54 protein-coding genes (1 of these 54 cut by a window edge) are annotated in these 56989 nt (G+C 70.7%); 35 read left to right on the top strand and 19 right to left on the bottom strand.

Going from position 1 to position 56989, the window contains the following annotated elements; all coding sequences use genetic code 11:
- The 11 genes from VLJ82_RS11690 to VLJ82_RS11640 form a co-directional block, all read left to right on the top strand.
- Positions 1-578, top strand: part of the annotated coding region (locus VLJ82_RS11690) for a nickel-dependent hydrogenase large subunit (protein WP_408663527.1) (this coding region is incomplete at its 5' end). Its footprint begins 1058 nt before the window's first position; 578 of its 1636 annotated nt are in view.
- Positions 575-1522 (top strand): NifU family protein, encoded by a 948-nt coding sequence (locus VLJ82_RS11685; RefSeq protein WP_408663526.1) that lies wholly within the window; start codon positions 575-577, stop codon positions 1520-1522. The genes VLJ82_RS11690 and VLJ82_RS11685, both read left to right, overlap by 4 nt.
- A complete protein-coding gene (locus VLJ82_RS11680; RefSeq protein ID WP_408663525.1) occupies positions 1519-2166 on the top strand; it encodes a DUF5947 family protein in 648 nt (215 codons plus the stop codon). The genes VLJ82_RS11685 and VLJ82_RS11680 overlap by 4 nt, the downstream gene beginning before the upstream one ends.
- Positions 2163-2807, top strand: a complete 645-nt coding sequence (locus VLJ82_RS11675) for a DUF6084 family protein (RefSeq protein WP_408663524.1) — start codon at positions 2163-2165, stop codon at positions 2805-2807. Before VLJ82_RS11680 ends, VLJ82_RS11675 begins: the two co-directional genes overlap by 4 nt.
- Positions 2804-4198 carry a hypothetical protein gene (locus VLJ82_RS11670; RefSeq protein WP_408663523.1) on the top strand — a complete coding sequence of 465 codons (1395 nt, stop codon included), beginning with the start codon at positions 2804-2806 and terminating at the stop codon, positions 4196-4198. Before VLJ82_RS11675 ends, VLJ82_RS11670 begins: the two co-directional genes overlap by 4 nt.
- A complete protein-coding gene (locus tag VLJ82_RS11665; RefSeq protein ID WP_408663522.1) occupies positions 4195-4314 on the top strand; it encodes a DUF6893 family small protein in 120 nt (39 codons plus the stop codon). The genes VLJ82_RS11670 and VLJ82_RS11665 overlap by 4 nt, the downstream gene beginning before the upstream one ends.
- Before the next feature lie 34 nt (positions 4315-4348).
- The gene (locus VLJ82_RS11660; RefSeq protein WP_408663521.1) at positions 4349-4555 is read left to right on the top strand and encodes a hypothetical protein; all 207 of its coding nucleotides are present in this window, start codon (positions 4349-4351) and stop codon (positions 4553-4555) included.
- Positions 4556-4573: 18 nt separating this feature from the next.
- On the top strand, positions 4574-4891 hold the full coding sequence (locus VLJ82_RS11655) for a hypothetical protein (protein WP_408663520.1): 318 nt from the start codon (positions 4574-4576) through the stop codon (positions 4889-4891).
- 1 nt (position 4892) lies between these two features.
- Positions 4893-5363 carry a hydrogenase maturation protease gene (locus VLJ82_RS11650; RefSeq protein WP_408663519.1) on the top strand — a complete coding sequence of 157 codons (471 nt, stop codon included), beginning with the start codon at positions 4893-4895 and terminating at the stop codon, positions 5361-5363.
- Position 5364: 1 nt separating this feature from the next.
- Positions 5365-5658: a HypC/HybG/HupF family hydrogenase formation chaperone gene (locus VLJ82_RS11645; protein WP_408663518.1), complete on the top strand. Its 294-nt coding sequence runs from the start codon at positions 5365-5367 to the stop codon at positions 5656-5658.
- A 39-nt stretch (positions 5659-5697) separates the two neighbouring features.
- Positions 5698-5928 carry a HypC/HybG/HupF family hydrogenase formation chaperone gene (locus VLJ82_RS11640; RefSeq protein ID WP_408663517.1) on the top strand — a complete coding sequence of 77 codons (231 nt, stop codon included), beginning with the start codon at positions 5698-5700 and terminating at the stop codon, positions 5926-5928.
- Here the strand turns inward: VLJ82_RS11640 and VLJ82_RS11635 are convergent.
- The 14 genes from VLJ82_RS11635 to argB form a co-directional block, all read right to left on the bottom strand.
- A complete protein-coding gene (locus VLJ82_RS11635) occupies positions 5869-6309 on the bottom strand; it encodes a helix-turn-helix domain-containing protein (protein WP_408663516.1) in 441 nt (146 codons plus the stop codon). The genes VLJ82_RS11640 and VLJ82_RS11635 overlap by 60 nt on opposite strands.
- A complete protein-coding gene (locus VLJ82_RS11630; RefSeq protein WP_408663515.1) occupies positions 6306-6590 on the bottom strand; it encodes a muconolactone Delta-isomerase family protein in 285 nt (94 codons plus the stop codon). Before VLJ82_RS11630 ends, VLJ82_RS11635 begins: the two co-directional genes overlap by 4 nt.
- On the bottom strand, positions 6587-7342 hold the full coding sequence (locus VLJ82_RS11625) for a DUF6390 family protein (protein WP_408663514.1): 756 nt from the start codon (positions 7340-7342) through the stop codon (positions 6587-6589). Before VLJ82_RS11625 ends, VLJ82_RS11630 begins: the two co-directional genes overlap by 4 nt.
- A gap of 54 nt (positions 7343-7396) precedes the next feature.
- The gene (gene hypE, locus VLJ82_RS11620) at positions 7397-8464 is read right to left on the bottom strand and encodes a hydrogenase expression/formation protein HypE (protein ID WP_408663513.1); all 1068 of its coding nucleotides are present in this window, start codon (positions 8462-8464) and stop codon (positions 7397-7399) included.
- Positions 8457-9590: a hydrogenase formation protein HypD gene (gene hypD / locus VLJ82_RS11615; protein WP_408663512.1), complete on the bottom strand. Its 1134-nt coding sequence runs from the start codon at positions 9588-9590 to the stop codon at positions 8457-8459. The genes hypE and hypD overlap by 8 nt, the downstream gene beginning before the upstream one ends.
- Positions 9587-9886 (bottom strand): HypC/HybG/HupF family hydrogenase formation chaperone, encoded by a 300-nt coding sequence (locus tag VLJ82_RS11610; RefSeq protein ID WP_408663511.1) that lies wholly within the window; start codon positions 9884-9886, stop codon positions 9587-9589. Before VLJ82_RS11610 ends, hypD begins: the two co-directional genes overlap by 4 nt.
- 12 nt (positions 9887-9898) lie before the next feature.
- A complete protein-coding gene (gene hypF / locus VLJ82_RS11605) occupies positions 9899-12286 on the bottom strand; it encodes a carbamoyltransferase HypF (protein ID WP_408663510.1) in 2388 nt (795 codons plus the stop codon).
- A 257-nt stretch (positions 12287-12543) separates the two neighbouring features.
- A complete protein-coding gene (locus VLJ82_RS11600) occupies positions 12544-13668 on the bottom strand; it encodes a hypothetical protein (protein WP_408663509.1) in 1125 nt (374 codons plus the stop codon).
- Positions 13669-13790: 122 nt separating this feature from the next.
- Complete coding sequence (locus VLJ82_RS11595; RefSeq protein ID WP_408663508.1) at positions 13791-14567, bottom strand: class II aldolase/adducin family protein; 777 nt, start codon at positions 14565-14567, stop codon at positions 13791-13793.
- Positions 14564-15256: a dihydrodipicolinate reductase C-terminal domain-containing protein gene (locus VLJ82_RS11590; protein WP_408663507.1), complete on the bottom strand. Its 693-nt coding sequence runs from the start codon at positions 15254-15256 to the stop codon at positions 14564-14566. The genes VLJ82_RS11595 and VLJ82_RS11590 overlap by 4 nt, the downstream gene beginning before the upstream one ends.
- A gap of 13 nt (positions 15257-15269) precedes the next feature.
- Entirely contained in the window at positions 15270-15527 is a 258-nt protein-coding gene (locus VLJ82_RS11585; protein WP_408663506.1) for a phosphopantetheine-binding protein, read from the bottom strand.
- A gap of 23 nt (positions 15528-15550) precedes the next feature.
- Positions 15551-17071 (bottom strand): class I adenylate-forming enzyme family protein, encoded by a 1521-nt coding sequence (locus VLJ82_RS11580; protein WP_408663505.1) that lies wholly within the window; start codon positions 17069-17071, stop codon positions 15551-15553.
- Positions 17058-18545: a nitroreductase family protein gene (locus VLJ82_RS11575; RefSeq protein WP_408663504.1), complete on the bottom strand. Its 1488-nt coding sequence runs from the start codon at positions 18543-18545 to the stop codon at positions 17058-17060. Before VLJ82_RS11575 ends, VLJ82_RS11580 begins: the two co-directional genes overlap by 14 nt.
- 225 nt (positions 18546-18770) lie before the next feature.
- Positions 18771-19607, bottom strand: coding sequence for an acetylglutamate kinase (argB, locus tag VLJ82_RS11570; protein WP_408663503.1), 837 nt, complete (start codon positions 19605-19607; stop codon positions 18771-18773).
- 249 nt (positions 19608-19856) lie between these two features.
- Between argB and VLJ82_RS11565 the strand changes: the two genes are divergently transcribed.
- The 8 genes from VLJ82_RS11565 to VLJ82_RS11530 all read left to right on the top strand — a co-directional run bounded on the left by VLJ82_RS11565 (position 19857) and on the right by VLJ82_RS11530 (position 26661).
- Positions 19857-20630 carry a sulfotransferase family protein gene (locus tag VLJ82_RS11565; RefSeq protein WP_408663502.1) on the top strand — a complete coding sequence of 258 codons (774 nt, stop codon included), beginning with the start codon at positions 19857-19859 and terminating at the stop codon, positions 20628-20630.
- Positions 20631-20686: 56 nt separating this feature from the next.
- A complete protein-coding gene (locus tag VLJ82_RS11560; RefSeq protein ID WP_408663501.1) occupies positions 20687-21481 on the top strand; it encodes a 2OG-Fe dioxygenase family protein in 795 nt (264 codons plus the stop codon).
- A gap of 176 nt (positions 21482-21657) precedes the next feature.
- Positions 21658-21825, top strand: coding sequence for a lysine biosynthesis protein LysW (gene lysW, locus VLJ82_RS11555; protein WP_408663500.1), 168 nt, complete (start codon positions 21658-21660; stop codon positions 21823-21825).
- Positions 21822-22679 (top strand): RimK family alpha-L-glutamate ligase, encoded by an 858-nt coding sequence (locus tag VLJ82_RS11550; protein ID WP_408663499.1) that lies wholly within the window; start codon positions 21822-21824, stop codon positions 22677-22679. The genes lysW and VLJ82_RS11550 overlap by 4 nt, the downstream gene beginning before the upstream one ends.
- On the top strand, positions 22673-23701 hold the full coding sequence (argC, locus tag VLJ82_RS11545; protein ID WP_408663498.1) for an N-acetyl-gamma-glutamyl-phosphate reductase: 1029 nt from the start codon (positions 22673-22675) through the stop codon (positions 23699-23701). Before VLJ82_RS11550 ends, argC begins: the two co-directional genes overlap by 7 nt.
- Positions 23702-23750: 49 nt before the next feature.
- Positions 23751-24848: a M20/M25/M40 family metallo-hydrolase gene (locus VLJ82_RS11540; RefSeq protein ID WP_408663497.1), complete on the top strand. Its 1098-nt coding sequence runs from the start codon at positions 23751-23753 to the stop codon at positions 24846-24848.
- On the top strand, positions 24845-25735 hold the full coding sequence (locus VLJ82_RS11535) for a transketolase (protein ID WP_408663496.1): 891 nt from the start codon (positions 24845-24847) through the stop codon (positions 25733-25735). Before VLJ82_RS11540 ends, VLJ82_RS11535 begins: the two co-directional genes overlap by 4 nt.
- The gene (locus tag VLJ82_RS11530) at positions 25732-26661 is read left to right on the top strand and encodes a transketolase family protein (protein WP_408663495.1); all 930 of its coding nucleotides are present in this window, start codon (positions 25732-25734) and stop codon (positions 26659-26661) included. The genes VLJ82_RS11535 and VLJ82_RS11530 overlap by 4 nt, the downstream gene beginning before the upstream one ends.
- A gap of 145 nt (positions 26662-26806) precedes the next feature.
- Here VLJ82_RS11530 and VLJ82_RS11525 read toward each other — a convergent pair whose 3' ends face one another.
- Positions 26807-27472, bottom strand: coding sequence for a response regulator (locus VLJ82_RS11525; protein ID WP_408663494.1), 666 nt, complete (start codon positions 27470-27472; stop codon positions 26807-26809).
- 545 nt (positions 27473-28017) lie between these two features.
- On the opposite strand from VLJ82_RS11525, the gene VLJ82_RS11520 reads away from it, so the two are divergent.
- From VLJ82_RS11520 to VLJ82_RS11450, 15 genes are all read left to right on the top strand, one after another.
- Positions 28018-29847, top strand: coding sequence for a non-ribosomal peptide synthetase (locus tag VLJ82_RS11520; protein WP_408663493.1), 1830 nt, complete (start codon positions 28018-28020; stop codon positions 29845-29847).
- Positions 29844-31166 carry a M20/M25/M40 family metallo-hydrolase gene (locus tag VLJ82_RS11515; RefSeq protein ID WP_408663492.1) on the top strand — a complete coding sequence of 441 codons (1323 nt, stop codon included), beginning with the start codon at positions 29844-29846 and terminating at the stop codon, positions 31164-31166. The genes VLJ82_RS11520 and VLJ82_RS11515 overlap by 4 nt, the downstream gene beginning before the upstream one ends.
- Entirely contained in the window at positions 31159-32004 is an 846-nt protein-coding gene (locus tag VLJ82_RS11510; protein WP_408663491.1) for a GNAT family N-acetyltransferase, read from the top strand. The genes VLJ82_RS11515 and VLJ82_RS11510 overlap by 8 nt, the downstream gene beginning before the upstream one ends.
- Positions 32001-32633 carry a hypothetical protein gene (locus VLJ82_RS11505; protein WP_408663490.1) on the top strand — a complete coding sequence of 211 codons (633 nt, stop codon included), beginning with the start codon at positions 32001-32003 and terminating at the stop codon, positions 32631-32633. The genes VLJ82_RS11510 and VLJ82_RS11505 overlap by 4 nt, the downstream gene beginning before the upstream one ends.
- Complete coding sequence (locus tag VLJ82_RS11500) at positions 32630-33709, top strand: BtrH N-terminal domain-containing protein (RefSeq protein WP_408663489.1); 1080 nt, start codon at positions 32630-32632, stop codon at positions 33707-33709. Before VLJ82_RS11505 ends, VLJ82_RS11500 begins: the two co-directional genes overlap by 4 nt.
- On the top strand, positions 33702-35009 hold the full coding sequence (locus VLJ82_RS11495) for a DegT/DnrJ/EryC1/StrS family aminotransferase (protein ID WP_408663488.1): 1308 nt from the start codon (positions 33702-33704) through the stop codon (positions 35007-35009). The genes VLJ82_RS11500 and VLJ82_RS11495 overlap by 8 nt, the downstream gene beginning before the upstream one ends.
- Before the next feature lie 142 nt (positions 35010-35151).
- Entirely contained in the window at positions 35152-36486 is a 1335-nt protein-coding gene (locus VLJ82_RS11490; RefSeq protein ID WP_408663487.1) for an MFS transporter, read from the top strand.
- Positions 36487-36628: 142 nt separating this feature from the next.
- Positions 36629-36835 (top strand): MbtH family protein, encoded by a 207-nt coding sequence (locus tag VLJ82_RS11485; RefSeq protein ID WP_408663486.1) that lies wholly within the window; start codon positions 36629-36631, stop codon positions 36833-36835.
- Entirely contained in the window at positions 36835-37650 is an 816-nt protein-coding gene (locus VLJ82_RS11480) for a thioesterase II family protein (protein ID WP_408663485.1), read from the top strand. Before VLJ82_RS11485 ends, VLJ82_RS11480 begins: the two co-directional genes overlap by 1 nt.
- The gene (locus VLJ82_RS11475) at positions 37647-39500 is read left to right on the top strand and encodes a condensation domain-containing protein (protein WP_408663484.1); all 1854 of its coding nucleotides are present in this window, start codon (positions 37647-37649) and stop codon (positions 39498-39500) included. Before VLJ82_RS11480 ends, VLJ82_RS11475 begins: the two co-directional genes overlap by 4 nt.
- A 34-nt stretch (positions 39501-39534) precedes the next feature.
- Entirely contained in the window at positions 39535-42894 is a 3360-nt protein-coding gene (locus VLJ82_RS11470) for a non-ribosomal peptide synthetase (RefSeq protein ID WP_408663483.1), read from the top strand.
- A 16-nt stretch (positions 42895-42910) separates the two neighbouring features.
- Positions 42911-46312 carry a non-ribosomal peptide synthetase gene (locus VLJ82_RS11465; protein WP_408663482.1) on the top strand — a complete coding sequence of 1134 codons (3402 nt, stop codon included), beginning with the start codon at positions 42911-42913 and terminating at the stop codon, positions 46310-46312.
- The gene (locus tag VLJ82_RS11460; protein WP_408663481.1) at positions 46309-48876 is read left to right on the top strand and encodes a condensation domain-containing protein; all 2568 of its coding nucleotides are present in this window, start codon (positions 46309-46311) and stop codon (positions 48874-48876) included. Before VLJ82_RS11465 ends, VLJ82_RS11460 begins: the two co-directional genes overlap by 4 nt.
- Before the next feature lie 9 nt (positions 48877-48885).
- Positions 48886-50043, top strand: a complete 1158-nt coding sequence (locus tag VLJ82_RS11455) for an acyl-CoA dehydrogenase family protein (protein WP_408663480.1) — start codon at positions 48886-48888, stop codon at positions 50041-50043.
- Between the two features lie 46 nt (positions 50044-50089).
- Positions 50090-51217, top strand: a complete 1128-nt coding sequence (locus VLJ82_RS11450; protein WP_408663479.1) for an acyl-CoA dehydrogenase family protein — start codon at positions 50090-50092, stop codon at positions 51215-51217.
- Positions 51218-51252: 35 nt separating this feature from the next.
- Here VLJ82_RS11450 and VLJ82_RS11445 read toward each other — a convergent pair whose 3' ends face one another.
- The 4 genes from VLJ82_RS11445 to VLJ82_RS11430 form a co-directional block, all read right to left on the bottom strand.
- The gene (locus VLJ82_RS11445; RefSeq protein ID WP_408663528.1) at positions 51253-51411 is read right to left on the bottom strand and encodes a VOC family protein; all 159 of its coding nucleotides are present in this window, start codon (positions 51409-51411) and stop codon (positions 51253-51255) included.
- 229 nt (positions 51412-51640) lie between these two features.
- The gene (gene lanKC / locus VLJ82_RS11440) at positions 51641-54280 is read right to left on the bottom strand and encodes a class III lanthionine synthetase LanKC (RefSeq protein ID WP_408663478.1); all 2640 of its coding nucleotides are present in this window, start codon (positions 54278-54280) and stop codon (positions 51641-51643) included.
- 262 nt (positions 54281-54542) lie between these two features.
- Positions 54543-55355, bottom strand: coding sequence for an ABC transporter permease (locus tag VLJ82_RS11435; protein ID WP_408663477.1), 813 nt, complete (start codon positions 55353-55355; stop codon positions 54543-54545).
- The gene (locus VLJ82_RS11430) at positions 55352-56251 is read right to left on the bottom strand and encodes an ABC transporter ATP-binding protein (protein WP_408663476.1); all 900 of its coding nucleotides are present in this window, start codon (positions 56249-56251) and stop codon (positions 55352-55354) included. The genes VLJ82_RS11435 and VLJ82_RS11430 overlap by 4 nt, the downstream gene beginning before the upstream one ends.
- 387 nt (positions 56252-56638) lie before the next feature.
- Between VLJ82_RS11430 and VLJ82_RS11425 the strand changes: the two genes are divergently transcribed.
- Positions 56639-56989 (top strand): hypothetical protein (locus tag VLJ82_RS11425; RefSeq protein ID WP_408663475.1); only part of this gene is annotated, 351 nt, incomplete at its 3' end.

Below are 56989 nucleotides of genomic sequence, written 5' to 3'. Positions count from 1 at the left end.
TCGGCTACATCAAGTCCACCGGCAACAGCGTGCAGATCAACCTTCCCAAGACCGCCCTCAAGGGCCCGGTCGAGCTGGAGTGGAAGGTCCCGCAGTGGAGCAACACCATCGAGCGCAACCGGGCCCGCACCTACTTCCAGGCCTACGCCGCAGCCGCCGCGCTGCACTTCGCGGAGAAGGCACTGGTCGAGATCCGCGCCGGCCGGACCAAGACCTGGGAGAAGTTCGAGGTGCCGGACGAGGGCATCGGCTGCGGCTTCACCGAGGCCGTCCGGGGCGTGCTGTCCCACCACCTGGTGATCCGGGACGGCAAGATCGCCAACTACCACCCCTACCCGCCGACGCCGTGGAACGCCAACCCGCGCGACAGCTACGGCACGCCCGGCCCGTACGAGGACGCCGTGCAGGGCCAGCCGATCTTCGAGGAGAACGACCGCGAGCACTTCAAAGGCATCGACATCATGCGGACCGTCCGCAGCTTCGACCCGTGCCTGCCATGCGGGGTGCACATGTACCTCGGCGACGGCAAGAAACTGGAGTTGCTGCACTCGCCGACCCAGTCCGCCGGCGTCCAGTGACGTGGGCGGCAGAAACCGGCTCGGGCGGTCCTGGCGACACGGACTGGCGGGCGGCGGGTGAGCGGATAGACACCCTGCTCGACGCCAGCTCGGCCGGCGGGATCGTCGCCCGCGAGCGCGCCGAGGAGCTCGTCCGGCTGGTGGCCGACCTCTACGGCGCCGGCCTGGAACGGGTGCTCGAGATCATGCACGAGCGCGGCCATCTCGACGACCCCACCCTGGACGCCCTCGCCGGCGACGACCTGGTCGCGAGCCTGCTGCTGGTGCACGGCCTGCACCCCTACGGCGTGGAGCAGCGGATCGAGCAGGCGCTGGAGAGCGTGCGCCCGTACCTGGGCAGCCACGGCGGCGACGTCGAGCTGATCGAGGTGACCGACGACGGGACGGTGCGGTTGCGGTTGCTGGGCAGCTGCGACGGGTGCCCGTCCTCCTCGGTCACCCTCAAGCTCGCCGTCGAGGGCGCCATCGAGGCCGCCGCACCCGAGATCGGCACCATCGAGGTCCAGACGCCGACGGCGGAATCAGCCGGTCCGGTGATCCCGATGTCCTCGCTGTTCTCCCGGGTCGGCGCGGCGCCCGGCGAGCCGGACGGCGGCTCGTCCTGGCACAGCGTGCCGGACCTGCTGGGACTGGCCTCCGGCTCGGTGGCGCAGCTGCAGGTCGGCCAGGTGGCGGTGCTGGCCTGCCGGGTCGGAACGGAGCTGTTCGCCTTCCGCGATCGGTGCGCGCGCTGCAGCGAGCCGCTGGCCGGCGCGACGGTGGCCCGGCGGCTCGGGGGTGCCGCCGAGGATGCGGTGCTCACCTGCGCCCGCTGCCGCGCGCACTACGACGTCCGGCGGGCCGGCGCCTGCCTCGACGACGCGACCCTGCACCTGGAGCCGCTTCCGCTGCTGGCCGACGGCGTCTCGGTCTCGGTCGCCGTTGCGGTGGTGGTCTCGGCATGATGCCGGGCGGGTCCCGTCCCCCGCTGGCAGCCCTGCGGCGGGTCACCCGGTCACGGCCGCGGCAGGCCCCCGGCGAGCGGTGCGAGATGTGCGCGGGGCAGATCGCCGACCAGCATTCCCACGTGGTCAACCTCGAGTCCCGCGCGCTGATGTGCACCTGCCGGGCCTGCTACCTGCTGTTCACCGACGAGGTTGCCGACCTGCACTACCGCGCCGTCCCCGAGCGCTACCTGTCCTTCGCCGAGTTCACCCTGGACTCCCGCGCCTGGGACGAGCTGCAGATCCCGGTGGTTCTGGCGTTCCTGTTCCGCAACTCCGTACAGGACCGCACCATCGCGTTCTACCCGAGCCCTGCCGGAGCCACCGAGTCCGAGCTGCCGCTGCTGGCCTGGGAGCAGATCGTGCAGGCCAATCCCGAACTGTCGGTGCTGCGCCCGGACGTCGAGGCACTGCTGGTCCGTCGCACCGACGGACCGAACGGTTCGTGCCACCTGGTCCCGATCGATGCCTGCTACGAGCTGGTGGGCAGGCTGCGGATGCTGTGGCGCGGCTTCGACGGCGGCCAGCAGGCACACCAGGCGATGGACGAGTTCTTCGCCATGGTGCGACGGCGCAGCCGGCCGGCCGCGGCGGTTTCCCCATGAGTGACTACACCTTCGCCGTCGTCGACATCTTCGCCGAGCCGTACGCCGCGGCGCCCCAGCTGACCGCCCGGCTGCGCATCGAGGAGGCCACCGGCCAGCGGGTGCACGCGATCGCGCTGCGCGTCCAGGTCCGCATCGAACCGCAACGCCGGCGCTATGACGAGTCTGAGCAGAACGGGCTGCGCGGCCTGTTCGGCGACCGCGAGCGGTGGCTCGACACCCTCAAGCCGTTCCAGTGGATGCAGTGCAACACGACCGTGCAGGGCTTCACCGGCGCGACCGAGGTCGACCTGGTGCTGCCGTGCACCTACGACTTCGACGTGGTGGGTTCCCGGTACCTGCACGCCCTGGACGCCGGTCCGGTGCCGCTGACCTTGCTGTTCTCGGGCACCGTGTTCACCAGGGGCGAGCACGGTTTCGGCGTGCAACAGGTGCCGTGGGACTGCGAGGCCCGCTACGACCTGCCGGTTGCGGTGTGGCGAGGGATGATCTCCTCGTACTTCCCGAACACCGGCTGGCTCCGGCTGGATTCCGACGTGCTCCGCTCACTGGCCGACTACCGCGCCCGGCACGGCCTGATGAGCTGGGAAGAGACGGTCCAGGCGCTGCTGGCACGCAGCACGGACGGGGCAATCTCGTGAACCTCGACCAGGTCCGCGAGATCGCCGACGCGGTGCTCTACGAGGGCTACCTGCTCTACCCCTACCGGGCCAGCTCCGGCAAGAACCAGGCTCGCTGGCAGTTCGGCGTGCTCGGCCCGCCGCACGCCTCGGCGGCCAGCTTCGGCGAGGACCCGCAGCTGGCGATGCAGTGCCTGCTCCAGCCGCGGCAGGCGGGCGCTGCCGTCACCATCCAGCTGCGCTTCCTGCAACTGCAGCAACGCCAGACCCAACGACTCGACGCTGGCGGCGGCTACCAGCCGGTGGAATCGCTGGAGGTCGACGGCAGCACCGTGCTGAGCTGGGACGAGGCGGTCGAGCGTGAGATCATCCTGCCCGACATCCGGTTGGATCAGGCGGCGGAGTACCCGCTGGAGTTTCCCGGCGGCGAGGACATCGAGCCGGTGACCGATTCCTCCGGCGGGCTGATCGGACGGATCGTGCGGCGCCGGTGGCCGCTGACGGCACGGCTGCAGGCCAGCACCGAGGTCGAGGACGGCTTCTACCGGCTGTCGGTCCAGGTTTCCAACACCCATCCCGGGCTGGCGGTCGACAAGGACGCCGCGATCCGGGTCTCGCTGATCGGCGCGCACCTGGTGATCGAAGCGCACGACGCCGGGTTCGTCTCGCTGCTCGAACCGCCGGACGAGGCGGTCATGGCCGCCGAGCACTGCCGGCAGCGGCGATGTTTTCCGGTGCTGGCCGGTGCCCCGGGCTCGACCGACGTGCTGCTCGGCGCGCCGATCATCCTCTACGACTACCCCGAGATCGCGGCGCAGAGCAAGGGCGCGCTGTTCGACTCGACCGAGATCGACGAGATCCTCACCCTGCGGGTCATGACGATGACCGAGCAGGAGAAAGCCGAAGCCCGCGCCACCGACCCACGGGCCCGGGCGATCATCGACCGGTGCGACGGCATGTCGGCGGCGGACCTGCAGCAATTGCACGGAATTCTGCGCGACCCGCATCGGGCGGTGGCGGGTTCGGCTGCTGCTGACCTGCCTGACCTGGAGCCGCCCAGCTTCGACACCGGTGATGTGCCGTGGTGGGACCCGGCGACCGACGCCGGCGTACAGCCCGAGGTGGACGCGGTGCTGATCAATGGCGTCCGGGTGTCGCGCGGCAGCATTGTGCGGGTCCACCCGTCGCGCCGCGCCGATGCGCAGGACCTGTTCTTCGCCGAGCAGCTCGCCCGGGTCAGCGCGGTGCTCAGCGACGTCGACGGCAACGTGCACGTCGCGCTCGTGCTGCTCGACGATCCCGCCAGCGATCTGCACGAGTGGTACGGCCGCTACTTCTACTTCGCACCCGACGAGCTGGAGCCGATGGCCGCCGAGACCGAAATTGCCAATCGAGAGGAGAGTCGATCGTGAGAGCTCTGGGCATGTTGACCGCCCTTGCCGTCCTGGCCGCAGGCGCGGCCGTGGCCGTCGTCGGTCTGCAGTCGATCCCGGACATCAAGCGCTATCTCAAGATGCGTTCGATGTGATCGCCGTCAGCTGAGGAAGCAGAGAGGGATACCGATGAGCGAGCAGCCAGGCGAGCGGCTCCAGGAGGAGCCCCAGTCAGAACGCGGGCCGGCCGGATCCCGCGACACCGGCTCGGACGAGCCGGGCGGTGGCCCGGTGGGCCGGCCGGAAGGTTCGGCGGAGGAGAAGTCAGACACCGGAGTGCTACCGCAGTCAGCCCAACATCCCGACTCGCCGGACCTGCAGTCCGGCGGCGGCTGAGCCACCAGGGGGCGAGGGATGACGCAAGATCCGAGCGGCCCCGAGGGCGTCGATACGGCAGGCAAGACGGTGCCGCCCTACGAAGGCCGCCACGAGTCCGCCGACATCGGCGGCCCGGAGGAGTCGGTGAGGGACGGCGCCCGGGTGGGTGGCGCGACCGGCCCGGTCACCGACGAGAAGAGAAAGGCACCGGAGCCGGCGGACACGCCTGGTGGTGCGACCGGCTCGCCGTCGGACGAGCAACCCGCCAGCCAGCGGCCGGAGACCGACCTCGACGACGACCGGGTGGGACCCTCGCACGAGCCGGGCACCCCGCGCGCGGAGGACATCCCCTGACGTGGCCGACAGCGTGCTGGTAGCCGGGATCGGAAACCTCTTCCTGAGCGATGACGGTTTCGGGCCCGAGGTGGTGCGCCGGCTCGCCCGGGCCGGCGACCTGCCCAACCACGTCAAGGTGGTCGACTACGGCATCCGTGGCATGCACCTGGCCTATGACCTGCTCGACGGGTACCGGGCCCTGGTGCTGGTGGATGCCGTTGCCAGCGCCGGCGAACCCGGCGAGATCACCGTGCTCGAGGTGGGCCAGGACGACCTCGGCGCCGACGACTTCGATCCGCACGGCATGGCGCCGGTCGCGGTGCTGGCCAGCGTGCGGCAGCTCGGCGGAACGCTTCCGCCGACCTACGTCGTCGGCTGCCGGCCCAGCTCCGTCGAGGAGGGCATCGGCCTGTCCGCGGCAGTGGCGGCGGCGGTTCCCCTGGCGGTCGAGGCCGTGCGAACCCTGCTCAGCCAGCGATTGGCGCCCTGACATGTGCTTGGGAATCCCCGGACGGATCGTGGAGATCATGGAAGGCAATGCCGGCCAGCTCGCGATGGTTGACGTGCTCGGAGCGCAGCGCCCGATCAACCTCGGGATGCTGGAGGATCCGAACCTCTGTCCCGGTGACTGGATCCTGATCCACATGGGCTTCGCCCTCGAGCAGATCGACGAGGCCGGTGCGCAGCAGGCGCTGTCCGGCCTGCAGATGATGGGCAGCCCCGGTGGCGACGATGTCCAGCCTGCTGGCGACCGGCCTGCTGCTGACAATGCCCACCAGGCCTGAGCGCGGTACGCCATGTGTCTAGGCCTGCCGGGACGGATCGTGTCGGTCGCCGAGGACGGCAGGACAGGCCAGGTCGAGGTCGCCGGCGTGGTGCGCCTGATCGACCTCAGCCTGCTGCACGGCCCCCTGCAGTCCGGTGAGCACGTCCTGGTCCACAGCGGCATCGCGCTGGAGCGGATGTCGGCCGAGCAGGCTCAGGAAGTGATGAGCCTATTCGCGCCGCCGGCGGTCGGGAAAGACGTCGCCCAGGATCAGCGACCGCCCGGCTGAGCCACTGAGTGTGGACGCCGGCGTGGCCCGGGCCGGACCGGGCCGCGGGACCGCCTGCTGCGCAGCGGCTGGCGGCTGGGCAGCCACCGGCTCGGGAGCTGACTCGGCCGGCAGCCAGCTGTGCGGGTCGTCAGTGAGCCCGAGCAGGTAGGTGACGGTGCAGTCCAGCGCGATGGCCAGCTCCGGCAGCTTCGCCACGTCCAGGCCCGAACCGTGCTCCAGGCTCGACAGTGCCCGGTTGGTGGTCTGCAGCCCGCACCGGGCCAGCCTGGTCACGATCTGCTTCTGGGTCAGGCCGAGATCGTCCCGGCGTTCCCTCAGCCGTTGCGTGATCAGCAGATGCCTGGCCGCGACCAGGCCTCGATTACGCGCCTCACTCATCTGCCCTCCCCAGGGGCTGGACGCACCATCTCCGCCAACGGATAGATCTCATACCGAGCGAAGTTGAAGATCGGAGCCCGAGCCAGCAGTTGCTCGAATCGCTCGTGGGACTCGACGTCATAGATCCAGGCGCCGCCATGGGCCCCGACGACGTGATAGCGGGCGATCAGCTTGCCCTCGTCCTCCAGGGCGGCACCGTAGTCGCTCATCCGGCCGACCGCCTGGGCCATCTCGCGGGACAGCAACGACAGTTCTATCCGCCACAGCACCAAGAACTTCACCCGGCTGCCTTCCTTTCGCGAGCCAACCGCGCGTTGGTCGCCGCCAACTGCCAGCCCGTCCAGTGTTCGAGCTCGGCCTGCTCGGTCGAGTCCAACCGGTCACACACCCAGTCCCAGTGCAGTGCCAACCACTGTCCGGGCCGGGGCTCGTCGACGAAGCTCCGGCCGCCGACGCTGAGCCGGACCCGTTCCTCAGCGGGTGGCGCCAGCTCCAGCTGACAGCCGTCCCAGGCCAGCCGTCGGGACCGGACCACGACCTGCTCGGCCTCGACCGCCTGGACCTGCCCCCACCGGATCCGGCAGCTGTCCAGCACGTGCAGCGGCTGAGCGGAAGCGGCGCCCAGCAGCCGCGACCACGGGTAGACCCCGAAGACGTGGAAGCCGTGGGTCGGGGTGGCCTCGGGCAACAGGTCAGCAGACAGGTGCCGCCAGTAGTGGCCGGCCCGCGATCCGAGGAAGTCGATCAACCTGACGCCGAATGCCCGCTGGTCGAGGTTCCGCAGCAACGCGCTGCCCGTCCAGTACGCCCGCACCACCCGCTCGTCCAGCGGATCGTCGATGCCTGCCAGTTCGGCGAGCAGGGCCAGGTAGGGCCAGGCGCCGGAGAAGCCCTGCGCGATCGCCGTGACGTCGGCGTCGGTGTTGCCGGTGACGGCCAGCTCGAACAGGGTGGCCGTCTCGGCAGGTCCGCAGTAGCCCAGGTCATTGGGCGCGAAGGCGTAACGGGCGAACAGTCGGCTACCTCCGCTCACCTGGGTGGACCTCCTTCCGCTTGTGCATTGCCGCCCCTGATCACGATGCGAGGTTCAGCAGATCCTCGGAAGCTGCTCGCCGAGCGGGGTGTCCACCACCCGGGTGCCGCCGAAGGACGTCTTGGTCACGACCATGCCGGCATGCTCGGCGACGCACTCACCGATGATCGCCGCCTGGGCACCCAGCGGGTGCGCGCGCATCGCTGCCAGAACCGGATCGGCGTCCGCCCGCGCCACGAAGGCCACCAGCTTTCCCTCGTTCGCCACGTACATCGGGTCCAGGCCTAGCAGCGCGCAGGCGTTGCCGACCTCGGCGGGCACCGGAATCGCCTTGTCGACCAGCCGCACGCCTACTCCCGCGGTCGAGGCGATCTCGTTGAGCGAGGTGGCCAGGCCGCCCCGGGTGGGATCGCGCAGGACGTGCAGATCCTTCGTGACGGCAAGCATCGCCGCAACCAGCGGGTGCAGTGCCGCGCTGTCGGTGCGGATCTCGGTGCCGAACTCCAGCCCCTCCCGCACGCTCATGATCGCGATCCCGTGTACGCCGATCGCCCCACTGACGATGATGACGTCGCCGACCGCAGCCCGCTGCGGCCGGATGTCCACCCCGGCCGGGATCAGGCCGACCCCGGCGGTGTTGACATAGACCTGGTCGCCATGGCCGACGTCGACCACCTTGGTGTCGCCGGTGACCACGGACACCCCTGCGTCGCGGGCCGCCGTCCCCATGTCCTGCGCGATCCGCCCGATCACGTTCAGGTCGGTGCCCTCTTCGAGGATGAAGCCGCAGGACAGGTGGCTCGGCACCGCGCCGCTCATCGCCAGGTCGTTCACCGTGCCGTTCACCGCCAGGTGCCCTATCGAGCCGCCCGGAAAGAACAACGGCCGCACCACGAACGTGTCGGTGGAGAACGCCAGCCGCGCGCCACCCAGCTCGAAGACCGCGCAGTCGCTCGTACCGGCGTCGGCTTGGTTGCCGAACGCCGGCACGAACAGGTGCTCGATGAGCTCGGCCGACATCCGGCCGCCGCCGCCGTGCCCCATGACCACCGTGGGGCTGTCCCGCAGCGGGACCGGGCACGCCCAGCCGTCGAAATCAAGCGAGTGCGTCGCCTCAGCCAATCGAACCCACCACCTGTCGGCCGTCGGGCGTCGGAACCCCTTCCAGGCGCCGGTACAGGTAGTAGGCGGCGCACGCGCCCTCGCTGGAGACCATGGTGGCGCCCAACGGGTTGCGCGGCGTGCACAGCGTGCCGAACGCCGAGCACTCGTGCGGCTTGATGAAGCCCTGCAGCACCTCACCACTGCGGCAGACAGCGGACTCCTCGGTGCTGATGTCGCCGACCTGGAAACGGTATTCGGCATCGAAGCTGCGGTACTTGGCCGACAGCCGCCAGCCGCTGTCCGGAATCACCCCGATGCCGCGCCAGCCGCGGTCGGTCACCTCGAAGACATCAGCGAGCAGCCGGCGGGCCGCCGGGTTGCCGTCAGCCGGCGCGGCGCGCGGGTAGGCGTTCTCCAGGAACGCGGTGCCGGCTTCCAGTTGGTGCACGGTCCGCCGGATCCCTTCCAGGATGTCCAGCGGCTCGAAGCCGGTGACCACGATCGGCACCGCGAACCTCTCGACCAGCGACGGGTACTCCGCGGTGCCCATCACGCTGCAGACGTGCCCGGCCGCCAGGAAGGCCTGCACCCGGCAGGTCGGCGACTGCATGATCGCCTCGATGGCCGGCGGCACCCGCACGTGCGAGACCAGCATGCTGAAGTTCGGAATCCCTAGCCGGGCTGCCTGGTACACCGTCATCGCGTTGGGCGGTGCGGTGGTCTCGAACCCGATGCCGAAGAAGACGACCTCGCGGTCGGGGTTCTCGCGGGCGATCTTGAGCGCGTCCAGTGGCGAGTACACCACCCGGATATCGCCGCCCTCGCTCTTGATGCGGAACAGGTCGCGCCCGCTACCCGGCACCCGGAGCATGTCGCCGAACGAGCAGAAGATCACGTCCGGCCGGGCGGCGATCGCCAGCGCCTTGTCGATCAGCTCCAGCGGCGTCACGCAGACCGGGCAGCCGGGACCGTGGATCATCTCGATCTGATCGGGGATGAGCTGGTCGATGCCGTTGCGGATGATGGAGTGGGTCTGCCCGCCACAGACCTCCATGATCGCCCACGGCCGGGTCACGGTGGCCGCGATGTCGTCGATCAGCCGCTTGGCGAGTGCGGGGTCGTTGAACTCGTCGAGGTACTTCACGGGGTCACCTCGCCCGGGTGCAGACCGGACTCCTTGGCCGCCCGGGCCCACGGATCGCCGAATTCCATTTCCATCTCCCCCATCCGCTCGAACAGCGCAAGTGTTTCCCGAGCCGACTTCTCATCCAGTCGCTGCAGCGCAAAGCCGACATGCACGATGGCGTAGTCACCGATCGCGATGTCAGGGACGAATTCGAGGCAGACGTCCTTGAGCACCCCCCCGAAGTCGACGTTCGCCATCCGGGTGCCGTCGGAGTCCCACACCTCGAGAACCTTGCCCGGAACCGCTAAACACATGACATCTCTCCTCTACTTGGTGAGTGATGTGCTGGACTTGGTGGCTGAGGCACTCGACGCCCGAATCCGGGCCGCGATGGCGATCTGGCCGAGCGCCAGGCCGGCATCGCTGGGTGGCACCAGGCGGTGCCGCAGTACCCGAAAGCCGTTGTCCTGCAGGCGTTGCACGCACAACGAGGTCAGCACGACGTTGAGGAAGACCCCGCCGGACAGCGCCACCGTGGCCAGGCCGGTGCGGGCCCGGAGCGCGGCGGCAAGGCCTGCCACCAGGTCGACGACGGCGAGGTGAAAGCGGGCGGCGATCAGCGGTGCGCCGGTACCGGCCAGCACGTCGGCGGCGACCGCGGCGATCACCGGCCGAGGATCGGCCTGGAGAGTGCCGTCGTCGCCGGTCAGTCCGAACGCGTAGCGACGGTCGCAACCGGAGATCGCCTCGCCCGCCAGTGCCTCGAAGAGCATTGCCGCCTCGGCCTCGTAGGCCACCCGGTGGCATACCCCGGCCAGCGACGACACCGCGTCGAACAGCCGTCCCATGCTGGAGGTCCTGCTGCATCCCAGGCCGGTCTGCAGTTGCCGCGCCAGCACCGAGCGCTCGGCGGGCGAGCAGGCGGTGACGCTGGGGAGGGCCGGATCCCACTCGACGCCGGCCGAATGCAGGTGCGACAGCGCCATCCGGCACGGGTTGCGCACGCCGGCGTCGCCGCCGGGTAGCCAGCTGTAGCGCAGGTGCGTCGCGCGCTGGTAATCGTCGTAGTCGGCGATCAGCACCTCACCGCCCCACACCGCGCCGTCCGCTCCGTAGCCGGTGCCGTCGAAGGCGAAGCCGATCACCGGTTCGGCGCCGTCATGGCCGTTCTCGGCCATCGCCGACGCGATGTGCGCATGGTGGTGTTGAACCCGCCGCAGCGCTGAGCCGTCCCCTGCAGTGCCGCTCGCTGCCAGGCGGTCCGCTGCCTTCGCCGCCCAGGCGGAGCTGCGATAGCCGGGGTGGCGGTCGGCCACGATCAGCTCCGGCCGGACGCCGGTGATCGCCTGCAGCTGGGTGGTGGCCCGTTCGAACGCCTGCAGCGTCGCCAGGTCGTCCATGTCGCCGACGTGCGCCGACAGCCAGGCATAGCCGCCGTCGGCAACGCAGAAGGTGTTCTTGAGGTCGCCGCCGACGGCCAGCGCGGGTCGTACCGGCAGCGGCAGGGCCACCGGCAGCGGCGCATAGCCGCGGGAGCGGCGCACCGGCAGCTCGACGCCGGCGGCGACCCGCACCACCGAGTCGTCACAGGGCACCTGGATCCGGCGGTCATGGCCGAGCCAGGCATCGGCCAGGCCCGCCAGCCGGGTCCGCGCCTGCTGGTCGTCGAACGCGATCGGCTCACCGGCCAGGTTGCCGCTCGTCATCACCAGCATCCGCGGGCCGGGCGCGTCCCCCGGCAGGCCGAACAGCAGGTGGTGCACCGGCGTGTAGGCCAGCATCACTCCCACGTCGCGGCGGCCTGGAGCGACCGAGGCGGCCAGCGCCGGGTCGGAGCCGGCTCTCCTGGTCAGCAGCACCACCGGGCGCCTGGGGTCGGTGAGCAGCGCAGCCTCGCCCGCGGACAGCTCCGCGATCTGTCGGGCGGTGTCGAGGTCGGCCACCATCACGGCGAACGGCTTGTCGCCGCGGTCTTTGCGTTTACGCAGCGTAGCCACCGTGGGCTCGTCGGTGGCGTCGCAGGCGAGGTGATAGCCGCCCAGTCCCTTGACGGCGACGATCGCCCCGGCCGCCAGCAGCCGCCGGGTCTCGCTGATCGCCGCCCCGCCCCGCTGCGCCGGTTCGAGCGGGCGGTGCAGAGTCAGGGTCGGGCCGCAGTCCGGACACGCGACGGTCTGGGCATGGAATCGACGGTCGGAAGGATCTGCGTACTCGGCCGCGCAGCTGCCGCACAGCGGCAGCTCAGCCATCGTGGTGCCGGGCCGGTCATAGGGCAGCGCGGTGACGATGGTGAATCGCGGTCCGCAGTTGGTACAGCTGATGAAAGGATGCCGGTAACGCCGGTTCGCCGGGTCACCCAGCTCGTCCAGGCAGTCGGCGCAGGTGGCCACATCGGGTGAGACCAGCGTCCGACCGGCGGTTGGCTGCGAGTCCCGGATGACGAAGTCGGTGCCGCCGCGGCTGGGGATCTCGACGGTGCCGATGTCGTCGATGCGGGCCAGCGGCGGGGCCCGGGTGAGCAGCAGCCCGGCGAATCCGGTTATCGCACTACCGGGCCCCTCGATCTCGATCAGCACCCCGTCGCCGGTGTTGCCGACCTCGCCGCTCAGGCCGCATTCGCGGGCCAGCGCGTAGACGAACGGGCGGAAACCGACGCCCTGGACGAGCCCGCGCACAAGGAGCAGTTGCCTGTGCCGAGCCTCGGACGCTCGCATTCAGCCCACCACCCCGGGTAGCACGGCCGCACACTCACCGGTCCGGCGGCGGCCCACCCAGGGCTGGGGTCGAATCGATTGATCTGACGGGCGGCATGTGATCCCCATCACACGAATAGCAAGACCGTACTCTCATTGCGGCATTTACGCAGCCGGGAATTCCAGCATTCCGACACTCGTCCCAGCGCTGGGCTGGCAGCTGCCGCCGCCGGGTGCGGCGCGCGTGGCCGGCCCTGGGAACAGCGTCCTGAGCAGGCCTAATCACAGGTCAGGTTCGCGCGAACAGCCATCAGGAAATCGGCGGGTTCGATGCCCGACAGCGCCTGCGACGACGAACGCAGCGCGAGGATCGAGTCACCAGCCGTATCCGTGGCCAGCGCGAACGCCGAGCCGCCCGGGTGGAAAGGCCAGTCCGCCAACTCGATCGGCTGACGAGCCGGCACCCGGTCGAGCACATCCGCCAGCTCGAGATCGAGTCGGCGCGTGTCATTGACGATGAGGGTCTCGGTGAAGAACCCGCACAAGGTGGCATCGAACCGGCCGAACTCCGCGTCGAGGCAGTTCGGACACCAGCGAGCCGACCGGAGCGCGATCAGCAACCGCCGGTGCAGCAGGTCGTACCGACCTCTGCGTGGCGACGCCGGGCTGGTGACGGCATCGTCCAGGACGATCGGGCCTGGTTGGGCCGCCATTCCGGCAAAGCTCGCCAGATCCGGATACTGCCGGTTCGATCCGGTGACCCCGACCAGCCGCGGGCCGTCCCGGCGGCCTCGCCCGAAGGCCTGCCCGATGGCATCGAGTACCGGCGCGAGGCCATCCCGCCGGCCGCCAGCAGGCTCGGCCGATCGGCCGGCCTGGCGCGGCAGGCGCAGATAGGCGCCGCACGGAGCCGATGCCGGCGGGTCGCACCGGGCAATGCCGCCGGCAACGTCCAGCGCGCGCCGCCAGGCGCCCACCGACCGCTCCGATATCACCGCCGAGTCAGTGGTCGGCCCGGGAACCGGACGGCCCGGCTGCCCGCCCTGCAACCAGGTGGCGAGAGCCTCGCCGAACAGGGAACCGGCCGTTGCGTCGAACCGGCCATGCTCCAGTGCGGCGCCCAGGTACTGGACGCCGCCCGCCGCACCGAACCCCAGCGCGACAGGTCGGCCACGGCCGGCGCACAGCGCACGCGTTCGGGCTACCAGTTCGGCCTTGGACTCGCTACCGCCCAGGCCCGTGGGGTCATCCAGCGGCACCTGGTCGCCGAAGAACTCCCTGCTGGCAGCGAGGAGTTCTCTCACTGCCGTCCCCGGCGGCAAGGCCGACGGCACCGGCCTGAGCACGACGGTCGCCGAATCGGGGCCGCGCCCGGTCGCCAGCCTGGCGGCCGCAAAGGTCAACGAACCCCATGCCCGGGTCGGCGGGCATTCGCCGGGATGTGCCGCCTGATGAGGCCTCGGCTCCGACATGCATCTCCCATCCGGATCGGGGCTCGCCCCGGCAACCAGCCGACGGCGGCCTGTCAGCGGCTGGCCATAGCCGGCCCGGACGACCATTCGGCGACCTCCGGCCAGCGGCGGCGTACCTGGCCGACGCAGTGGTTCCAGTAGGAGCGCAGTGACAGGTCCGCGAAGTTGAACTCCCGCTTGGCCGCGATGTCGGCCGCGTCGGAGGAGTGGTAGCTGCCGGGAACGGATTCGGCTAGCAACTGCAACCTGGTCGCGCGTTCTAGCAGGTGGGCGAAGACGACCGCATGCCGGACCGACCTGCCTGCGGTGAGGCCGCCATGGTTGCGCAGCAGGACCGCGGACGCGTCATCCAGCGCGAGCGCCACCGCCCGGGCGTCCGCGAGATTGACGATAGTGTTGCTGGTCAGGGTGAATCTCGGCAGCCGGCCGACGAACATCGCCCCGTCATGGGACACCGCTCGCAGCTCCAGATCTGTCGCCCCGAACACCAGGGTGTTGGGGGCGTGGCTGTGCACGATCGCGTTGACGTCGGGCCGGGCCGCGTAGATCGCCTGGTGCAGAACCAGTTCCGGCGGCAGCATCGGATGCCGCTCGGCCTCCGGATCCACCTGGGCACGCAGCACATCCGCAGGCGAACATTCGTCGAAACCGGTTACCGCGGCCTTGATGAAGAAATCCTGCGCGCCGGGCAGCCGGGCCGAGACCTGCCCCTGGTTGAAGTCGTCATGGCCACCCAGCGACAGCGATCGGGAACCGATCGCGACCTGGGTGACCAGCGCGCTCTCGGCCGGCGAGAGCATCGAGCTTGTTCCCAGCACTGTTACCGTCATCGTGCCCACCCTCCGAACACCTCGTCGAACACCTCGCCAGAGGTGACCAGGCCGGCGGGCAGTTCGTGCGCCCGGCCGGCCAGCAGCAGACCGCCTTGCGCCGCGGCGCAAAGGTTGGTGACCTCGTGAGCGATGCTCAGCGATTCGCCCGCGAGATCCAGCTGTACCCGGTGGTCGCTGACCGCCGGGCCGTACCGGAGGCCGACCACCTCGCTGACGGCGGTCGGTGCGTGGTCCTGCCAGGCCGCGGCCAACTCCACGGCGCTGGCACTGGGACGGTCACGCTTGGTCCTCGGATGCCGCTCGTACACCGCGGCGGTCGCCGCGAGGTCACACTGCTTGGCCAGCACGGCCAGTTGCCTGGTGAGCCTGGTCTGCAGCCAGTGGCCGGGTGACAGGTTCGTGGCCAGGACGACCGGCAGTCGTTCGGCCAACCGCTCCAGCAACCGGCGGTGTTCGGCAGGAAGCACCGACACGCAGTAGATCAACGCGGCCTGCCACCGGTCCACCAGTTGCAGGGTGCATCGCAACATCGCGGCCGAGCTGGCATCGAACACCACGCTGGGCACGGCCGATTCGACCAGCCCGGTGCGGTCGAGCTCGGCAACCACCGGCACCCCGGCGTCCTGGCAGGCGGCGGCCAGTGCGCTGCCGAGCCGGCCGCGGCTGCCGATGATTCCGATCCGCATGACCGGCCGCCGGTCAGAGTGCTCGCTGGGCGCTGACATAGTCGGCAATCCCTTGCACCGACGTCATGAACGCCAGGTCGCCCTCGAGGTCGATGAAGACGCCCAGTTCGAGCTCGACCGCATCGATGAGCTTGAGGTAGTCCAGCGACGACAGTCCCAGCTCGCTCAGGTTGGTGCCCGGACGGGCCGCCTGCTCCTCACTGATCGAGCCGGCCGAAGCGTGCGCGACCAGCCGGGCGATCGTCTGCGTGAGAGTGAGGGTGCTGGACATGAGGTGCCTTTCGCCGGGGGTTTTCAGGAGCTGAGCGGAGTCAGCTGGAGGTGACCGCGCAGGTAGTCCTCGATCCGTTGCAGCTGCGGCTTTCCCGAGCCGCTGCGTGGAATGGAGGAGGCGAACAGGATGCGGCCCGGGACCTTGTACGAAGCCAGCCGGTCCAGGCAGTGCCGCCGTAGCTCGGTGGGAGCGACGTCACCGTACGGAACGAGCAACGCGGCGAGGACCGGCTGGCCGGCCTCGTCCTGTACGGCCAGGACATGGCAGTCCCGCACCGCCGGATGGCTCAGCAGAACCTGGCGGACCTCGTCGGGGGAGATCTTGCGCCCGTTGATGTTGAGTCCCTTGCCGGCCCGGCCGTGCAGGTACAGCCGGCCGTCGCGCAGCTCACCCTCGTCGCCCGAGCGGTAGAAGCCGTCGGTGGTCAGCCTTTCCTCGAAGCCGCCCGGGTAGTTCAGGTAGCGGGTTCCCATCGACGGGGTGCGGACCAGGAGCTCCCGCTCGTGACCGGGCTCGGTATCTAAAACCAGCTCGGCGTGCGGCAGCGGCCGGCCTTGGCCACCGCCCGGAACCGGGCGCAGGTCCAGGGTCACCGGACCGGTCTCGGCCAACCCGTAGTAGTCCGACACCCGCACGCCATCCCGGTCGGCTAGCGTGGTTGCGACCGCCGGAGACAACCGGGCCGCCGAGGACAGGCTGAGCCGCAACCGGCCGACGCCGTCCAGCGGCGTAGCGGACTCGACCAGGGCGTCGTAGATCGCCGGGAACGCCACCAGCACGGTCGGCTGGACCGCTGCCAGTTGCCTGCGTACGTACCCGCCGGACGGCAGGCCCATCGGCACGGTCAGGCCGGCTCCCGCCAGCATGCTGGGGATCAGCGAGGTGTTGAAGGCCAGGCCGTTGTAGAGGCCGGCGAAGCAGAGCACCAGATCCCGGGCGGTCAGCTCGCTGGCGGTGCTCCAGGACCGGGCCGCGGCCAGCACGGCGGCGCCGGAGAACTCGATGCAGGCCGCAGTACGGGTCGATCCCGAGGTGAACCGGCACAGTTCGGTGCCCGGCGCCAGCGCCGGCCGAGCGGTCCGGTGCTCGACGATGGTGGCCCGGTGGCCGGACGACGCGGTGCCTACCGGATGCATCCGGTAGCGGCCGTCGCCGTTGTCTGCCAGCGGTGGGCGCGCCCCGTCGATCGGTCCCGCGGAACGGTCGTCCAGCACCAGGTCGACGCCGCAGGCCCGGACCAGTTCGCCGAGTTCGGGATCGCTGGCGGAGGAGTCCAGCAGCATCGGCACACCGCCGGCGAGCAGGGTGCCGATCAGCGCCACCACATATCCGGGAGAGTTCCGCGCTCGCAGCAGTACCCGCGGGCCGGTAACCGGCTGGCGGGCCAGCCAGTCGCCGAACTCGCCGGCCAACTCCAGCAGCCGGGCGGCGTCCAGCTGCTCGGCATTGCCGCCACTCAGGGTGAAGCTCGCCGCCGGTGCGCCGAGCGCGGCGGTCAGTTCTCGGGCGAGCAGGCCCGCGGCCGGTTCAGGACTCGCCATGAGCGATCGCCTTCTCCGCCCGGTCATTGCGGGCCGGACCCGACTCGGCCACCGGCGTACCCAGGACGAGCAGGTACAGCAGTTCGGTGTCGCGAGGCAACCGGGCGATCCGGGTCCAGACCTCTGAGTCGAAACCGCCGATCGGCGAGGCGGCGACGTCATTACGAGTGGCGGCCAGGCAGAGCAGCTGGGCGCCGGCGCCGGCCCTGAACAGGGCCTGCCGGATCTCGTGACCGGTGGTGTCGGCCTGGACCAGCCCGGCCGGCGCGTGCAACAGGACGAAGGCCTGGGCGTGTCCGACGTGGGGTTGGCCCATACAGGCGGCGATGAGGGAAAGGCCGTCTCCTGGCATCGAATCCGCGGTGGCCGGATAGCGGACCAACCGCGCGCAGCGTGCGATCGCCGCCTGCTCGGCAGGGCTCAGCTCCAACCGGTCGTTGACCAGCACGGTTGCCGACACCGTCGGGTGCCGGTCCGGACGGTTGTCGGCCGCCAGGTGGTCGAAGGTCATGGGCAGCGGCGTGGCGAGCGCGGCGACGGTCGCGGCCAGCCGGCCGCCGGACAGCGGCTCGGTGCCGAACCGTTTCGCCGACCGGCGGGCGGCCGACAGCACCCGCCACTCGGCACGCAGGGCGGGGTCGGGCCGGGCGTCCGGCAACGCCAGCGCCGTGATGTCCCCCGGTTCCACCGGGGCCGCGGCCGGCGCCGTGGCGTGCAGCGGAGCGACGATGCTGTCCCAGGCCCGGGCCTCGAAGTCGTAGGCCTCCGCGGTCCGGCGTAGCGGCCTCTCCTCGCGCACCGGAACTCCCGGGGCGTCCGGGTAGTTTCGGATCCTGCCTACCTGGATCACCGAATGCGGTTCGTGGAACGGGAGAAACCCGTTGCGCAGCGCGATACCGGCAGCCGCCGGCAGGCCGGCATGCAACACCGCGGTCGCGCTGCCGAGCGCGACGCCGACAATGTTGACCGCCGCGTGCGCCGCGTCCAGCTGGGTGTAGAGGTAGCCCCGCGGCCCGTACTTGCGTATCGACAACCAGGGACGTCCCAGCACGATCAGGTAGCAGCCGGCGCCGTCTCCCGGCATCGCGGAGACCAGCCGGCGTAGCCACGGCCGCGGCATCGGCACCAGCGTGCAGGTACCGGCCGCGCCCTCGATCCGGAACAGGCCCCAGCCATCGTCATCGGCCGGTACCCGGCAGAGCGCGAGCGTCTCGTACGGAAAGATCGCGCCGGCCGACGGCACCCGGCGAGCACCGCTCGGACCGGTGTGGTGCACGGCCTCGCCGAGGATGTCGCGCGCCACCGCCAGATCCGGGCTCACGACCGAATGCGTGATCGTCCGCTCGGGAGACCGCAGGACGGTCATCGCGACCCACAGCTCGTGCAGGTCGGCCACCGGTGCCGTCGCGCCCGGGTCGGCCGGCAGGGAGTCGTCCGGCCTGAGAGGAGCCAGCCGCCGATCAGCAACGGTCACAGGCCGAATCCTTCGTCGGAGCAGGACACACCTTGCCTTGGGCAAGATGCCGGGAACGCGGCCGGGCTACACCGGCCCGATGCAACCGTCTTCGGCGGTTGCTCCCACCGGGCGACCCTATCTCGGCGGTCGAATAGTCCAGATAGGCCGGATAGTCGAGACAGCACTACACGCCCGGCGTACCGGGTGGTCACGCACCTGGACGCCAGGACGACATCGCGCCGGTCAACGGTCATGGGCATCCAGCACCACCTCGGTGCCCTGGCCGGCCAGTCCACCAGTGAGCGGCTCCGGCACCAGTCCTGAGCAGATCCGGACCCGGGTGCCCGCCACCAGCGCGGTACGGGCGGCGGTCAGCTTCGCGCCCATGCCACCGCTGCTCACGGCCGGCGGCCCGTCGAGGGAGACCGCGATGCGTGCCAGCACCGAACCGGGATCGGCCTGATCGGCCAACACCCCTGGAACATCGGAGAGCAATACCAGTTCTTCCGCGCCCATCGCCGTAGCGACCGCGGCTGCCAGTCGGTCGGCATCGACGTTGAGCGGGCCGTCCGCGCCGAGCGCGGGCGGGGACAGCACCGGCAGGAATCCGGCATCCAGCAGGCGGTGCAGCGCCGCGCCGTTCACGGCGGCGATCCGGCCGCTGCGATCGTCGCGGATGATGGTCGATCGCCCGTCCAAGAGCGCCCGGAACGGCTTCTTCGCCGTCGCGGTGACCAGGCCGGCATCCAGGCCGGTCAGCCCGACGGCCGGGACACCGTGCCGTGCCAGGATCTCCAGCAACCGGGGTTTGACCACGCCGGACCAGGTCATCATCGCCACGGCCAGGGTCGCCGGATCGGTATAGCGACCCGACACGTTACCCGGGCCCACCAGCCGGCGCTGCCGTACACCGAACTGCCCGGCGACCCGGTCGATATCGCTGGACCCACCGTGCACCAGCAGCAACCGCTCGCCATTGCGGTGCCGCGCCGCGACGTCGGCGCACAGGAATTCCGGCCGTTCGGCGACCACTCCGCCACACTTGACCACCACGGTCGAGCCGAAGTCGCTGTCGACCATTCCACGTTCTCCTCAGCTGTCCCGGGCAACAGGCCCGCACCGGACCCAGCCTTTCGCCAGAAGCGGCGCGAACGGCTCATCGGAACGTTCCGACTCGGCGAAACGCTGCGATGACCGCTCGCCGGTCCGGCTGGACGCCGAACGGGTTACCCGAGCCCGGCGAACTTTCTAATCTCGGGCAAATCCGCTATGGCGGAGCACCGATGGGCGGCAGGCAGCCGGCCCGCGAGGAACGGATCGAGGCAGCGGATGACCGACGGCGTGCCCAGGATCCTCGCGCTGTGGAGCGCACCGCGATGCAGGTCTACCGCATTCTTCCGGATGATGCTCGAGCGAGGGGACTTTCGGGTGGTGCACGAACCGTTCTCCAACCTCGCCGAGTTCGGCGAGGTCTCGGTGGCCGGCACCACCGTCAGCAGCGAACCGGCGGTGCTGGCCCGGCTGCGCGAACTGGGCAACGCCGGCGCGGTGTTCTTCAAGGACACCACCGATGAGTCCTACCCGGCAGTTCTCGCCGACGCCGCCTTCCTGGCCGAGGATGCCGTGCACGCCTTCCTGATCCGCTCGCCACGGGAGACGATCGCCTCCTACTTCCGGCTCAATCCCGAGGTGCGGGCCGAACAGATCGGCTTCGGGCACCAGCTGGAGCTCTTCGAGGCGGTTCGCGCCGCGACCGGGCGGCCACCTTTCGTGATGGACGCCGAGCGGCTGCTGACCGATCCCACGGCCGTCATCGCTGCGTTCTGCGCCGCGGTAGGCATCGAATTCCGGCCGGCCGCACTGACCTGGCAGCCGGGCCACCGCGAGGAGTGGGGACCGTCGCAGCGCTGGCACGAGGAGGTCAGCCGCACCAGCGGATTCGGTGCGGTCAGGCCGGCGCGGACAGCGGAGGCGCTGATCGCCGGCAATCCCAGGCTGGTGGCGATCCTCGCCGACCAACAGCCGTTCTACGAGCGCCTGCTCGAACACGCGTGGCGGCCGGCCGGGGATCCGGCTGACGAAATTGCAGGGCTGTGCCGGTGACCGAACGCCTGCGCCGCATGGCAAACCAACTCGTCGTTGAGCGATAAGGAAATGTGATGCCCCGAGTCAGTGCAGCCGCCGTAGCGAAGCATCAGCTGGAGGCCTTCGGCTACGCCCATCTGTCGCCGGAGTTCCTCGACCCCCGCCGTTCCGGGTGCACCGAGCACCAGGTCGAGGAGTTCGTCGGGAGCTGGAACGCCCTGCCGCAGGACCCGTACATGTTGTCGGGCTCCGGCGCCCGCCGACGCCGCTACGGCCGCTGCGCTGTGCTGGAGGAGGGAATCAAGATGCTGCCGTCGGTGCCGTTCGTCCAGTCGGACGAGGTCAATCCCGTCTTCGGCGGCATCGAACGGCGGTTCGCCGACCTCGATCCGGCGTTCGGGGCCTCACCAGTGCTCACCAGCCTGATCCGGTCGCTGTGCGAATGCATTCCGCCGCTGCCGGACCCGATGGCATACCTGAACCTGGGTATCCATCAGATCCGGGTGCAGACCTCGACGACAGCCACCGGCCTGCCCACCCCTGAAGGCATCCACCAGGACGGCCACCGTTACGTCGCGCAGGTGTTCATCGTGCGCAATGGGATCGAGGGCGGCCGGTCCACCTTCTACGAGAACGGCGTGCCGGTCTACCAGACGCACCTGACCCAGCCGTTCGAGTGCCTGCTGGTGGACGATCGCCGGATGCACCACGGCGTGTCGGCCATCCAGCCGGCCGGAACCGCCTCGGGATGGCGCGACATGCTGCTGCTCGACTTCCCGGAGACCGTTGCGGTCGAGGCACTCACCGGCAACGGCGGCGAGGAGCGCGCGGCCTGGTCGCTGCTGCCGGAGGCAGCACCGGGCGGTTGAGCCGCGTCGACCGGCGGGTAAGCGTGCCGTCCACCCGCCGGTCAGCCAGGTCGGTGCAATTCCGGGCCGGCCGTCCATGGCATGACGACACCGCCCGGCGGTCCACTGCGTAAGGTCCGAAATGTCAGCCCATCGAGCTCGATCCCCCGTTTCTACAAGGTAAATCAGGAGAAGTGATGACCACCAGCTGTCCCGAATGCGCCGCCGACGTCTCGTTCGCCGACCGGCCCCAGTTGAGCGAGGTCGTGGAATGCGGTGACTGCCACAGCGAGCTCGAGGTGATGACCCTCGATCCGCTGAACCTGGTGCTGGCGCCCCAGGTAGAGGAAGACTGGGGCGAATGACGGTGCGCGCGCCGCTCGCGCTGCTGGCATCGCGGGTCCGGCACGAGGAACGACGGCTGATTGCCGCCCTGGAGCGGCATGGGGCGAGCTACGAGCAGGTAGACACCCGGACGCTGCACAGCGGTACCGGCGACCTGCGCTGGCCGGTGGTGCTGGTCCGTGAGATCGGCAGCGTCCGGGCCCGCTATGCGGCATGGACGCTGGAGGCCGAGGGCAGCCGGGTACTGAACAGCGCGCAGGCGATCGAGGTGTGCGGCGACAAGTGGCGCACCTCGGTGGCGTTGAAGGCGGCCGGCGTGACCACGCCCCGGACGGCGAGTGCGATGACGCCGGAGGCGACGCTGGCGGCCCTGGACGAGCTCGGCTACCCGGCGGTGCTCAAACCGGTGATGGGCTCCTGGGGGCGGCTGGTCACCAAGCTGGAGAGCCGGGCCCAGGCGGCCACCATCCTCGAGTACGTGGCGGCGCTGAACGGGCCGCAGGCACATCTGGGATACGTACAGGAGTTCGTTGCCTCCCACGACCGCAACATCCGGGTGATCGTGGTCGGCGGCGAGGCGCTCGGTGCCAGTTACCAGGTGAACCCGGGCTGGCGCACCAACATGGCCTGGGGCGCCCGGTGCTTCCGGTGCGAGCTGACCCCGGACCTGGCCAAGCTCGCGGTGTCGGCGGCCGAGGCGGTGGGCGCCGAACTGGCCGGGGTGGACATCATCGAGGACCCGGCCGGCCGGCGGTTCGTGATCGAGGTGAACGCCGGCGTCGAGTTCACCGGCTTCGACCAGGCGCACGACGATGTCGACGTCGCCGACCGGATCGTCGAATACACCCTGGCGGCGGTGGTGGACGCATGCTGACGGTGGCGGTGGTCGGCGGTGCCGGCTACATCGGCGGCGAGTTGATCCGGCTGGTCCTGGGCCATCCCGACCTGGAGCTGGCGGCGGTGACCTCACGCCGGTTGGCCGGCCGGCGGCTGGACGGCACCCATCCGAACCTGCGCGGCACCACCGATCTGAGCTTCGTCGCACCGGACCAGCTGGGCCGCTACGACGTGCTGCTGCTGGCCACCGGCCACACCGAGACCATGCACTCGATGCCGGACCTGCTGGGCCGGGCGGACGTGGTGATCGACCTGTCCGCCGACTTCCGGCTCGCCGATCCGGCGCAGTACCGGCGCTACTACCAGGTCGAGCATCCACATCCGGAGCTGCTCGACAGCTTCGTCCCCGGGCTGCCCGAACTGCATCGCAAGCGGTTGGTCGAGGCCGACCGGATCAGTGTCCCCGGCTGCATGGCCACGGCGGCCATCCTGGCGCTGCAGCCGCTGGCCGATGCCGGGTTGGTCGCCGGCCTGGTGACCGTCGATGCCCGAACCGGATCCAGCGGCTCGGGGGCGACGCCGAGCCCGGCGAACCTGCACGCCGAACGGAGCGGGGCGATGCGGGTCTTCGCGCCGTCCGGGCACCGGCACCAGGCTGAGATCAGCCAGAGCATCGGCGGCCGGCCGGTGTCGATGACCGCGACCGGCGTCGAGGCGGTGCGCGGAGTGCAGGTGGTCTGCCGGGTTCCGGTCGTCGAGGGCGTCGACGAGCGCACCCTGCGGCTGCGCTACCGGGAGTTCTACCGGGACGAGCGGTTCGTCCGGGTGGTGACGACCCGGACCGGGCTGTACCGGCTGCCGGAACCCAAGATCCTGACCGGGACGAACTACTGCGATGTGGGGTTCGCCGTCGACGAGCAGCACCAGCAGGTACTGGCGATAGCAGCCCTGGACAACCTGGTCAAGGGCGGCGCCGGCAACGCCGTGCAGTGCCTCAACATCCGTTTCGGGCTGCCGGAGCACGCCGGCCTCGACTTCATCGGGCTCCATCCGGTCTGAGCCGACCGGAACAGGTGCACCCGTCCACCCAGGAGGTTCGGCGAAGACCATGGTTGACCACTCGCAAGGCCCGGCGCTGTCCGACACCCGGGCCGTCCGGCTGCTAAGACAGATGCTCGAGATCGCCTCGCCGTCCTATTCCGAGGCCGCGCTCGCCGGGTTCCTGGCCGAGCAACTGCCCGAGTTCGGCTTCGCGACCGAGGTCGACGCGGCCGGCAACGTGGTCGGCGAGCTGTCGGCCGCGGACGGGCCCACCGTGATGCTGCTCGGCCACCTGGACACGGTGCCGGGCCACGTCCCGGTGCGCGAGCAGGACGGCCGGCTCTACGGCCGCGGCGCGGTGGACGCCAAGACGCCGCTGGCCGCGATGATCTGCGCGGCCGCCCGCAGCAACTTCGCCGGCCGGCTGGTGGTGGTCGGCGCCGTCGAGGAGGAGACACCGCTGTCGCGGGGTGCACTGCACATCTTGGACACCCATCGGCAACCGGATGCGCTGATCATCGGCGAACCGAGCGGCTGGCACACGGTTGTCCTGGGCTACAAGGGCAAACTCGATTTCCGGTATCGCGTCAGCAGCGCTGCCACCCATCCGACCAATCCGGTGCCGAAGGCCAGCGAGCTCGCCGTCGATTGCTGGCAGCGGGTCTGCGAGCTGCTGGGGCCGGAGGCGAGCCATGCCCGCTTCGACCAGCCCGGCCCCAGCCTGGTCTCGATCACCGCCGACCAGGGCACGGCAACCGCGCACGTGAGCGTCCGGATGCCGCTCGGCTTCGACCCCCAGGCGTTCCTGACGACGTTGCGAGCCCGGTTGACCGACGGCGAGATCGAGTTCATCAACTCGGTGCCGGCCTGCCGGGTCGGCCGCAACGACCCGGTGGTTCGCGCCCTCACCGCGGCGATCCGCCGGACCGGCAGCACGCCCGTGGTCAAGGTGAAGACGGCCACCTCGGACATGAACACCCTTGCCGAACAATGGCACGTCCCGATGGCCACCTACGGTCCCGGGGACAGCGTGCTGGACCATGCCGACGACGAGCACGTCGTGATCGCGGAGTACCTGGCCGGCATCGACGTGCTCAGTACCGCGCTGACCGAGCTCACCAGCACGTTGCCACAACTGTCGGCCGCCCCCGGAGGAGCACGATGACCGAACTCATGGCCTACCCGGCGACCACCGCTCCGCCGGGTCTGCAGGCCGGGTCCGGCCCCTCGGTCGCCGCGACGGACGACCTGGCCGAACGGGCGATCCGGGTGCGGGAACGGATCATCGAGATGTGCGCCGGCAGCACCGGCGGCCACCTCGGCGGAAGCATGTCCCTGGTCGAGATCCTGCTGGTGCTCTACTTCGACGTGCTGCGGATGGATCCGGACGCGCCCGCCGACCCGGCCCGCGACCTCCTGCTGCTCAGCAAGGGCCACGGTGTGCTGTGCCTGTACGCGGTGCTGGCCGAACGCGGGTTCCTGCCGGCTGCCAGCCTGGCCGACTACGGCCGGCCCGGCGGCCCGTTCATGGCACATCCCAACCCGGCGCTGCCCGGGGTCGAGATGCCGTCCGGCGCGCTCGGGCACGGCCTGCCGATCGGCGTCGGAGCGGCGCTGGACGCCCGGCTGTCCGGCAGCGACCGGCGGGTGGTGGTAGTGCTCGGCGACGGCGAGTTGCAGGAGGGCTCGGTCTGGGAGGCGGCCATGGCGGCAAGCAGCCTGAAGCTGTCCGGGCTGACCGCCGTGGTGGATCGCAATCGCCTGCAGATCACCGGCACCACCGAGTCGGTGATCGGCCTGGAGCCGCTGGAGGAACGCTGGCGGGCGTTCGGCTGGACGGTGCGTGCGGTGGACGGTCACGATCCCGGGGAGTTGCGCGAGGCGCTCACCGTGCCACCGGAGCTCGACCGGCCGACGGTAGTGCTGGCCCGTACCACGAAGGGACGCGGGCTGCCCTACGTCGAGGACCGGTTGGTGAGCCACTTCGCCAAGCTGGGCGAGCGGGAGCGCCGGCGGGCCCTGGCCGCGGTGCGGACCGGGAGCCGGCCATGACCACCGTCCTGACGGCCTCCTCCCGGGAGGCCTACCGGGACACGTTGCTAGCCGCGATGCCGCTCGACGACCGGCTGGTCTGCCTGGACAGCGACACCGGCCTGTTTCTCGGCAAGGACTTCGGCACGGCTGCCGACCGCTACCTGAACCTGGGCATCGCCGAGCAGAACCTGCTGGGCGCGGCGGCCGGGTTGGCTCGCTGCGGCCGGATCCCGTTCGTGAACACGATGGCCACCTTTGCCAGCACCCGCGCGTTGGAGACGGTGAAGATCGACCTGTCGTATGCACACCTGCCGGTCCGGATCGCGGCCACCCACAGCGGACTGTCGGCCGGCAACCTCGGCCCCACCCACCACAGCCTGGAAGACCTTGCGATCATGCGGCTGCTGCCGGGCATGACCGTCCTGGTCCCGGCCGACGCGGCGGCCACGGTGGCCCTGTTCGAACAGTGCCGGGACCTGCCCGGGCCGGTCTACCTGCGCCTGGACCGGGTCCCGACGCCCACCCTGCCGGTGGACCTGCCCCCGATCCAGATCGGCCGCGCCCAGCCGCTGCGCCAGGGATCCGACCTGCTGCTGGTGTGCTGCGGCCCGTACCCGGTGCAGCTAGCGGTGCAGGCCGCCGAGTTGCTGGCAGCCCGCGGCATCGAGGCAGCGGTGCTCAACATGCATACCGTCAAACCGCTGGACGAACAGGCGCTGGCCGGCTCCGAGGCGCCGGTGGTCACCATCGAGGAGCACTGGCGGACCGGCGGGCTGGGCAGTGCGGTGGCCGAGGCGCTGGCCGAGACCGGCAGGCGGGTGCTCCGGGTGGGAGTGCCGGATCGGTTCGTCTCGATGGCCGGTGACCAGCGATTCCTGCTAGAACGCAGCGGCATCACCGCCGAGTCGATCGAGCACGCGGCGCTGCGGGCGCTGGGGAGATAGCCGCACCGGAAGGACTGGCCGGGACGCGCCACCCGGGCGGCCGGCAGCGCCGGGAGGTTGGTCGGGCCGGAATCCGGTCAGGCCCGGCAGGGTCGGTCGGGCCGGGCTCCGGTCAGGCCTATGGGTCGGTCGGGCTGGAATCCGGTCAGGCCGGCACCATGAGGCCGGAGCGGTAGGCCACCGACACCATCTGCGCCCGGTCCCGGACGTCCAGCTTGCAGCGCAGCCGGTACAGGTGGGTACGCACCGTGGTGACGCCGATGGCCAGTTCGGAGGCCACCTCGTCGGTGCTCTTGCCGCGTGCGATCAACAACAGCACCTGGCGTTCGCGTGGCGTCAACGCGGCAAGCACCGGCCGCAGCTGCTCGTCCGGCCGGCTGTCCTGCCGGCGGAACCAGCTGACCAGGCGGTTGGCCACCAGCGGAGCGAGCATGATCTGCCCGCTGGCAGCGGCCCGGATGGCGGCGCCGATCTCGTCGGTGGTTGCTTCCTTCACCAGCAGCCCGTCCGCGCCGGCCCGCAGGACCTCGGTAATCATCTGGTCCGAATGGTTCATCGCGAAAACGACCACCTTCGGCTGCGGATTAAGCTTTTCCTGCCGGACACGCTTGATGAGTTCGATCCCGGGAATGCCGTAAAGCGTCAGGCCGGTGACAATTACGTCGGGTTGGGCGGTGCGCGCCCACAAAATTGCCTGTATGCCGCTATCAGTGGCGCCGATGACCTCGATATCGTCCTCGGCATCCAGGGCTGCAGTCAATCCATCCCGCACTATAGGGAGTTCGTGGCAAATAACAACACGCAGCGACATCCCCGGTTCCTTTCATTGGCGCTGTTATACCGGCACCGTGCGACCGGAATTTAACGCGATGGCGCAGAGTCTGCGGTTACTTCAATCCGAACAGACATTTCAAGTTGACTGCATTCGCTGCTCGAAGGCTCGTAAATACTGGCACCAAGGGTATAGCCGGAATCTTTACTCACCGTCGAGCCGTTCGTCAAGGGGCTTAAGGAAAAAATCTGGACAAATGTGCTTCCAATGACTGCAGTCCCTGCGAGGCGGGACAATCTGCCTTCCACGGTGCGTCCGCCGCGCGCTGTCTACAAGTGGCGTGGCGTCCACTCCGGTCTCCTCCTGGCGTTTACCTGGGGGTCACCGCGAAGCTGATGCCGGCACCCCGGTTTGCCGGTTTTGTGGGGTACCGCTTTCCGGTGCGGCGTTCCAGGCCGATCGATCCGACCATCGCCCGCGCCGTGCAGTCATCTGCAACCACTACCGATGCGGCCGCGAAAAGAGGTGGCGGGAATGGACGTCCTGCCCGACCCGTGCAATGCCCGGCTGGCCGGGCGCTGCCGATGAAGACGCCAGGCCTGACCATCGGCGAAGCCTTCGCACAGATGGTCGCCGCCATCCCTGACGCGGTTGCGGTGCGGTGTGCGGGCCGCAGCATCAGCTATGCCGAGCTCGACGCACGCGCGAACCGGCTGGCTCACCACCTGCTGCGTCGGGGCGTGCGGGACGAAACACCGGTGGCAGTGGTCCACGATCGCGACGAGGCGCTGGTGATCTCGCTGCTGGGCATTCTCAAGGCCGGTGGCTGCTATCTGGGCATCGACAGCAGGCAGCCGGCGGACCGGATCGCCGGGATGCTGGCCATGGCCGGTGTCGACCTCGTCCTCAGCGGCGGCAGCGCACCGGCCGATACCGGTGCCGGCCGGCGGGCCGGTGACCGGGAGCCGGCCGAGTGGCTGGACGTCTCCACGTTGGACCTGTCCGCCGAGCCCGACACCGACCCGGGGGTTGCCGGCTCGGCGGACCGGCTGGCCTACCTGGCCTACACCTCCGGCTCCACCGGAACGCCGAAGGCCGCGATGATCCCGCACGCGGCGGTGATCCGGCTGGTCCGGCAGGCCAATTTCCTCACCGTGCGGCCGGACGACGTGTTCTTGCAACTGGCACCGCTGGCCTTCGACGCCAGCACCCTCGAGATCTGGGCACCCCTGCTCAACGGGGCGAGCGTGGTGCTGCCCGGCGAGCCGGTCGACACCATCACCGCCATCGGCGAGCTGGTCCGCCGCCACCGGGTCAGCGTGCTGTGGCTGACCGCCGGCCTGTTCCACCAGTTCTGCAACGCCGGCCTGCCCGGGCTGCGGGGGCTGCGCTGCCTGCTGGCCGGAGGCGACGTGCTGTCCGTGCCGAGTGTCAACCGGGCGCTGGCCACGCTGCCCGGCGTGGCGTTGGTCAACGGATACGGGCCGACCGAGAACACCACCTTCACCTGCTGTTACCCGATAACCGGCCGGCAGGACGACCGGGTGCCGATCGGCTTTCCGGTCTCGGCCAGCACCGTGTACCTGCTCGACGAGGACCTGCGCCCGGTCCCCGACGGCCAGCCGGGTGAGCTGTGCACCGGCGGGCTGGGGCTGGCGCGCGGCTACCTCGGCCGTCCTGGTGCCACCGCGGAGCGCTTCGTGCCGGATCCGTTCGCCGACCGCCCGGGCGGGCGGCTCTACCGCACCGGCGACCTGGCCCGGCGCCGACCGGACGGCGCTCTCGACTTCCTCGGCCGGCTGGACGACCAGGTCAAGATCCGCGGGTTCCGGGTGGAACCCGGCGAGGTCGAGGCAGCGCTGCGTGGGCTGCCCGAGATCGAGGATGGCGCGGTCATCGTCCAGCAGTCCCGGTTCGGTCGCCGGCTGATCGGCTTCGCGGTTCCGGCCGCCAGCGCCACGGTATCCCCGATCAGCGTGCGGCGTGACCTGGCCCGGGTGCTGCCGGACTACGCGGTGCCCGCCATGGTGGTGCTGCTGGCAGAACTTCCGTTGAACCGGAACGGAAAAGTCGACCGGTCCAAGCTCGAGTCGCATGCCGGACAGGCACGTCCGGCAGGCCTGTCCAGCAGTTACCGGCCACCGGGCACCGAGACCGAGCACCTGGTGATCGACACCTGGAACCTGCTGATGGACATGGCAGGCATCGGGGTGGACGACGACTTCTTCGAGCTCGGCGGCAATTCCCTGGTAGCGGTGGCGATCAGTTCCGAGCTCGCCCAGGCAGCCGGCGTTCCGGTGCGCCCCCAGCATGTCTACCAGCACTCGACGGCGGCGGAACTGGCCGGCGTGGTCGAGGAGTTGCGCCGGGCAGCACTGTCCGGTGAGCAGGCCGGCAGCGTGGCCGTCCGGTGACGAGTCCGCCGGTCGACGTGGTCGAGCTGACCCGGCAGTTGGTGCGCTTCGACACCACCAACCCGCCGGGCAACGAGGCCGCCTGCATGAAGTACCTGGCCGGCCTGCTCACCGATGCCGGACTGGACTGCCAGCTGCTCGGGTCGCATCCCGACCGGCCGAACCTGCTCGCCCGGCTGCCCGGCCGCGACAGCGCGCCGCCGCTGCTGTGGCACGGCCACCTGGACGTGGTGCCGGTGGCCGGCCAGCGCTGGAGCCGGCCGCCGTTCGCCGCCGAACTGGCCGACGGCTGTGTCTGGGGGCGCGGCACCGTCGACATGAAGGGCGGCGTCGCCATGATGGCCGGCGCGCTGCTGCGGATGGCCGCGGCCGGTGAACGGCCGGCCGGCACGGTGCTGCTGGCCCTGCTCAGCGACGAGGAGGCCGGCAGCTACACCGGAGCCCACTACCTGGTGCGAGAGCATCCGCAGCTCTTCGACGGCGTCCGGTACGCGATCGGCGAGGACGGCGGCGCCTCGATCGGGCTGGGCGGCGGCCGACGGCTGCATCCGATCGTGGTGGCGGAGAAGCGGGCGTGCTGGCTCCGGATCACCCTGCGCGGCCCGGGAGGGCACGCCTCCCGGGTGGCATCGGACGCCAACCCGGTCCGGCAGCTCAACCGGTTGCTCACCGCGGTGGCCGGCGGCGGCCTGGGCGTGCAGCCCACGACGGCCGTCCGCCGGATGCTTGCCGAGCTCGGGGCCGCCGCGGCACCGGCGACGGCGGCGATCTACCAGGCCTTGGCAGCCGATCCGGCCGACCTGGAGCTGCTGGCCGGGCTGCCGGAGCGGGACGGCCGCTACCTGCGCTCGGTGCTGCAGCACTCGGTGAATGCGACCGTGATCCGGGCGGGCAACCACACGAACGTGCTGCCGACCGAGGTCACCGTCGAGCTCGACGGCCGGTTGCTGCCGGGGGCGGGCTCGGCGGAGTTCGTCGCGGCGTTGCGGGCACTGGTGCCGGACGAGCTGGAAGTCGAGGTGCTGGTGGAGGGCGAGCCGCTTCCGGAACCGGAGTTCGGCCCGATGTACGAGCTGCTCGCCGACGTGCTGCGGCGGGCCGACCCGGACGGCATCCCGGTGCCCATGATCATGTCCGCCTCCACCGACAGCAGGCTGTTCCCGCAGCTCGGCATCAGCTGCTACGGCTGGTTGCCCATGCTGTTCTGCGACGACGTCAACTACCGGGACCTGATGCACTCGGCGGACGAACGGATACCGGTCGAGGCGCTCCGGTTCGGGGAGTCGTGTTTCTACGATCTGGTGCGCCGCTATGGCTGATCTCGCCCTGGCCGCCATCGAGCGACGGACCGACCTGACACCCGAGCAGGCCGGCGAGCTCGCCCGGCTTACCCGGCTGGCCTACGCCGGCTCCGATCCGCTGCCGGGACTGCCCGCACCGGACGGGCAGTTCGAGACGCCGGCCGCGGTGCTGGACGCGGTGCGCGGACCGGGCTCGGTCTACCTGCTCGCCGGGCCGGACCGGGTGCTCGCCACGCTGCGAGTGCGGCCGGCGGCCGGCTGCTGGCGGGTCGGCCGGATCGCGGTGCTGCCCGGCTACCGGCACCGCGGGCTGGTCCGGTCACTGCTGGACACCGTCGCCCGGGACGCGCGGGACCAGGGCGTCGACTGGCTGGAACTGGACGCGGTGGTCGAACGGTGCCTGCCGCCGCTGTACGCCCGGCTGGGTTTCCGGGTGATCTCGAACTGGCCCAGCCCGGACAAGCCGCTGTCCGAGCTGACCATGCGGCGGCCCGTCGCCGACCCGGCTGCCCCGGTGTCGCTGGAATGGCGGGCTGCCCGGCTGAGCCAGCATGCCGCCGTCATCGCGTGGTTCCTCAGCGGCCGCATGCTGCTGCGGGCCGGCCAGCCGGCCAGCGGCGACCCCCTCGCCGACGTGCTCACCGCGGCCGGTGCGCTGGGCCGTCCCGGCCTGCTGCTGGCCGGGGTGGACCTGAGCCCGCGACCGCCCGGAGAACTGCGGATCTTCCCGCACGCCGGCCGGAACCATCCCGAACACCTGATGCCCCGCAGCCGGCAGGCCGACACGCTCGCGCTGTGGCGGCCGGTACCCGGCAGGGAAATACCTCTCGACGAGTTGGCTGGAGGCCGACATTGACCGACCGACTGACCGACCGACCGACCGACCGATTGACCGGCCTGGGCCGGCCGCTGGACCTGCGTGGCCACTTCGACAACCGCGGGCTCACCCCGACCTCCGACCTGGCCGCGGGCGCCTTCAACGTCTGGTCGAACACCTTTCCGGCCGAGCAACTGCCGCCGGAGGGCTCGATCGTCGAGATCGGCGGGGTGCTTTTCGAGTTCCCGGCCGGGAGCGAGCGAGGCGACAACCTGCGGTGCGGCGGGCAGCTGATCGAGCTGCCGCCGGGCCGCTACGACTGGCTGTACCTGCTGGCCGCCGCCGAGCGGCGCACCGAGGATCTGCTGTACCTGCACTACACCGACGGCTCGGTCGACCCGGAATGGCTGCGGGTGTCGGACTTCTGGCCACAGACACCCGACCGGTTCGGTGCCCTGGCGGCGTTCCGCTGCAGCACTCTGCACTACCCCCGGCACGTCCAGCATGGCGTCGACCCGGTGATCTGGCGACATCGGGTACCGGTCCCCCGGCATGCCGAGCTGGCCGCGCTCCGGCTGCCCGACAACCCGGCCGCGCACATCTTCGCGATCACGCCGGTACCGGCCGACGATGCCTCGCTGTGCTGCGTCGAGGAGGTGCGGCGGTGAAGGTCGAACTGGACGGCGTGCGGCCCTGGCGGCACGACCTGGCCGGCTGCCTGCACGCCTGCGTCGGCACCCTGGTGGACCACGCCGGCTTCCCGCCGCTGGAGGTCCTCGGCTCCTTCTGGGGGTTCTACTACCGTCCCGGCGACATCCGGCCGGAGGAGTACTACTTCCCCTGCCCGGACGGCCGGTCGCTGGTGGCCAGCCTGGCACCTCACCACCCGGTCGGCTCTCGCTGGTGGTGGCCCGAGGATGCCGAGCAGGGCTGGCAGCAGGTACGCGAGCAGGTGGCGGCCGGCGTTCCGGTCGCGGTGGCGGTGGACAACTTCGAGCTTCCGTTCCGGCCGGCCTACCGGGACGTGCACTCCAACCACCTGGTAGTGGTGCGCGGCTTCGACGACGAGCGGCAAACCGTCTCGGTACTCGACGCGATTCCACCGTTCTTCTCAGGTGAACTGCCGCTGGCGGTGCTGACCGCGGCGCGCGATTCGGCCAACCGGCCCGCGCACGCCCGCGACATGTTCTTCGCCGACGACCCGATCGGCAATCGCTGGTTGCAACTGCTGGTCGAGGACGGTCCGGGCGGCAGGCAACCGGCCGGTGCCGACCCGGCCGGCTACCTGGCCGGCAACCTGCGGGAGTTCCAGGCCGGCTCCGAACCGGGATGCTATCGAGGCCGGGACGGCATCGCCCGGTTCTTGGCAGACATGTGCGACCGGTTGGCGGCCGGCTACGGCATCACCGACGAGCTGTTCGTGGTGGCCGGAGTGGCACTGGCCGGCGCCGCGGTGCATGCCGACTGGGTGGCCGAGACCGGCCGGCGGCAGCAGCTGCCCGGTTGGCCCGAGCTCGCGCGCCAGATCAGCCGAACCGCCTACCACTGGACCGCGATCCGCATCCTGGCAGCGCTGAGCCGGACCGGTGACGTTCCGGCAACCCGGCTGCGGGCCAGGCGCGCGGCGCTGCTGGCCGAACTCGACCGAACCCTGGCCGCCGTCGAGGTCGTGCTGGCGACGACGGAACCTTCCGGCCACCCGAACCACCGACGCGCTCTGGCAGAGGAGAACTCCCATGGATAAATTGGCGATGCTGGGCGGTCAGCGCGCGGTGCCGCGTACCCGCCGGGTCCTGCCGTGGCCCCAGGTCACCGACGAAGAGGAGCAGGCGGTCAACCGGGCGCTGGCCAGCGGCCGGTTCACCGTGGCCTCCGCCGGAGAACCGGAGGTTGCCGGCCTGGAGCGGGAATGGGCCGACTTCGTCGGGACCGCGCACTGCCTGGCGGTCAGCAACGGCACCACGGCACTGTCGCTCGCGCTGGCCGTCGCCGGCGTCCAGCCCGGTGACGAGGTGATCGTACCGGCGCTCAGCTTCATCGCGTCCGGGCTCGCGCCGCTGCACATCGGGGCGGTACCGGTGTTCGTCGACATCGACCCGGACACCTTCAACGTCAGCGCGGACACCGTCGAACGCGCGATCACCGAGCGGACCCGCGCCATCGTCGTGGTGCACCTGCACGGCCTGCCGGCAGACCTGGACCAGATCATGGCGGTCGCCGACCGGCACGGCCTGCTGGTCCTGGAGGACGCTGCCCAGGCCCAGGGTGCCCGCTATCACGACCGGGTGGTCGGCTCGTTCGGCCTGGTGAGCTCGTTCAGCCTGAACGTCGCGAAGAACCTGCCGACCTGCGGCGAGGGAGGGCTGATCAACACCGATGATCCCCGGCTCTACCGGCGGGCGGAGATGTTGCGGCAGTTCGGCGAGACGCTGGCGGGTCCGTCCGAACGCAGCTACGTCTCACACCTGCCCGGCTGGAACCACAAGCCCAACGCCATCCAGTGCGCCTTCGCCCGCGCCCAGCTCGGCCGGTTCGAGGCCACCATGAAGATCCGCGACGCCAATGTCGAACGGCTGCTCGCAAGCCTGGCCGAACTGCCCGGCCTGCAGGTGCCGGGCTGCCCGGCCGACCGGAGCCATGCCTGGCACATCCTGCGCTTTCGGCTGCGTCCGGAGGCGTTCGGCCTGGCCTCGCACCAGACCGGGGCGCTGCGGGCAGTGATGATGAAGGCGTTGCGGGCCGAAGGGGTACCGGCCACTCACTACCAGCTGATGCCGCTGCCGCTGCAGCGGGCATTCGGTGGCGCGGCCAGCCGGGCGGAGTTCCCGCAGTGCTACCAGGTGATCGAGGATTCCTTCACCATCCAGAAGGCCCATCTGCACCCGGATGCCGGACCGCTGCTGGACAGCTATGCCGACGCCTTCGACAAGGTGTGGCGGCACCGCGCGCTGATCGCCTCCTATGCCGCGGCGGCCGAGGACGTTCCGCCGTGGCAGCAGGCCGACCGGCTCGCCGACGCCGAAGCAGCCGAGCTGAGCGGCTGACGACCCGCCGGCCAGAACCTGGCGTGACGAACCAACACGACATGCGGTACAAAGACCATCAACGTCACATCGGCGCCTGGCTGTCGGCCGGTCGTTCCCGGCCGCGGCCGGGGCAGCGCCGAGGGTGGGCAGGGAGCGGACCGTGGCAACCTCGACGACCGGCATCGCAGGTCCGGTGGCCAAGCAACGTGGCCTGATCTTTCGTCATCACGACTTCCGCTGGTTCTGGGGCGGCCAGGCCATCTCGGTGGTGGGCACCCGGGTCACCGCGATCGCCCTGCCGCTGGTCGCGGCCCTCACCCTCGGCACCGGCGCCGGCGGGGTGAGCGTGATCGCCACCGCGTCCTTCCTGCCGAACGTGCTGCTGCCGCTGTTCGTCGGCAACTGGCTGGAGAGCCGGCGCCGGCGCCGGATCATGGTCTATGCCGATCTGCTGCGGGCGGCGTTGCTGGCGCTGGTCCCACTGGCCTGGGCGTTGGACAGGCTGTCGCTGCCGTTGCTGGCCGTGGTGGCGTTCGGGGTCGGCTCGGCCAGCGTGGCGTTCGAGGTGGGCAGCTTCGCCTACGTACCGAGCCTGGTGGACGAGGAGGATCTGCCGGCCGCCAACCAGGCGCTGCAGGGCTCGGCAACCGTCGCGCAGGTGGCCGGTCCGGGCTTCGCCGGCCTGCTGGTGCAGGTGGCCGGACCGGCAGGGGCGATCGTGGTCGACTCGGTGAGCTACCTGGCCAGCGTGTTCGGCCTGACCGCGGCTCGCCAACCGGAGCCACCGCCGGAGGTCGACACCACCATGCGGGCCGGACTTCTCGAGGGCGTCAGGCAGACCCTGGGCAATCCGATCCTGCGGGCACTGACCACGCACGCGGCCATCTTCAACATGTCCGGGCAGATCCTGACCGTGAACCTGGTGGTGTGGCTGGTCAAGGAGCGGCAGCTCAGCCCGGGTGGCTACGGGCTGGCGCTGTCCGCCGGTGGCGTGGGCGCCTTCTGCGGGACCATGATGGCGCTCCGGCTGGCCCGCCGGCTGGGCTACGGCCGGGCGTTCGCCTCGGCGCTGATGCTGTCCTGCGGTGCGCCGCTGCTGCTGGCCACCTTCCCGTTCCACGGTTATGCCCTCGGCGCTGCGGTGGCCTGCGTCCAGCTGGTCAGCGGCACCGGGCTGGGCAATGCCAACGTGCTCTCGGTGACGCTGCGCCAGGTCGGCGCGCCACGCGGCACGCTGGCCCGCACCAGCGCGGGATACCGGGCGCTGATCTATGGCGTGATCCCGTTCGGCAGCGCCCTCGGCGGTGTCATCGGCCAACTGGCCGGCAGCCGCACCGGCGTCGCGGTCGGCACCATCGGCTTCGCCGTCTCGGCCATCCCGATGGTCCGCCGGCAGATCCGGACGCTGCGCGATCCGAAGGACGCCCGGCAGCTGGTCGAGCAGGCGCCCGCCGCGGCTTCGGAGCCCGGCGAGGCCGTGGCCCGAGAGTCCTGACCGTCCCGGGTCAGTAGTCATCGCCGCGTTGACAACAGGTCGGCGCGACGGTTGATGTAGCCGGTCGAATTCGCTCATAAAGTCAGCGAAGCCAGCAAAACCATGCAATTCGTTGGCTGTACCGAGCCCGAAAGAGGTTCCAGTGTCTGACTCCACCCAGCCGGAACGGTCCTACCACGTCGTCGTCAACCACGAGGAGCAGTACTCGATCTGGCCTGCCGATCGGGAGATTCCGGCCGGCTGGCGAGCCGAGGGCACCAGCGGAAGCAAAGCTGCCTGCCTGGAACGGATCGAGCAGGTGTGGACGGATATGCGTCCGAGAAGCCTGCGCGAGTCGATCGACGCGTGATGACCCGGCCCTCGACGTCGCCGGTGTCCGACCGGCCGACAGCCACCGGTCGGAAGCCGACCCGCTGGCTGCTGCGCCGGCCGGACGAGGATGCCGCCGCCCGGATCTTCTGCTTTCCCTACGCCGGCGTGGGCGCGTCCATGTACGCCGGCTGGCCGCCCCAGGTCGGACCGGCCGAGGTCTGCCTGCTGCAGCTGCCCGGCCGGGAGAACCGGCTGCATGAGCCGCACTACGGCGATTACCACGCGCTGGCAGACCAGCTCATCGAGCAGCTGCTGCCGTACCTGGACCGGCCGTTCGGCTTCTTCGGCCATTGCAGCGGCGCCATGCCGGGGTACGCCACGGCGCTGCGCCTGATGCTGGACGGCCTGCCGACACCGGCGACGCTGTTCGTCTCGTCCCAGGTGGCACCGCACCACGGCCCGCACAGCCGGTTCCTGTCGATGACCGATGACGAATTGCGCGTCGAGCTGGCCGGGCTGGTGGCCGCGCTGGGCGGCATCCCGGATCCGGACCTGCTCACCCTGGGGCTGGGCGTGCTGCGCCGCGACGTCGAGGCGTACCGGCAGTACCGGGTGCCCGGGCCAGTGGTGCTGCCCGGCCGGATCACGGCGATCGGCTGGTCCGACGACCCCGAGATCACCCCCGAGCAGCTGACCGGCTGGGGCCGATACGCAGCACCGGAGCGCTTCCGCCGCGTCGTGTTGCCCGGTGCGCACTACTCATTCTTGTCCGCTCCCGAGGCGTTGCTGGCCGAGCTGGCGGTGGACATGGAGCTGGCGGTGGCCGCCGCCGAACCCGAGGGGCGAACATGACCACGGTGCCTGTTACCAGCACGCAGCGGCGCGCCGAGCTGTTGGAGAAGCTGCGGCGCAGGCGCCTGCAGCAGGACGACCAGATCACCGCCGAGCCGTGGGGCGGTCCGGCCGAGATGTCCAGCCAACAGCTGGGACTCTGGCTGGCCAGCGAGCTCAACCCCGCCAACACCGCCTACAACATGGTCACCGTGATGCGGTTGCGCGGGCCGTTCGACGTCGCCTCGCTGCGCGGCGCACTGTCCGGACTGACCGACCGGCACGAGGCATTGCGCACCAGCTTCGCCGAGCAGGACGGGGCCCCGCGGATGTACGTGGCGCCGGCACCGGGCCCGATCTGGCTGGAACAGTTCGATGTCAGCGACGTACCGGAGCCGAACCGGGAACAGCGCGCGCTGCGACTGGTCGCCGACTCCTGCCGGCAGCCGATGGATCTGCGGTGCGCCCCACTGCTGCGGGTCTTTCTCGCCCGGCTGGATCGCCAGGATCATCTGCTCGGCTACGTCCTGCACCACATCGTCGCCGACGGCTGGTCGATGCAGCTCGTGGTCGGCGAGCTCAACGAGCGCTACCGTGCCGAGGTCGAGGGCCGGGTTCTGGACCTACCGCCCCTGGCCATCCAGCCGAGCGACGTCTACCGCTGGCAGCGCAACCGGCTGTCGGCCGACGGGGTGCAGCGACGGCTGGCACAGTGGCGGGAAAAGCTGAGCGGGATGCCGCCGCTGCGGTTGCCGCTGGACCGGCCCCGGCCGGCCGTGGTGGGCACGATCGAGGGCCGGGCCGTCGTGGAGCTGCCGCCCGGTCTGCTGGCCCGCGCCGACGAGCTCGCCCGAGCGGTCGGCCGCACCCCGTTCTCGGTACTGCTCGCCGCCTTCGCGGTGCTGATGCAGCAGCGCAGCGGGCAGTACGACCTCGCCGTCGGCAGCGTGCTGTCCGGACGGGTCCGTACCGAGCTGGAACCGCTGATCGGGTACTTCGCCAACACCGCGGTGCTGCGCATCCGGACGGCTGCCGACCAGCCGGTCGGCCAGCTCATCCGGCACTGCCACGACGTGTTGCTGGATGCCCAGGAAACCCAGGACATCCCGTTCGCCGACGTGGTCAACGCGGTCGCTCCGGAACGGGTGCCCGGCACCAATCCGCTGTTCCAGGTCTGCTTCACGCTGGCCTACCGCGGCTACACCAACACCCTGCTAGCCATCGACGGCGTGCAGGTGGAGCAGCTGCCCATCAGTCCCCCGGGTTCCCGCTTCGACCTGTCCTTCCAGGTCACCGAGCGGGCGGACGGCACCGCCGCGTTGAGCCTGGAGTATGCCGGCGAGCTGTTCGACGAGACCACCATGCTGCGACTGGGCGCCGACTACGGCAGCATCCTGCAGACGCTGCTGGCCGATGCCGACGGCGCGGCGCTGACCGTCGGAGAACTCCAGCAGGCAAGCCGGCTGGGCACCCCGGCCACCGGCCAGGCCACGATCCCGGCAGCCGGAGCGGAGCCGGGTGGCACCCGGGCTGCCGGCGGCACCGAAGCCAGCACGCCGGCCGAGACGGAGCGCCCGATCGAGCTCGACGACCTGCGCGAGGTGCTCAGGCAGATCTGGCTGGAGGCCTGCCAGGTCAGCGAGGACGTCGGGGATGACCAGAGTTTCTTCGAGCTGGGCGGCACCTCGCTGACCGCGGTGCGCCTGCGGTCCCGGATCGTCAGCGAGCTGGGCATCGACATCCCGCTCGCCGACATCTACGCCGGCGGCAGTGTGCTCGACCTGTTGCCGCACATCCAAGGCGCACTGGCAGGCGGCCCGGACGCTACCGACGCCGGCCTGCCGAACCGACCGGCCGTGCCCACCGGCTGACGTCGAGGACCCGAACCATGAGGAAGGCAAGCAGATGACCGAAGCCCCCGCCACGGCCGAGGCGCTTACCACCGCACGGCAGGCGCTGATCAACTGGAAGCTGCGGCAGCGGCAGAACCGGCTGGCCGAGCAGGACCGGATCGAGCCGGTGTCCCGGGACGGGCTGCTGCCGGTCAGCGACCAGCAGCGCTACCTGTGGTTCCTGAACCAGCTCACCCCGGATCTGCCGGTGTACAACATGCCGGCCGCCCGCAGGTTGCAGGGCGAGCTGGACGAGCAGGCGCTGCGCGACGCGGTGACCGAGCTGGTGGCGCGGCACGAGAGCCTGCGGACCAGGTTCGTCTCCGAACACGGGCTGCCGTGCCAGGTCATCGACCCGCCGGCCCCGGCGCAGCTCGAGGTGGTCGACCTGACGTCGCTGCCAGCCGCCGACCGGCTGGCGGAGGCGATCGAGCTGGCCCAGCAGGAGGTGCGCCGACCGTTCGACCTCAGCACCGGACCGTTGCTGCGCTGTTGGCTGGCCCGGCTGGATGAGCAGGACCATGTGCTGCTGCTGACCTGCCACCACATCATCAGCGACGGTTGGTCGGTCGGCATCATCACCCGCGAGCTGGGTGCGCTGTATGCCGGCCGGGGTGACGAGCTGCCTCCGGTGAAGCTGCAACCGGTCGACTACGCGGCCTGGCAGCAGCGACAGCTCAGTGTCGAGGCCAGCAACCACCATCTCGCCTACTGGCGGGAGCAGCTCGCCGACCTGCCGACCCTGGACCTGCCGACCGACCGGCCGCGCGCCAAGCAGGCCAGCTGGCGGGGCAGCTTCTGTGACCGCCCACTGGCGCCGGAGCTGATCGAAGCGGCCCGCCAACTGGCGGCCGCCGAGTCGGTGCTCTCGGTGCTGTCGGTGCTGACCGCGGCCTTCTACGCGGTGCTCTTCCGCTATACCGGCGAGAACGACATGGTGATCGGCTCGGTGTTCTCCGGCCGGACCAGGTCGGAGCTGGAAGGCATGGTCGGATTCTTCGCCAACTCGCTGGTGCTGCGCACCGACCTGGGCGGCGATCCGACCGGCCGCGAGCTCATCAAGCGCTGCAGCAGCACCGTACTCAGTGCGATGGGCCACCAGGACGTGCCGTTCGGCAGCGTGGTGCAGGAGCTGAAGCCGGAACGGGTGTCCGGCCGCAACCCGCTCTTCCAGATCTGCTTCACCCTGCTCACCGAGGACTTCGCCAACGAGTACAGCTTCGGCGATGTGACGGTGACGCGGCTGCCGTTGCAGCTGGGAACCTCCCGCTTCGACATGGCCTTCCAGGTCAACACCAGCTCCAACGGCGATGCCTCGGTCCGGATCGAGTACTCCACCGAGCTGTTCGACCAGGACCGGATCGACCGGCTGGTCGACCACTACGAGACCGTGCTGGCCGCTATCGTCGCCGACCCCGATCGCCGGCTCAGCCAGCTGCAGCTGCTTCCCGAGGCGGAGTCGCGGCTGGTGGCGCACGAGTGGAACCCGGAGCCGCTCGACCTCGGCACCGGCGAGCTGCTCCTGCACGACCTGGTCGCCGCGGCCGCGGTACGCACGCCCGAACGGACCGCGGTGCGGTTCGAGGGTGCGGACGTCAGCTATGCCGAGCTGGACGCGCAGGCCAACCAGCTGGCCCGGCTGCTGCAGGCCGAGCACCGGGTCGGGCCGGAGCAGCTGGTGGCCATCCTGCTCGACCGCGGCCCCCGGATCCCGCTCGCCCAGCTGGCGGTGCTCAAGGCCGGTGGCGCGTGGCTTCCGCTGGATCCGATGCATCCGGCGAACCGGATCGCCTTCCAGCTCTCCGACGCCGGGGCGGCGGTGGTCATCACCGACTCGTCGCTGGCCGCGGTGCTGCCGCCCGAGCTGCCGCGGGTCGTGCTGGACGACCCGGACGTCGCACGCCGGCTGGCCGGGTTCGCTCCGGTCGCACCGGTGTGCGCCGCTCGCCCGGACAATGCCGCCTACCTGATCTACACCTCCGGCTCGACCGGTGCGCCCAAGGGCGTGCTGGTGCCACACCGAGCGGTGGTCAACTTCATCGGCGCGGCCCAGCAGCTGTTCTCGATCGTTCCGGACGACCGGGTACTGCAGTTCGCCAATCCGGCGTTCGACGTCAGCATCTTCGACATCTACCCGGCACTGGCGCACGGGGCCACGGTGGTCGGCGCACCACGCTCGGTGCTGCACGACGTGGACCAGCTCGCCGTGCTGCTGCGGCAGGAGCGGATCACCGTCTGCGACCTCCCGCCGGCCGTGCTGGGCCTGCTCGACCCGGACTCGCTGCCGGACCTGCGGGCGTTGTTCGTCGGGCTGGAGGCTTTTCCGGCAGAGCTGGTCAACCGGTGGCGGACGCCGCGCCGGGAGTTCCACAACGGCTACGGGCCCACCGAGGCGACGGTGGCCTGCGCGGACTACCTGTGCCCGGTGGAGCCGCTGACCACGCCGCCGCCGATCGGGCGTGCGATGGCCAACTACCGTTGCTACGTCCTGGACGCGGCCGGGAACCTGGCGCCGATCGGCGTTCCCGGCCAGCTCCACGTCGCCGGGGTCGGCGTGGCACGCGGCTACGTCGGCCAGCCGGCCCTGACCGCCGAGCGGTTCCTGCCGTGCCCGTACGGCGAACCGGGCGAGCGGATGTACGCCACCGGCGACGTGGTGGCCTGGCGGTCCGACGGCCAGCTGCAGTTCGTCGGCCGGGCGGACCGGCAGGTCAAGATCCGGGGCCTGCGCATCGAGCTCGGCGAGATCGAGCACGCGCTGGCATCCCTCGACGGCATCCGGCAGTCGGCCGTGGTGGTGAGCGAGGCAGCACCCGGCGGGCCGCGACTGGATGCCTACCTGGTGCTCGACCAGGCGGGCGGTCCGGCACCGGAGCTGGACACCGACGCCCTGCTCGGGCAGCTGGCCACCCAGCTGCCGCTGCACATGGTCCCCGCCACGTTCACCGTGCTGGACACCTTGCCGTTGAACGCGAACGGAAAGCTGGACCGGGACCGGTTGCCCGAGCCCGCGGCGCCCGGGTCGGCTCACGTACCGCCGGCCACCGAGACCGAGCGGATGGTTGCCGGCATCTGGCGCGACCTGCTGAACGTCGATATCGAACGCATCGGCCGGCGGGACAGCTTCTTCCGGCTCGGTGGCAGCTCGCTGCAAGCCACCCAGTTGCTGTCCCGGATTCGCGATGTGTTCTACCTGACGCTGGATCCGCGCGAGCTGTTCACCCATGCCACGTTGCACCAGCTCGCCACGCTGATCGAGGAGACCCTGCGTGCCGGCCTGGACGAGGCGGAGCTGTCGGAGCTGGAGGCCGAGATCGCCGGCATGTCCGAGGGCGAGATCACCCGGCTGCTCGCCGAGAGCGCCGACGAGTAGCAGGGAAGAGTGTGCCGTGCCGGACAAGCCAGAGCAGAGTGCCCGGGAGTTGCGGGAGCGGTTGATCCGCCAACGGCTCGCTGAACCGGCCGACGGCGTGCTCCCGGTGGGCCGGGACGGACTGCTGCCGCTGTCCTGGCAGCAACTGGGTCTGTGGTTCCTGTACCAGTGGGATCCGCAGTCGCCGACCTACCACCTGCCGCTGGTGCTGCGGTTGCGCGGCGAGCTGGACCGGGTCGCGCTGGCGGGTGCGTTGCGCGCGGTGCTCGTCCGGCACGAGGGCCTGCGGACCCGGGTGGCGGTCAGCGACGGCCAGCCGTGGCAGCTGATCGACCCGCCGCCGGCCGACCTGGCGGTGCCGGTGTTCGACCTGCCCGCGACCGGCTGGCAGGACATGGTGGCCGACGAGATCAGCCGGCCGTTCCGGCTGCTGGACGAGCCGGGCTTCCGTTACTGCCTGGGCCGGCTGGCCGACGACGACCACGTCCTGATCCTCAGCTTCCATCACATCGTCAGCGACGGCTGGTCGCTCGGCATCGTGGCCGCCGACCTCGGCGAGGCTTACCGTGCTCTCGTCCGCGGCGAGTCGGGCGAGCTGCCGCGGCTGGCCGTCCAGCCGGCCGACTACGCACACTGGCAGCGCGCGCACCGCGACCGGCTCGATGCCGGATTGGCTTTCTGGGCCGAGCAACTGGCCGACCTGCCGACCATCGCGCTGCCCACCGACCGGCCCCGGCCGGCGGCTCCCACCGGGGCCGGCGCCGGGTGGAACGCGGTGGTGGAACCGGCCGTCGCCGCCGGCGTAAGTGAGCTGGCCGGCCGGCTCCGGGTCAGCCCGCTGGCGGTGCTGCTGGCCGGTTACAGCACCGTGCTGCACCGCTACACCGGCCAGGACGACCTGCCGATCGGCTCGGTCTTCTCCGGCCGCACCCGCACCGAGCTCGAGCCGATGGTCAGTTTCTTCACCAGCACCGTGGTACTGCGCACCCGGCTGGACGGCGATCCGACGGTGAGCAGCCATATCCGGCGCTGTTCGGACACCATCTTGACGGCCATGCAGCACCAGGACATCCCGTTCCCGCTGATCGTCGACACGGTGAAGCCGGAGCGGGTGCCCGGCCGGAACCCGCTGTTCCAGACCTCGCTGTCGCTGGTTCCGGCCCAGCTGTCCGGCTCCGGCGGCGGGTTGGCGATGGCCGGCATCCGGTCGGAGCCGGTCCCGCTCAGCCTGCGCGGCGGGGCCCGGTTCGACCTGCGGTGCGAGGTCATCCCGCAACCGGACGGCTCGTTGCGGCTGTTCGTCGAGTACTCCACCGAGCTGTTCGACCAGACCCGGATACGGGCGCTGACCGAGCACTTCCGAACGGTGCTGGCCGCCATGGTCGCCGACCCCGAGCAGCCGCTGGCCGCGCTGGAGCTGCTGCCCGACGCCGAACGCGAACTGGTCGCCACCGGCTTCAACCAGCCCGCCGACATGCCACCGGTGGCCTTCGCGGGCGATTCGGTGGTCGGGCTGATGGCCGCCACCGCCCGGTCGGCGGCCGGCCGGTGCGCGGTGTGGTACGCCGGGTCCTGGCTGAGCTATGCCCAGCTGGACGCGCAGGCCGGCCGGCTGGCACTGCGGCTGGCCGATGCCGGCGTGCGCCGCGGCCAGGTGGTCGGCATATGCGGATACCGCTCCCTGGAACTGGTGATCGGCATGCTTGCGGTGCTGAAGGCCGGTGCGGTCTACCTGCCGCTCGATCCTGACCAGCCGCCGGCCCGGTCGCAGTTCCAACTGGCCGATGCCGGTGCGGTGCTGCTGCTCGCCCAGCCCGGCGTCGGCCTGCAACCGCCGGCCGGGATCGGCCGGATGGAGCTGCCGGCGGCCGAGCAGCCACACACCGGCGACCCGGCGCAGGGTGCGCCCGAGGACTACCTCCCGGTGCCCGGCGAAGACCGGTTGCCGACCGTCGACGGCCGGGATCCGGCTTATCTGATCTACACATCCGGCTCCACCGGCACTCCGAAGGGGGTGCTGTGCAACCATGCCGGGTTGCTCAACCGGCTGGGCTGGATGCAGGCGAAGTACTCGATCGACGCGACCGACCGGGTACTGCAGAAGACTCCGTACACGTTCGACGTCTCGGTCTGGGAGTTCTGGTGGCCGCTGCTGACCGGCGCCCGGCTGGTGCTGGCTGCCCCCGGCGGTCATCGGGATCCGGGCTACCTGGCCGGCGTGCTGGCCGAGCAGCAGATCACTGTCTGCCACTTCGTACCCTCGATGTTGCGGGCGTTCCTGGATCAGCCGGAGGCGCAGCTGCCGGCGTTGCGGCACCTGTTCTGCTCCGGCGAGGCATTGCCGGCCGACCTCCGGGACCGGGCGCTGGGCCGGTTGCCCACCGGTCGGCTGCACAACCTGTACGGACCCACCGAGGCCAGCATCGACGTGACCGCCTGGACCTGCTCGGCCGCCGACGGCCCGACCGTGGTGATCGGCCGTCCGATCACGAACATGCGGGCCTACGTGCTGGATCACCTCGACCGGCTGGCTCCGGTCGGGGTCACCGGACGGCTGTTCCTGGCCGGAGTGGGATTGGCCACCGGCTACCTGGGCCGGCCGGGACTGACCGCCGAGCGATTCGTGCCGTGCCCGTTCGGCGAGCCCGGCGGCCGGATGTACGACTCCGGCGACCTGGCTCGCTGGCGCCCGGACGGAACCCTGGAATACCACGGCCGCACTGACCACCAGGTCAAGCTGAACGGCCAGCGCATCGAGCTCGGCGAGATCGAGCACGCGCTGACCCGGCACCCCGCGGTCACCGCAGCCGCGGTGCGCCTGATCGATCCCGGCAACGGCCGGCCGCCGTTCCTGGCCGGCTACCTCACCGCCGTGGCACCGGCACCGAGTGACGCGGACCTGCGTACCCACCTGTCCCATCTGCTGCCGCTACACATGATCCCGGCCACCCTCACCGTCCTGGACAGGCTTCCGCTCAACACCAGCGGCAAGCTCGACCGCAGCCGGCTCCCGGCGCCTGAGCCGGCCCCGGTCACCGTGCCGACCGTCACCGAGCGCACCCTCGCCGGCATCTGGACCACGTTGCTGCGGCCCGCGGTGCCGCCGCGCCAGGACCACAACTTCTTCCAGCTCGGCGGCAGTTCGCTGCTGGTGATGCAGCTGATCTCCCGGATTCGCGAAGCGTTCGGCGTCGAGATCGCGGTCAAGCAGGTGTTCCTGTCCCCGGTGCTCGGCGACCTGGCTGCCGAGGTCGACCGGCTGGCCACGACGCAGGCACTCGACGACGCCGAGTTGCAGAGCATCGACGACCAGCTCGACACCATGTCGGACGAGGAGATCGAGCGGATGCTCGCCGAGGAATTCGGCGACTCCGCCGAACGCACCGCACCAGGCCTGCCCAGCGGCGGCGGCGAATGACCGCCGACCTGGCTTCGACCCAGGACCGGCGGCAGGAGCTGCGCGACCTGCTCATCCGCCGCCGGCGGGCGGAGCTGGCGGGCGGGGTGGTGGCGGTGGGCCGGGACGGGTTGTTGCCGCTGTCCTGGCAGCAGCTGGGCCTGTGGTTCCTGTACCAGTGGGATCCGGAGTCAGCGACGTATCACCTGCCGTTGGTGCTGCGGTTGCGGGGCCGGCTGGACCGGGCCGCACTGGCCGCGGCGGTACGGGCGGTGCTGCTCCGGCACGAGGGGTTGCGAACCCGGTTCGTGATCGAAAACGGCCAGCCGTGGCAGCTGATCGACCCGCCACCGACGGAGGTGGACGTGCCGGTGGCCGACCTGCCGCAGGCGGGGTGGCAGCGGTCGGTGGCCGAGCAGGTGCGCCGGCCGTTCCGGCTGCTGGCCGAACCGGGTTTCCGGTGGTGGCTGGGCCGGCTGTCCGACGAGGACCACGTACTGGTGCTCAACTGCCATCACATCCTCACCGACGGTTGGTCGGTAGGCATTCTGAGCGCGGATCTGGGCGCGGCCTACCGGCAGGCCAAGGCCGGCAACGGACCGGTGGAGCTGCCGGTTCTGGCGGTGCAACCGGCCGATCACGCGATGTGGCAGCGCCAGCACCGGGATCAGCTCAATGCCGGGCTGAGCTACTGGACCGAGGCGCTGGCCGGGCTGCCCACCCTGCGACTGCCCGCCGACCGACTCCGGCCAGCGGTGCCGACCGGAGCCGGGGCCGGGCTGGGCAGCAGCATCGACCAGGTCACCGCGACCGGCCTGACCGCACTGGCAGGCCGGTTGCGGGTCAGCCCGCTGGCGGTGCTGCTGGCCGGGTTCACAGCCGTGCTGCACCGCTACACCGGCCAGGCCGATCTGCCGGTCGGCTCGATCTTCTCCGGCCGCACCCGCACCGAGCTCGAGCCGTTGGTCGGCTACTTCGCCAACACTGTCGTGCTCCGCACCCGGATCTCCGGCCAGGCCAGCGTCACCAGCCACATCCAGCACTGCCACGCCACCATCCTGGCCGCCCTGCAGCACCAGGACACCCCGTTCACCCTGCTCGTCGACACCCTTCGACCACCTCGGGTCCCGGGGCAGAATCCGCTGTTCCAGATCTCGCTGTCGCTGCTGCCGGCCGCGATCGGAGCCGAGCTGCGGCTCGCTGACCTGTCCGCGACCCCCGTCGGGCTGACGACCAGCGCCTCTCGCTTCGACCTGGCCGTGCAGGTCGCTCCGCAGGCCGACGGCACCATGTCGGTCTGGGCGGAGTACTCCACCGAGCTCTTCGAGGCGGAGCGGATCGAACGGCTGCTGTCGCACTTCACGGCAGCGCTCGCCGAACTGGTGGCCGATTCGTCCCGGCCACTGGAGCAGCTGCTGATGCTGGACGAGACCTCACGCAAGCTGGTGGACGGGCCGTTCCGGACGGGCACCGCCGCGGCGCCAGCGCTCGACCGGCCCCGGCAACCGGCTCCCGGCAGCGCCACGCTGCCGGCGCTCACCGCCGTCTGGACCGAGCTGTTGACACCGGCCACCCCGCTGCAACCGCACGACAACTTCTTCACCCTGGGCGGCAGCTCGCTCGCGCTGGCCAGGCTGACCACGGCGATCCAGGAGCGGTGCGGCGTCCAGGTCACCGTTCGGGACCTGTACCTGGCACCGACCCTGGACGCGATGGCGAGCCTGATCGACGAGCGGGCCGCGGACCGGTCATCGACGCCCACCGCCGGTCAGTCCGCCCTGCTGCCGCTGCGTACCGGCGGCTACCGGCCGCCGTTGTTCCTGGTGCATGCCATCGGCGGGTCGGCCGCCAGTTACCTGCCATTGGTGGGGTTGCTGAGCCCGGCCCAGCCCATCTATGCCTTCGAGGCGTCGAGTGTCCGGCCGGGGAGCACCATCGCGAGCATTGCGGCGCAGTACCTGGCCGAGGTGCGCGCGGTGCAGCCGCACGGCCCGTACCGGCTGGCCGGCTGGTCGGTCGGCGGGGTCATCGCCCAGCAGCTGGCGGTGAACCTGCGCTCGGCCGGTGAGGACGTTGGGTTGCTGGCACTGCTGGACGCGGTGCCGAGCGAGCCCGGCAGCCAGGTGCCGGACCGCGCCGGGTTGCTCGGCTGGTTCCTGCGCGACCTGGCGGGTATCCAGGGTGGTCGCATGCCGATGCTGGATACCCAGCTGCTGCGAGACCTTCCGGAGTCCGAGCAGCTGGCCCGGGCGATCGCCGACCTGGTCGCGCAGGGAACCATCGACGAGGCGGACCAGGCGTCCGTCGCCACCCGGTTCGAGGTGTTCGGCGAACTCGCGCGCGCGTTCCTGCAGCATCGGCCCACTCCGCTCGACTGCCCGACCGAACTGCTGGTGGCAGCGCGCGGAGCCGTCGATCCGATCCCGCGCTGGCAAGCGGTCGGTGGCCCGTTGATCGTGCACCACGTGCCCGGCAACCACTACACGATGTTGCAGCCACCGCACCTCGGCCTGGTGGCCGCGGTGCTCAACCAGCTGTTGCTGCGGTCCTGCGACCGCCACGCCCACCGCGCAATGTCGGGATGAGGAGGACCGGTGAACCTAGAACTCACCCCTGAGCAGGAGTCGTTCCGCCGTGCCGTGTGCGCACTGCTGTGTGAGGAATCGGTGCGCGAGGAGGTGGCGCGGGCCCGCCGGTTGCCGGCCGACCAGGAGCCGGGCCTGCTGGAGGTCTACCGCCGGCTGGCGGAGCGGGGCTGGTTGGCGATCAACTGGCCTGCCGAACACGGCGGGTTGGGCAGCAGCGTGGTGGAGAAGGCGATCCTGACCGAGCAGATGATCGTGCACGGCATTCCCGACGTGGTGCACACCCTGTCGGTGGACATCGTCGGCCTGGCCATCCAGCGGCTGGGCACCGAGGCGCAGAAGCGACGGTGGCTGCCGCGGATAGCGGCCGGCGAGGGTGCCGGATGCGTGTTGCTCACCGAACCCGAGATCGGCTCCGATCTCGGCGGCCTGAGCACCCGGGCCGAGCCGGACGGCGATGGCTGGCGGCTGCACGGCCGCAAGGTCTACAGCCTCAAGTCGCAGTTCGCCGACCTGGCCCTGTGCGCCGCGCGGACCACCGAGTCGGAGGTTCGGTTCCACGGCATCACGGTGTTCATCGTGCCGATGCGGGCGCCCGGCGTGCGGGTCGAGCCGCTGTGGAGCATGAGCGACGAGCGGTTCAACCAGGTGGTGCTGTCCGGCATTCGGCTGACCGCGGAAGACGTGTTGGGCGAGGTGGACGACGGCTGGCAGGTGTTGCACGACCTGTTGGGGATCGAACGCACCGGTATCGAGTTCGAGGCCAAGGCCAGACGGCTGCTCGATGCGGTGCTGGACGAGACGGAGCGGACCGGCTCGGTCGAGGGCAGCGAGTACGGCGAGCTGCTCGTCGAACTGGACGCCGAGGTCTGGGCGGGCCAGCTGCTGGCCTGGCATGCCTTGGGCGACATGCTCGACGGCGACCTGGACGACGTGCGGTGCGGCATGGCCAAGTGGCACACCACCGAGACGGCGAAGCGGATCTCCGAACTGGGTCCGGAGATCTGCGGGCTGACCGCGCTGCTGTCGGCCCGGGACGCCGAGGCCGCACCGGGATGGCTGCTGGAGTCGGCCTTTCGGGACGCACCGGGATTGACGCTCGCCTCGGGCACCTCGGAAGTGATGCTCTCGCTCATTGCCAGTGCCGGGCTCGGCCTGCTCGGCTGAGCTGCCCAGGCCGTCGCCGGGATCACCCGACTAGGAGGAAGTCTGTATGGAGATCAGGCTCAGCGCGGCGCAGTTGGCGGTGCAGGCACGGTTCGCGCCGCTGTTCGACGACGAGGAGCTGACGTCGAGCATCCGCAGGATGGGTGAGCAGCCGCGCGCCGGAACTCCGGCGGAGATCGAGCAGTTGCGGCAGCTGGTGTGGGGCGCACTCACCGATCTGGGCGCCACCCGGCTGTTGCTGCCGGAACGGCACGGCGGCGAGGCAGCCGGCCAGCAGGGCGCGGTGGCGCTCGCCGAACTGCTGGGCGGCGTTCTCTACCAGGGCCCGCTGCTGGACACGATGACCGCGACCGAGGCGGTGCTGGCCGACGGGACGAACGGCAAGCTGCTGGAACGGATCGGTGAGGGCGCGCCGGTGGCTCTGGCGGTGCGGGAGTCCGGTTCGGACACGCCGGCCGTGCCCGGACCGGTGGAGCTCGTCGGCGGCCAGCTGACCGCCCGGCGGCGTTTCGTCAACTACGCCGCGGATGCCGAGTACCTGTGCCTGATCGGCACCGGACAAGGCCAGCCGATCTGTGCGGTGACGGCACGCGAGCATCCGACGGTGTCGCTGCGGCGGCAGCAGGACACCGGCCGCGGCGAGTGGTACGACGTGGCACTGGACCGGACCCCGGTGCTGGCCGCACCGGCCGGGTTCGGCGCGGCATGGCCACGGGTGCTTGCCGCCGCCCGGCTCAGGCAGTCGGCGTACCTGGTGGGCATGTGCCAAGCGGCGTTGGCACTTGCCGTGCGGCGGGCCACCACTCGGCGCCAGTTCGGCCAGCCGATCGGACGGTTCCAGGCGCTCGCGTTTCCGCTTGCCGCTGCCGCCACCCGCATCGAGGGTGCCTGCTGGCTGGTGCGGGCGACCGCCTGGGAGGCCGACCAGGGCATCGACATCCGGTTGCGGGCGGCGCAGGCCCTGGCGATGGCGGCCGACCTCAGCCGGACCACGATGTCGGCCACCATGCAGGTGCACGGTGCCTACGGAATGACCGAAGGGGCCGACAGCCAGCTGTTCTACCGCAGGGCAGCCGTCGAGCGCAGTTGGCTGGGTTCTCCGCGCGCCCTGCGTGCGGAGGTGGTGCCGCTGCTGGTCCAGCGCCGATCCGATTCGGTGATCGGTCGGCGGTGAGGTCGGGGGAAGTCGTTCCTTGCCGGCCCGGACGCTCAGGCGTGGTCGATGACGCAGAACTCGTTGCCGTCCGGGTCGCGGAGCACCACGAAGTCGGCATCGTCGGGGTAGGGCCAGTCCTGCGCGCGGGTGGCACCGAGGTCGCGCGGCTGGTAGCCGAGCGCCGCGGTCCAGAACCGGACCGCTCGGGCCATGTCCTGGACGTTGAGCACCACCGTGGCCAGCTGCAGGTCACCGACCAGCTCGTTGCCCGCCAACGGGGCAGCGTACTGCGGCGGGGATGGTGTGGCGCGGGGGTGGGTGTGGCGCCTGCCGGGCACGCGGAACAGGCCGTGCCCGGCAGGCCGCTGGCATCACTGGCAGACGCTGCCGCTGCTGCTGCCGGTGCGAATGCCGCAGGCGAACGGGTCGAATTCGGCCTCTTCAGTCTGCAAACGCAGGACTTCTTCCATGGTGATCCCTCCTTTCCTCCGGTAGTGACGAGACAAGGTCGGTCGGCACGATCAACTGGGCGGGGCCGTGACCGGCATTGGTCAGCCGGCTCAGCGCCAGCAGGACACCGGCCGCACCGGACCAGAGGTCGGCGGACAGCCGTTGTCCGGGCTCACCCAGCCAGCCCACGCCCTCCGGCCGCGGAATGGCGTAGCGGAACAGCCCACGAGCGTTCACCAGGGCTGCCTCGCCCAGCTCGGGCCGGTTCAGCCGGTCGCCCACGTCGGCCAGTGCCACGGCGAGCCCGGCCAGTCCCGGGAACAGGCCGGCCAGCGCGGCGAACCGCACCGCGCAGGCGCGCAGGCACTGCTCCAGCACCTCGGCCGCGACGGCGCCACCGGCGAACTCGGCGTCCGGCCGGTGTGCCAGGTACCGGGACAGCACCACGGCGTATCCCGCGCTGCCGGCGAACAGGTACGGATAGACCCGGCGATCCTTCGGAGCTGCGCGAAAGCCCAGGCCGTCCACCGGCAGTGGCTCGGCGTAGGCCAGCTCCTCCTCCAGCAACCGCAGGCCGCGGCTGAACAACGCCCGCTCCCCGGTACAGCGATACATCTGGTACAGGACGAGCGCCACGCCGGTCCGGCCGCCGACCAGCCCCGAACGCTTGGTGGAACTCAGCTGGGCGTTCAGCTCATCAGGCTCCGGAAGGCCGTCCAGCAGCTGCCCGGCCAGATCCAGCCAGCGCTGCTCACCCGTCCGGCGGTGGTGGGCCAGCAGGCCGAACGCGGTGCCGGCCGCACCGCCGCCGAGAGTCGCCGAGGTGCGGTTGAGCGGGTGGGCGGCCGCGGCGGTGAGCAGCGTCTCGGCCGCGTCCACCTCGCCCAGCTCGGCCAGCACGCCGGCAATTCCCGCGCTTCCGTACAGCAGGCCCGGCGCGCTGGTCCCGGCCGCGGCGAGCGCCTCGGTCCGCAGCCTGCGCACCACCGCCGGGTCGCATCCCCGGCCCGCCCGGTGCAGCGCGTACAGCACGCCCGCGGTGCCCGCGGCCAGTGCCCGGGTGTCGGTGTTGTACCCCAGCGGGTTGGTCGGATACACCCGGGCCGGGTGGTCCGGCCGGGCAACCGCCTCCAGCCAGTCCGCCGTGCGGTCGGCCAGCCAGCGCAGAGCCGCGACGGGGTTGCGGCGAACCGCCTCCGGCGTGGGCAACACCGAGCTCTCCGTCGGCCGGTAGTAGGTGGTCGCCCACTGCCACAGCCGCGGTGGCAGCGGCGCAATCTCGACCAGATCGGCGCGCAGGTGCTCCAGCACGGCCGGATGCCGTTCTGCCGCATCCTGAAGGGGAAACAGCAACAGCAGCGCCAGCGCCGCGAGGCCGTACCGGTCCAGCTCGCGTGGATCGCGGTCGGCCACTGCCCGCGGCTCCGGATGCAGGTAGCCGGGCGTCCCCATGATCCGGCGCACGTCGTCGATCGGCTGGACCGCCTCGAAGTCGATCAGCCTGACCTGGTCGTCGGCGTCGACCAGCACGTTGTTCGGGCTGAGATCGACGAAGACGAACCCGAGCTCGTGCAACCGGCGCAGCTGGCTGTCCAGCTGGTCGAGCAGGGCCAGCGCACGCCGGTAGTACTCGGCCACCGCCTGCTCGGTGGTCTGGGTGTCGAGCAGGGAGCTGTGGGACACCATCCAGCGGTACAGCGAGTCGCCGGGCACCATTTCCATGACGAGGTAGCTGTGTTCCCAGTGGTGGAACATCTCCACCGGCCGTGGGCACAGTCCCGGCTCCTGGGAAGAGATCGCGCGCAGCGCCAGGTACTCGGCGGTCAACCGCGACTTGGCATCGGCGCCGTCCGGCGTGTACCCGTTGTGCGCCCGCGCCTCCTTGACGAACAGCTGCTCGCCCTCCGGAGAGCGGAACCGGTAGGCGCCGCCGGCGTTGCTGTGCTGGATCACCGACTCGAAGGCGTATCCGTGCAGGGTCACCGGTCCGCCGGGGCTGGTGGTAGTGGTCTCCTGCCGGAACGGATCGGGCACGCCGGCCGGCAGGCGGAATTCCGGAAGGCGCGGGTCCTCCGTCTCCTGGCCGTCCGGGCCGGTCATGGTGGCCACCTCGGCGCCCTCGGCATCGACCCGGGTGCGGGTTCGGAAGGCCCCGTAGCGGTAGGACACGCATTCGCTGGAGCCGAACCGCCGGTCGGTGAGCACGAATGGCCCGCTGACGCCGGCCAGATCCGCCTCCAACCGCTGCATCGCGGCCAGCGCAGCCTGCTGGTCGGCCGGGTAGAGCGTGCAGAACTTGCCCGCCTGAACCCGGGCGGCGTGCTTGTCGTGCATCAGCAGGAACATCCGGCGACCGGCCAGGTGCTTGAACGGCACCCGCAGCTCGGCGCAGACCGCCGACACCACCGCCAGCACCGACTGGGCATTGTCCAGGGAACTGGACACGTGCACCTTCCAGCCCTGGTCGGGCAGCACCGAGCCGGTCGGGGCCCAGTGGGTCCACGGGCCCGAGTCGCGGCGCCGCCACTCCGATGGCATGGAGTGCACCTGGAAGCGCTGACCGGGATCAGCGGTGTCCCATGGTTCGTAGTAGTTCCGGTCGGTGACCAGGAACGACAGATCCATGGCCATCCAGGAACCCCCTCGACCCGGTAGTCCGACCGTGCCGGCGAGCCGAGCGGCTCCCCTGCCGGTCGCCGGCTACTGCGCAACCTTTTTTGGAACTTATAGGGTTAATCTGGCAAATAACCCTAATGGTGTCAAGGCCCGCTGCCTCCGCTGCCGGTCCCTTGGCGAGAGCCAGTTCTCGTGCCGGCACGGGTACGGGCGGTCCCGGCCGGGTTTTCCCGACCAGAACCGCCCGCGGCGATGCCTCGCCAGCAGCCCCGGATGCCTACTTGACCTCGGACCGCATCACCAGCCGCAGCCCCACCACCAGCGGGATGATCAACCAGCACAGGCCGGTGACGCCGATCTGGGTCCACTGCTCGCCGGTCGGCGAGCCGGTGAACAGGAAGCCCTGTGCGTAGCTGACGTCCACCCACGGGCGCAGGTCGTCGAACCACTGCTGGCTGGCGGCCAGCACCGCGAACAGCGGCGGCAGCACCAGCGAGTACACGAAGTAGCCGACGATCGCTCCGGCCGAGTTGCGGATCAGCACCCCGAGCATGAAGCCGGTCAGCAGGCCCAGGACGTTGCCCAGCACGATGCACAGCGCCTGCGCGAACGAGACGTTCCACACCACCGGGGTACCGGTGATCGCGGTGCCCACCACGTTGCCGACCGCACCGATCCCGAAGGCGAACAGCATCGAGACCACTGCCACCAGCACCGAGGCGATCGCCTTGGCACCGATCACCCGGCCGCGGTGCGGCACCAGGGTGAAGGTGGTCAGCCCGCTGCGCTGGCTCCACTCGCTGGTGACCGACAGGATCGCCACCATGGGCAGGATGACCGCCATCGGCGCACCGATCGCCGCGCCGAAGTTGTCGTAGGTGAGCTCGCTGTCCGGGGCGAACAGGATCACCGCGGTGGTCGCCAGCAGCGCCGCGATGCCGATGCTGGCCATCAACCAGAATCCCGAGCGGGTGTCGAACATCTTGCGCAGCTCGACCTGGACCACCCGCGTCAGCGGCACCGGCGACGCGGCCGCCCGCCGTTCGGTCCGGGGCTGTACCACGGCGAGCTCAGTCTGGACGGCGGTCATGCCGCTGCTCCTTCTCGTTGGGTTTCGGCAGTCAGTTGCAGGAACATCTCTTCCAGGCCGGCACCGTCGGCGGCCCGCAGCTCGGTGAGGGCGATGCCGGCCCGCAGCGCCAGCTCTCCGATCAGCACCGGATCGGCATCGGTACGCAGCGCACCGTCCGGTGACCGGCTCACGGTCCATCCCGACCCGCCCAGCGCCCGCGCCAGGCCGTCGAGGTCCGCGGCACGCACGACGGTGCCGGCCGCCTGCAGCAGCTCGGTCTTGGTGCCCTGCGAGACGATCCGGCCGTTGCCGATCACCACGATGTCGTCGGCGATCACCTCGATCTCGTGCAGCAGGTGCGAGGAGAGCAGCACGGTGCCGCCCCGGTCGGCGTAGCCGCGTAGCAGGTCGCGCATCCAGCGGATGCCGGCCGGGTCCAGGCCGTTGGCCGGCTCGTCCAGGACCAGCACCTCGGGGTCGCCGATCAGGGCGACGGCGATGCCCAGCCGCTGCCGCATGCCGAGCGAGTAGTTTCCGACCCGGCGGTCGGCTTCGGCAACGGTGAGGCTGACCAGCTCGAGCATGTCGCGCACCCGGCCGGCAGGCAGGCCCATCGTGCGCTGGGCGATGGTGAGGATCTCGCGCCCGGTGCGGCCGGCATGCTGGGCGGACGCATCCAGCAGCACGCCGACCTGCAGGCCGGGGTTGGGCAGGTCTGCGAACCGGCGCCCGGCGATGGTGGCCCGGCCCGCGGTCGGCGGGGTGAGGCCGACCACGATCCGCATGGTGGTCGACTTGCCGGCGCCGTTCGGCCCGAGGAAGCCGGTCACCCGGCCGGGACGCGCAGTGAAGCTGATGTCGTCGACGGCGGTGTAGCCGCCGTAGCGCTTGGTGAGGGCATCGATAGTGATCATGGCCGAAATCCTCGCCGCCACGCGGGGCCGGCGGATCAGGGACGGCCCTGAGAACTACCCCGGTACCGCGCGGGCCGTGGTCAGGGTCGGTTCCGGGGACATCGGTGATATCCGTACCCGGCGACCAGCTGATGACCGTTTTCGGCAGCGGTGCGTAATGGCCCGGACGCACCGGGTAGTGAAATCCACCGCGTGGCGACCCGCAGGCCGGTAGCGCCGCCGCCAGCCCGGAAACTACCCCGCCCGGCTCTTGCCAAGCCCGGCGAAGAGGTCAACCCTCATGGGCATCCGGCCCCGTGCCGACGGGATGCCGGGCATCTTTGTCCACGGGGAGGTCAACTCGACATGGCACATCCCAGAGTCCTTCTGCTGATCACCGCAACCGCAATGGCGACATTCACCGGCGCCGCCGTCGCGGTGGCCGCACCACCGGCGGACACCCTCGTCTCGGTCGGCAGCCCGGTCACCCCGTTCTCGCAGAACAAGCAGAACGAACCGGCGGTCGCCATCGACCCGGCACATCCGAACGTGGCCGTGGCCGGCGCCAACGACGAGATCGACGACGAGTCCTGCGCGGCCGGAGCGCCCAACACCTGCCCGTTCACCGAGGGCGTCGGCGTGTCCGGCTTGTACTTCTCCTTCACCGGCGGCCAGTCCTGGACCCAGCCCACCTACACCGGCTGGACCGCGCGCGACTGCCTGGGCCCGGCGCCCTGCACGCCGCACGTCGGCCCGATC

The sequence above is a fragment of the Jatrophihabitans sp. genome (genome assembly GCF_035474675.1).
Lineage (GTDB): Bacteria > Actinomycetota > Actinomycetes > Mycobacteriales > Jatrophihabitantaceae > Jatrophihabitans_A.
This window is presented reverse-complemented; position numbering and strand designations above follow the sequence as displayed.

What these genes read in the sequence shown, in the direction of transcription:
- VLJ82_RS11680 (WP_408663525.1), top strand. Translation starts at nt 1,519, where the DNA reads ATGATGCCGGGCGGGTCCCGTCCCCCGCTGGCAGCCCTGCGGCGGGTC.
- VLJ82_RS11675 (WP_408663524.1), top strand. Translation starts at nt 2,163, where the DNA reads ATGAGTGACTACACCTTCGCCGTCGTCGACATCTTCGCCGAGCCGTAC.
- VLJ82_RS11660 (WP_408663521.1), top strand. Translation starts at nt 4,349, where the DNA reads ATGAGCGAGCAGCCAGGCGAGCGGCTCCAGGAGGAGCCCCAGTCAGAA.
- VLJ82_RS11655 (WP_408663520.1), top strand. Translation starts at nt 4,574, where the DNA reads ATGACGCAAGATCCGAGCGGCCCCGAGGGCGTCGATACGGCAGGCAAG.
- VLJ82_RS11645 (WP_408663518.1), top strand. Translation starts at nt 5,365, where the DNA reads ATGTGCTTGGGAATCCCCGGACGGATCGTGGAGATCATGGAAGGCAAT.
- VLJ82_RS11635 (WP_408663516.1), bottom strand. Translation starts at nt 6,309, where the DNA reads ATGAGTGAGGCGCGTAATCGAGGCCTGGTCGCGGCCAGGCATCTGCTG.
- VLJ82_RS11610 (WP_408663511.1), bottom strand. Translation starts at nt 9,886, where the DNA reads ATGTGTTTAGCGGTTCCGGGCAAGGTTCTCGAGGTGTGGGACTCCGAC.
- hypF (WP_408663510.1), bottom strand. Translation starts at nt 12,286, where the DNA reads ATGCGAGCGTCCGAGGCTCGGCACAGGCAACTGCTCCTTGTGCGCGGG.
- VLJ82_RS11595 (WP_408663508.1), bottom strand. Translation starts at nt 14,567, where the DNA reads ATGACGGTAACAGTGCTGGGAACAAGCTCGATGCTCTCGCCGGCCGAG.
- VLJ82_RS11590 (WP_408663507.1), bottom strand. Translation starts at nt 15,256, where the DNA reads ATGCGGATCGGAATCATCGGCAGCCGCGGCCGGCTCGGCAGCGCACTG.
- VLJ82_RS11585 (WP_408663506.1), bottom strand. Translation starts at nt 15,527, where the DNA reads ATGTCCAGCACCCTCACTCTCACGCAGACGATCGCCCGGCTGGTCGCG.
- VLJ82_RS11580 (WP_408663505.1), bottom strand. Translation starts at nt 17,071, where the DNA reads ATGGCGAGTCCTGAACCGGCCGCGGGCCTGCTCGCCCGAGAACTGACC.
- argB (WP_408663503.1), bottom strand. Translation starts at nt 19,607, where the DNA reads ATGGTCGACAGCGACTTCGGCTCGACCGTGGTGGTCAAGTGTGGCGGA.
- VLJ82_RS11565 (WP_408663502.1), top strand. Translation starts at nt 19,857, where the DNA reads ATGACCGACGGCGTGCCCAGGATCCTCGCGCTGTGGAGCGCACCGCGA.
- VLJ82_RS11560 (WP_408663501.1), top strand. Translation starts at nt 20,687, where the DNA reads ATGCCCCGAGTCAGTGCAGCCGCCGTAGCGAAGCATCAGCTGGAGGCC.
- lysW (WP_408663500.1), top strand. Translation starts at nt 21,658, where the DNA reads ATGACCACCAGCTGTCCCGAATGCGCCGCCGACGTCTCGTTCGCCGAC.
- VLJ82_RS11550 (WP_408663499.1), top strand. Translation starts at nt 21,822, where the DNA reads ATGACGGTGCGCGCGCCGCTCGCGCTGCTGGCATCGCGGGTCCGGCAC.
- argC (WP_408663498.1), top strand. Translation starts at nt 22,673, where the DNA reads ATGCTGACGGTGGCGGTGGTCGGCGGTGCCGGCTACATCGGCGGCGAG.
- VLJ82_RS11540 (WP_408663497.1), top strand. Translation starts at nt 23,751, where the DNA reads ATGGTTGACCACTCGCAAGGCCCGGCGCTGTCCGACACCCGGGCCGTC.
- VLJ82_RS11535 (WP_408663496.1), top strand. Translation starts at nt 24,845, where the DNA reads ATGACCGAACTCATGGCCTACCCGGCGACCACCGCTCCGCCGGGTCTG.
- VLJ82_RS11530 (WP_408663495.1), top strand. Translation starts at nt 25,732, where the DNA reads ATGACCACCGTCCTGACGGCCTCCTCCCGGGAGGCCTACCGGGACACG.
- VLJ82_RS11525 (WP_408663494.1), bottom strand. Translation starts at nt 27,472, where the DNA reads ATGTCGCTGCGTGTTGTTATTTGCCACGAACTCCCTATAGTGCGGGAT.
- VLJ82_RS11520 (WP_408663493.1), top strand. Translation starts at nt 28,018, where the DNA reads ATGAAGACGCCAGGCCTGACCATCGGCGAAGCCTTCGCACAGATGGTC.
- VLJ82_RS11510 (WP_408663491.1), top strand. Translation starts at nt 31,159, where the DNA reads ATGGCTGATCTCGCCCTGGCCGCCATCGAGCGACGGACCGACCTGACA.
- VLJ82_RS11495 (WP_408663488.1), top strand. Translation starts at nt 33,702, where the DNA reads ATGGATAAATTGGCGATGCTGGGCGGTCAGCGCGCGGTGCCGCGTACC.
- VLJ82_RS11480 (WP_408663485.1), top strand. Translation starts at nt 36,835, where the DNA reads ATGACCCGGCCCTCGACGTCGCCGGTGTCCGACCGGCCGACAGCCACC.
- VLJ82_RS11475 (WP_408663484.1), top strand. Translation starts at nt 37,647, where the DNA reads ATGACCACGGTGCCTGTTACCAGCACGCAGCGGCGCGCCGAGCTGTTG.
- VLJ82_RS11470 (WP_408663483.1), top strand. Translation starts at nt 39,535, where the DNA reads ATGACCGAAGCCCCCGCCACGGCCGAGGCGCTTACCACCGCACGGCAG.
- VLJ82_RS11460 (WP_408663481.1), top strand. Translation starts at nt 46,309, where the DNA reads ATGACCGCCGACCTGGCTTCGACCCAGGACCGGCGGCAGGAGCTGCGC.
- VLJ82_RS11450 (WP_408663479.1), top strand. Translation starts at nt 50,090, where the DNA reads ATGGAGATCAGGCTCAGCGCGGCGCAGTTGGCGGTGCAGGCACGGTTC.
- VLJ82_RS11445 (WP_408663528.1), bottom strand. Translation starts at nt 51,411, where the DNA reads ATGGCCCGAGCGGTCCGGTTCTGGACCGCGGCGCTCGGCTACCAGCCG.
- lanKC (WP_408663478.1), bottom strand. Translation starts at nt 54,280, where the DNA reads ATGGCCATGGATCTGTCGTTCCTGGTCACCGACCGGAACTACTACGAA.
- VLJ82_RS11435 (WP_408663477.1), bottom strand. Translation starts at nt 55,355, where the DNA reads ATGACCGCCGTCCAGACTGAGCTCGCCGTGGTACAGCCCCGGACCGAA.
- VLJ82_RS11430 (WP_408663476.1), bottom strand. Translation starts at nt 56,251, where the DNA reads ATGATCACTATCGATGCCCTCACCAAGCGCTACGGCGGCTACACCGCC.